34 protein-coding genes and 1 pseudogene are annotated in these 40904 nt (G+C 43.7%); 14 read left to right on the top strand and 21 right to left on the bottom strand.

Annotation, left to right across the window (positions count from 1 at the left end; all coding sequences use genetic code 11):
* Window positions 1-33 precede the first annotated feature (33 nt).
* Window positions 34-486 (bottom strand): preQ(1) synthase, encoded by a 453-nt coding sequence (queF, locus tag ETF27_RS04010; RefSeq protein ID WP_130829583.1) that lies wholly within the window; start codon window positions 484-486, stop codon window positions 34-36.
* Between the two features lie 40 nt (window positions 487-526).
* Window positions 527-1219 (bottom strand): queuosine precursor transporter, encoded by a 693-nt coding sequence (locus tag ETF27_RS04005; RefSeq protein ID WP_130829582.1) that lies wholly within the window; start codon window positions 1217-1219, stop codon window positions 527-529.
* A gap of 178 nt (window positions 1220-1397) precedes the next feature.
* On the opposite strand from ETF27_RS04005, the gene ETF27_RS04000 reads away from it, so the two are divergent.
* Window positions 1398-2240, top strand: a complete 843-nt coding sequence (locus tag ETF27_RS04000; protein ID WP_130829581.1) for a TlpA family protein disulfide reductase — start codon at window positions 1398-1400, stop codon at window positions 2238-2240.
* Window positions 2241-2419: 179 nt separating this feature from the next.
* Here the strand turns inward: ETF27_RS04000 and ETF27_RS03995 are convergent, their stop codons facing one another.
* The 3 genes from ETF27_RS03995 to ETF27_RS03985 are packed head-to-tail and all read right to left on the bottom strand — an operon-like array spanning window position 2420 to window position 6390.
* Window positions 2420-3430, bottom strand: coding sequence for a Ppx/GppA phosphatase family protein (locus ETF27_RS03995; RefSeq protein ID WP_240048122.1), 1011 nt, complete (start codon window positions 3428-3430; stop codon window positions 2420-2422).
* Window positions 3427-5496 carry an RNA degradosome polyphosphate kinase gene (locus ETF27_RS03990; protein ID WP_130829580.1) on the bottom strand — a complete coding sequence of 690 codons (2070 nt, stop codon included), beginning with the start codon at window positions 5494-5496 and terminating at the stop codon, window positions 3427-3429. Before ETF27_RS03990 ends, ETF27_RS03995 begins: the two co-directional genes overlap by 4 nt.
* Before the next feature lie 30 nt (window positions 5497-5526).
* The gene (locus ETF27_RS03985; RefSeq protein ID WP_130829579.1) at window positions 5527-6390 is read right to left on the bottom strand and encodes a leucine-rich repeat domain-containing protein; all 864 of its coding nucleotides are present in this window, start codon (window positions 6388-6390) and stop codon (window positions 5527-5529) included.
* Between the two features lie 630 nt (window positions 6391-7020).
* On the opposite strand from ETF27_RS03985, the gene ETF27_RS03980 reads away from it, so the two are divergent.
* Window positions 7021-8058, top strand: a complete 1038-nt coding sequence (locus tag ETF27_RS03980; protein ID WP_130829578.1) for a porin — start codon at window positions 7021-7023, stop codon at window positions 8056-8058.
* Between the two features lie 118 nt (window positions 8059-8176).
* Here the strand turns inward: ETF27_RS03980 and ETF27_RS03975 are convergent, their stop codons facing one another.
* Window positions 8177-8584, bottom strand: a complete 408-nt coding sequence (locus tag ETF27_RS03975; RefSeq protein ID WP_130829577.1) for an Hsp20/alpha crystallin family protein — start codon at window positions 8582-8584, stop codon at window positions 8177-8179.
* 373 nt (window positions 8585-8957) lie between these two features.
* Between ETF27_RS03975 and ETF27_RS03970 the strand changes: the two genes are divergently transcribed.
* Together ETF27_RS03970 and ETF27_RS03965 are read left to right on the top strand one after the other, a co-directional pair.
* Window positions 8958-12719, top strand: coding sequence for a DUF4922 domain-containing protein (locus ETF27_RS03970; protein WP_130829576.1), 3762 nt, complete (start codon window positions 8958-8960; stop codon window positions 12717-12719).
* Window positions 12720-12722: 3 nt separating this feature from the next.
* Window positions 12723-14018 carry an MFS transporter gene (locus tag ETF27_RS03965; protein ID WP_130829575.1) on the top strand — a complete coding sequence of 432 codons (1296 nt, stop codon included), beginning with the start codon at window positions 12723-12725 and terminating at the stop codon, window positions 14016-14018.
* A gap of 89 nt (window positions 14019-14107) precedes the next feature.
* Here the strand turns inward: ETF27_RS03965 and mfd are convergent, their stop codons facing one another.
* Window positions 14108-17566: a transcription-repair coupling factor gene (gene mfd / locus ETF27_RS03960; RefSeq protein WP_130829574.1), complete on the bottom strand. Its 3459-nt coding sequence runs from the start codon at window positions 17564-17566 to the stop codon at window positions 14108-14110.
* 774 nt (window positions 17567-18340) lie between these two features.
* Between mfd and ETF27_RS03950 the strand changes: the two genes are divergently transcribed.
* The 3 genes from ETF27_RS03950 (at window position 18341) to ETF27_RS03940 (ending at window position 21343) form a co-directional block, all read left to right on the top strand.
* Complete coding sequence (locus ETF27_RS03950) at window positions 18341-19570, top strand: site-specific integrase (protein ID WP_008449768.1); 1230 nt, start codon at window positions 18341-18343, stop codon at window positions 19568-19570.
* Window positions 19571-19634: 64 nt separating this feature from the next.
* The gene (locus ETF27_RS03945; RefSeq protein WP_008449741.1) at window positions 19635-20930 is read left to right on the top strand and encodes a site-specific integrase; all 1296 of its coding nucleotides are present in this window, start codon (window positions 19635-19637) and stop codon (window positions 20928-20930) included.
* Window positions 20927-21343: a hypothetical protein gene (locus ETF27_RS03940; RefSeq protein ID WP_009012960.1), complete on the top strand. Its 417-nt coding sequence runs from the start codon at window positions 20927-20929 to the stop codon at window positions 21341-21343. The genes ETF27_RS03945 and ETF27_RS03940 overlap by 4 nt, the downstream gene beginning before the upstream one ends.
* A gap of 174 nt (window positions 21344-21517) precedes the next feature.
* Here the strand turns inward: ETF27_RS03940 and ETF27_RS03935 are convergent, their stop codons facing one another.
* The 5 genes from ETF27_RS03935 to ETF27_RS03915 form a co-directional block, all read right to left on the bottom strand.
* Window positions 21518-21997 carry a hypothetical protein gene (locus ETF27_RS03935; protein WP_008449756.1) on the bottom strand — a complete coding sequence of 160 codons (480 nt, stop codon included), beginning with the start codon at window positions 21995-21997 and terminating at the stop codon, window positions 21518-21520.
* A 17-nt stretch (window positions 21998-22014) separates the two neighbouring features.
* Window positions 22015-24204 (bottom strand): peptidase domain-containing ABC transporter, encoded by a 2190-nt coding sequence (locus ETF27_RS03930; protein WP_008449702.1) that lies wholly within the window; start codon window positions 24202-24204, stop codon window positions 22015-22017.
* Window positions 24205-26478, bottom strand: coding sequence for a TonB-dependent receptor (locus tag ETF27_RS03925; RefSeq protein ID WP_009012961.1), 2274 nt, complete (start codon window positions 26476-26478; stop codon window positions 24205-24207).
* A gap of 8 nt (window positions 26479-26486) precedes the next feature.
* Window positions 26487-27764 carry a radical SAM/SPASM domain-containing protein gene (locus ETF27_RS03920; protein ID WP_008449654.1) on the bottom strand — a complete coding sequence of 426 codons (1278 nt, stop codon included), beginning with the start codon at window positions 27762-27764 and terminating at the stop codon, window positions 26487-26489.
* Window positions 27765-27916: 152 nt separating this feature from the next.
* Window positions 27917-28096 (bottom strand): hypothetical protein, encoded by a 180-nt coding sequence (locus tag ETF27_RS03915; RefSeq protein ID WP_009012962.1) that lies wholly within the window; start codon window positions 28094-28096, stop codon window positions 27917-27919.
* Between the two features lie 206 nt (window positions 28097-28302).
* Here ETF27_RS03915 and ETF27_RS03910 point away from each other — a divergent pair, with 206 nt between their 5' ends.
* The gene (locus ETF27_RS03910; protein WP_019036535.1) at window positions 28303-28728 is read left to right on the top strand and encodes a hypothetical protein; all 426 of its coding nucleotides are present in this window, start codon (window positions 28303-28305) and stop codon (window positions 28726-28728) included.
* 119 nt (window positions 28729-28847) lie between these two features.
* Here ETF27_RS03910 and ETF27_RS11630 read toward each other — a convergent pair whose 3' ends face one another.
* The 7 genes from ETF27_RS11630 to ETF27_RS03880 form a co-directional block, all read right to left on the bottom strand.
* Window positions 28848-28976 (bottom strand): hypothetical protein, encoded by a 129-nt coding sequence (locus tag ETF27_RS11630; RefSeq protein WP_262711914.1) that lies wholly within the window; start codon window positions 28974-28976, stop codon window positions 28848-28850.
* 45 nt (window positions 28977-29021) lie between these two features.
* The gene (locus ETF27_RS03905; RefSeq protein ID WP_230586368.1) at window positions 29022-29474 is read right to left on the bottom strand and encodes a hypothetical protein; all 453 of its coding nucleotides are present in this window, start codon (window positions 29472-29474) and stop codon (window positions 29022-29024) included.
* Between the two features lie 77 nt (window positions 29475-29551).
* Window positions 29552-30274, bottom strand: a complete 723-nt coding sequence (locus ETF27_RS03900) for an ABC transporter permease (RefSeq protein ID WP_008449671.1) — start codon at window positions 30272-30274, stop codon at window positions 29552-29554.
* Between the two features lie 147 nt (window positions 30275-30421).
* Entirely contained in the window at window positions 30422-31288 is an 867-nt protein-coding gene (locus ETF27_RS03895; RefSeq protein WP_232214123.1) for an ABC transporter ATP-binding protein, read from the bottom strand.
* A complete protein-coding gene (locus ETF27_RS03890; protein ID WP_009012966.1) occupies window positions 31272-32156 on the bottom strand; it encodes a SagB/ThcOx family dehydrogenase in 885 nt (294 codons plus the stop codon). Before ETF27_RS03890 ends, ETF27_RS03895 begins: the two co-directional genes overlap by 17 nt.
* 4 nt (window positions 32157-32160) lie before the next feature.
* Window positions 32161-32820 carry a YcaO-like family protein gene (locus tag ETF27_RS03885; RefSeq protein ID WP_240048121.1) on the bottom strand — a complete coding sequence of 220 codons (660 nt, stop codon included), beginning with the start codon at window positions 32818-32820 and terminating at the stop codon, window positions 32161-32163.
* Complete coding sequence (locus ETF27_RS03880; RefSeq protein WP_100067234.1) at window positions 32753-33997, bottom strand: ISAzo13 family transposase; 1245 nt, start codon at window positions 33995-33997, stop codon at window positions 32753-32755. Before ETF27_RS03880 ends, ETF27_RS03885 begins: the two co-directional genes overlap by 68 nt.
* Before the next feature lie 226 nt (window positions 33998-34223).
* Between ETF27_RS03880 and ETF27_RS03875 the strand changes: the two genes are divergently transcribed.
* The 3 genes and pseudogenes from ETF27_RS03875 (at window position 34224) to ETF27_RS11700 (ending at window position 36121) form a co-directional block, all read left to right on the top strand.
* Window positions 34224-35510 (top strand): IS1380-like element ISBf12 family transposase, encoded by a 1287-nt coding sequence (locus tag ETF27_RS03875; RefSeq protein ID WP_008449762.1) that lies wholly within the window; start codon window positions 34224-34226, stop codon window positions 35508-35510.
* Window positions 35511-35522: 12 nt separating this feature from the next.
* Window positions 35523-35708, top strand: a pseudogene (locus tag ETF27_RS11440) (hypothetical protein).
* A gap of 113 nt (window positions 35709-35821) precedes the next feature.
* Complete coding sequence (locus ETF27_RS11700; protein ID WP_009012343.1) at window positions 35822-36121, top strand: response regulator transcription factor; 300 nt, start codon at window positions 35822-35824, stop codon at window positions 36119-36121.
* 277 nt (window positions 36122-36398) lie between these two features.
* Here the strand turns inward: ETF27_RS11700 and ETF27_RS03860 are convergent, their stop codons facing one another.
* Together ETF27_RS03860 and ETF27_RS03855 are read right to left on the bottom strand one after the other, a co-directional pair.
* Window positions 36399-36689 (bottom strand): helix-turn-helix domain-containing protein, encoded by a 291-nt coding sequence (locus ETF27_RS03860; RefSeq protein WP_008449754.1) that lies wholly within the window; start codon window positions 36687-36689, stop codon window positions 36399-36401.
* Window positions 36690-36700: 11 nt separating this feature from the next.
* Window positions 36701-37003: a helix-turn-helix domain-containing protein gene (locus tag ETF27_RS03855; protein ID WP_008449658.1), complete on the bottom strand. Its 303-nt coding sequence runs from the start codon at window positions 37001-37003 to the stop codon at window positions 36701-36703.
* A 376-nt stretch (window positions 37004-37379) separates the two neighbouring features.
* On the opposite strand from ETF27_RS03855, the gene ETF27_RS03850 reads away from it, so the two are divergent.
* The 3 genes from ETF27_RS03850 to ETF27_RS03840 all read left to right on the top strand — a co-directional run bounded on the left by ETF27_RS03850 (window position 37380) and on the right by ETF27_RS03840 (window position 40360).
* Window positions 37380-38744 (top strand): VapE domain-containing protein, encoded by a 1365-nt coding sequence (locus tag ETF27_RS03850; protein WP_009435903.1) that lies wholly within the window; start codon window positions 37380-37382, stop codon window positions 38742-38744.
* A gap of 181 nt (window positions 38745-38925) precedes the next feature.
* Window positions 38926-39894 carry a toprim domain-containing protein gene (locus tag ETF27_RS03845; RefSeq protein ID WP_009012342.1) on the top strand — a complete coding sequence of 323 codons (969 nt, stop codon included), beginning with the start codon at window positions 38926-38928 and terminating at the stop codon, window positions 39892-39894.
* A gap of 4 nt (window positions 39895-39898) precedes the next feature.
* A complete protein-coding gene (locus tag ETF27_RS03840) occupies window positions 39899-40360 on the top strand; it encodes a DUF3408 domain-containing protein (protein WP_008449678.1) in 462 nt (153 codons plus the stop codon).
* Window positions 40361-40904 lie beyond the last annotated feature (544 nt).

The raw sequence follows: 40904 nt of genomic DNA, 5'->3' as shown, positions 1-40904 counted from the left end.
CTTCGTTTTGGAACTTGCAGAGTCTCTTGAAAATTAGCGATTCATTAACCTTTTCTCCGCCATTCTTTCGTATTTCGTGCCGGGTTGCCCATAATTGGCGTAGGGATAGATGCTGATACCACCACGCGGGGTGAAGATACCGGTTACTTCAATGTATTTGGGAGCCATCAACTTGATGAGATCTTTCATGATGATGTTCACGCAGTCTTCATGAAAGTCGCCGTGATTGCGGAAACTGAAAAGATAGAGTTTCAAACTTTTGCTCTCCACCATCCTTACGTTTGGGATGTAGGCGATGCGGATTTCCGCGAAGTCGGGTTGCCCCGTAATCGGACAAAGACTTGTAAACTCGGGGCAGTTGAACTGTACCCAATAATCATTCTCCTGATGTTTGTTCTCAAATGCTTCAAGCACTTCCGGGGCGTAGTCCGTGCGATATGCGGTTTTGCCTCCCAATTGGCGAAGCCCCTCGTCTTTTCTTTCCATATATTGATAAATGTTGTTTTATGCAGGAAGATGTCGCTTTTCAACCAAGGCTGAATATTTTCCAAATGCTGTAGTTGATACCGTTGTCGTAAGTGTCTTCGCCTTCGTGCTCCTTGAGCTTCTTCACTATTCGGATTGTCAGCGGAAGGGCGATGATCTCGTAGAGGGTTTTCAGCAGCACCTGCCACAACATGAGCTTTGGAAGTTCTTCTGTGGGAACAACGCCACCCAATGCCAAGGGGAAGAATATGATTGAGTCGCACGTCTCTCCGGCTATGGTACTCAAGATGGCGCGGAGTGAGAAGCGTTTCCCACCGTGGCGAATCTTCATTTTGCTCATTACGTAAGCATTGGCAAACGAACCGATGATGAAAGCTGCGAAAGACGCTGCCGCAACGCGTGGAGCCAAACCAAAGACGGCATGGAATCCCTCTTCGTTAGTCCAATAGGGCGCACCCGGTATCCAGTCGCACAAGGCTCCCATGGCAACAAAAAAGAAATTCATGGCGAAGCCGGTCCAAATCAGTAGGCGGGCTTTGCGAAATCCCCACACCTCGCACACACAGTCGTTGATGATGTAGGAAATGGGAAAGACGATGAGACCGCCTGTCAAACTGATGCCTAATACCGAAATTTGCTTGGTTTCAAGGATGTTTGCCGCTATGAGGCAAACGCAGAATAGGATGCTGAAAAGCATGAACAGCACACTCACTTGTTGTTTTTTCTGTGTCATTTTCTTGTTTTGTTAAAGAGGGTTTTGCAAGTACCCCTATGAATAAAGTGAGGCAAAGGTACAAAAAAATCTTAAATAATAGTGCTTTTATCAATCAATTCCTTATTTTTGCATCTAAAAAGCTATCTTTGCGGACGCGAGATAGTCGAAACGTAACATTCAAATAAAACAGATAAGTATGAAAAAGATTTTCTTAGCCGCGATATTGGTGGCACAAGTATTTGTGGCAAACGCACAATCTGCAGACACAAAGCCGTATGAGGAAAAAATGAATAAGATTGAGTCCGAGTTCAATGATTTGCAAACGGCATACAAAGCACTCAGCAAAAAAGATCCGAAAACATTCACCGATGCTGAAAAACAGCAGCTGCAGGCTATCATGACCAAAGCCGACTCGCTTACTGAGGTACAGTTGGCTGCCACATTGGAAATCATGCGGAAGTTCAAGGCTACCTCTTTCCCTGCAAAATATGTGGCTGATGCCATGTACGATATGAGTTACGAGGAATTGAAAGAAGCTCTTGATCCGACAAGCGGTTACTATAACGATGAAGTGCTGAAGCAGGCTAAGTCGCAACTTGCCTCTTTGGAACTTAGAAGACCCGGATTGATGTTCACAGACCTCACCATGAATGATATGAATGACAAGACCGTGAAGCTGAGTCAATGGGTAGGAAAGGGCAACTATGTGCTTGTGGACTTTTGGGCAAGTTGGTGTGGACCCTGTCGTCAGGAAATGCCGAACGTTGTGGCAGCTTATGAGAAATATCACGCTAAGGGTTTCGACGTAGTCGGTGTTAGTTTCGACAATAAAAAAGACAAATGGACGGCGGGTGTAGAGAAGTTAGGTATGAAATGGCATCAGATGTCCGACTTGAAAGGTTGGCAAAGCGCGGCTTCAGCGGCTTACGGCATTCGTTCCATCCCTTCTAACGTGCTGTTAGACCCTCAGGGGAAAATTGTAGCAAGCGATTTGCGAGGTGAGGATTTGCAAAATAAGTTGGCAGAAATCTATAAATAACCGACTTTTCTCCTACATCTATATTATGATAATGTATGTGGTGGGAGAACAACACGATCGAAAAAATAGAAAAAAGATGCAAAAGTCCCGATAAGTTTCTATACCTATCGGGGCTTTTCCATGTCTAACGCGCTTTCTGTTTGCGAGTATTGCTCGGCTTTCAATCTGTGTCAATTGTGTTATTCCATTGCTTCATCCTCATTGCCAATAACGAGTTGATTCATTGTTTGTTGTGTCTGTTCGTAGTTGTATTGCCCCTTTCTCTCCCGGTACAGACCATCTACGATGCTATCGGCGAGCGAGATGTTTGGAACGGTAATCTTGTCGCATTGCAAGGCATCTGCAATTGTGAGGAATACCTCTGAAGCAGGAATGATAACATCAGCGCGATCGTCTTTCAAACCATATTGCTGCTTGCGTTCTTCAATGTTCAGTGCTGTCAGTTTTTCATAAATATCTCGCAGGTCGCTCACTTTCATTATCTTGGTATCTTCTTCGCCGCGAGTGAGTTTGTAGAGTTTGTTGATGTTGCCTCCCGAACCGATGATAGTTGTGTGAGGATGTTCCTGCATATAATTGGTAAGCATGCTTATCATCTCATGCTTCGTTTCCCTTGTTACTTGTCCGCTGAGTAGGCGAAGTGTTCCCATATCGAACGAGCGGCTCTGCAACAGCTCGCCGTTATGGAGCAGAGAAATCTCCGTGCTTCCTCCACCCACATCCACGTAGGCATAGTTTCCGTTGTTATAATTCGGGTTCTCCACGATGTTGTTGAAGAGTAGTTTCGCTTCCTCTTCCCCTCGAATAATCTCAAGTTTAATTCCGGTTTTCTTTTCAAGGTTTTTCATCACCTTTTTGCCATTGTCGGCATCTCGCATTGCCGCCGTTGCACACGCGCGGAACTCTTCCACCTTGTTCAAGCGCATGAAATGCTTGAAACCCTTCAGCATGTGAAGCATCATGTTGTAGCGTTCCTTCGATATTTTTCCTAGTGTGAACACGTCCTTACCTAAACGTAGTGGTACACGAATGAACATCACGCGTTTTATGCGCTCAAATTCCGGCGCGTTGTCATCGAAGTGTTTTATCAGCAAGCGTGCCCCATTCGACCCGATGTCTATCGCTGCCAAATTGTGCGGCTTGTGGTCGTCTGTATAAATTTCGGTTTTCGCTATTCTTTGTCTCATCATTTGTAGTCTTTTTGTTCAGTTTCCGCGCAATAAGTCTTGTACAACTCTTCTTGTGAGCGGAAAGGTTGTTCGCCCTCTGTGGGCTTTTGTATTTCGTTTGTTCCGAATCCATCCACGATTCTGGCATTGGTGGTGTCGCGCAATCCGTATTCTATGGTGCGACGCAAGTCCTTTCTTATCTCTTCATCGAATACCGGCGACATTACTTCGATGCGATTAATTAGGTTGCGTGGCATCCAATCCGCGGAACCGATGTAATATTTTGGGTTGCCTCCATTGCAAAAGATGAGGATGCGCGAGTGTTCCAAATAGCGGTCGATGATACCCACGGCTCGAATGTTCTCGCTCAGTCCCGGTATGCCGGGGACTATGGAGCAGTTGCCTCGAATGACGATGTCGATTTTTACCCCCGCTCGTGATGCCTCATAAAGTTTGTTCACGATGTCGGTGTCGGTAATGTGATTGATTTTCATCTTCAGCCATGCTTCTTTACCTTCCCGCGCGTTCTTTATTTCTGTGTTCAGCAGTCTTATTATCCGGTTTTTCATGGAGTTGGGCGATACCATTAGCTCTCTGAAGCGCATTTGTGAGAATGGCTTGTCTATGAAGTCGAATACGCGTTGCACCTCATTGACGATTCTTGGTCGTGCCGTCATCATCAGATAGTCCGTGTAGCATTTGGCGTTTCCCTCATGAAAATTTCCGGTTCCCACGCAGGCAATATTCCCATGCTTGGTGGTGATGTGCAATAGTTTGGAGTGGATTTTCAGTCCCTCGATACCAAAGATGACGTTCACGCCCTCTTCCTGCATCCTCTTGCTCCACTTGATGTTGCTTTCCTCGTCGAATCGCGCCAACAGTTCCACTACCGCTGTTACCTTTTTCCCATTCCTTGCTGCGCAGATAAGTGCTTTCACCACTTTGCTATCTTTTGCCAATCGGTAAAGCGTGGTTTTGATTTCCTTTACTTCCGGTCGCAAGGCCGCTTCGCGGAGCAATCGGATGTAGGCGTTGAAGGAATGGTAAGGCACGTGGATGAAACGGTCTTTTTCTCGAATAAGTGTCAGCAGGCTGTCATCGGACATGAATTCGGGTTTCATGATGGGTTTCCATTTCGGATAGCTCAATTCGCTGTGTCCACAGTTGGGGAAAGCCATCAAGTCCTTGTGATTTTGGTATCTGCCTGCACCCAAGAGGGTGTCCAATTCTTTTGCGTTGAGTCGTTCCATGACCTTTTTGCGAAGTTCTTTGGGCATCTCTCGGTCATACACTACGCGGATGGGCTCTCCTCGTTTCCTGCTATCTACGCCCAGCGCGATGCGTTCCATGAGTCCGTAGTCAGCTTCATTGTCCACTTCCATCTCTGCATCTTTGGTGAATTTAAAGGAGTAAGCTTCGTAGTCGCTTTCTTCCGAACCGATGAAAACCAATGGGAGACAAAACCGGATGACGTCGTCCAAATACATGATGTTATCGTATCCGTCGGATTCGGGTACGCGGATGAATCGTCCATAGACACGATCGGGTATCTTGATAATGGCATATTTCACTTTGTTCGTTACGCGTCCGGTTTTCTTTACGGCAAGATAGATGCGGTTGTCTTCCAGTACTGAGAAATCGTCTATTGCGTTGAACCAAAGTGGATTGGTAGATCCGTTCAGCTTATCGTAGTAGAGTTGTTTCAAGAACGTTTTTTGTTCTTCGTTAAGTTGCGTTTCATTGATGATGCGAATGTTGTGCTCTTCCAGTTCTTCATTTACCTCGTCGGTGGCTTGTCCGTACTCGATGTTAAATTCTTCGTTGAGTCTTGTTATGGTCTTGATGGTGTGTTTTATTTTCTGTGCCGTTTCATGGCTTACGTTTCCCGACTCTATTATGCGGTTGAGCGATGCCATTCTTACACGAAAGAATTCATCGAGGTTGTTGGAATAGATACCTAAGAAAGAGAGTCTTTCAAGTAAAGGTACCTCTTTCTTGCGAGCTTCTTGCAGGATTCTGTGATTGAAATACATCCAACTCACATCCCTTTCCACATAATTAATTATCTTTTTCTTGGATTTAGTCATTTTCTCTATAATTAAGTAGAGGGTAAATATTTATTCATTCGTGAACTTTTCCATTACGATATCATCGTTTTCTTCTGATAGGTGCAATTGTTTGATGACCTTCTCTCTGAAGCCTTTGGGCACATAAATCCTATGCAGTCGCTCTGTGTCTGCGAAGGTGCGCGGGCTGAGGTTTCTGATGTTTCCTTTCAGGGTTACCGTCTTCAGCTTGTCGCATTCCGCAAAGGCATAGTTCTCTATGGTTTCCACCGTGGAGGGGATGATTACTTCTTCCAAAGCATCACAATCCGAGAATGCGTCGCTGCCAATGACTTTTACGCCTTCCGGTATTTCTACCTTGGTCAGCTTGCGTCTGCGCGTGAAAGCAAGGTCGCGTATCTCTTCAACGGTTTTGGGAATGATTGCCAAAGAGGCATCCGTCAGATAAGAATAGAGCGTCTTTCTGTCGGATGAGAGCAGCATTTTGTTATCGATAACAAACTTATCCGACTCTGAAACAATGGTATCGGAGGATAAATCAACGAAAGGATTGTTGCCCAGTAGGTTTACCGATTTGGGAATGACGAGCTTCTTCAGTGAAATACATCGACTGAAAGCCTCGCTGCCAATCTCAACCACCGATGATGGGATTACCACCTCTTCTAAATATGCGCATCCCCAAAAGGCATTGTCGTCAATTACCTGAACGCCATCGGCTATCACATAGCGACCTTCCAACGCCTTTGATGCCGTCAGCAAGTGTTTCTTCTTTTTGGAATAATAAACACCGGCTTCATCTTTGTACGCGCCTTTGATTTGTTTCAACGCCAAATTTAGCACTAAATTCTCGAATTTGTTTTCTCGTTCAGCACTTTTTTTGAGAATATCATTAATCTTTTTCTTCTCCTCTTTCATACCTGCTTAGTTTGTTTGTGCAAAATTACTAAGAATTCGGCTAATTTAGCTTGTCTATTCTGTTACAATACTACTACAATTCTGTTACAAAATTGTAATAATATCGTAAATCGGTCATTAAAGAATTGTTTGCTTATTTTCATTGGTTTCTAATCATCAATTTTGGCAAGCCATTTCTCTTGTCTATTTTCAGCATGCGGAATGAGAAATTATGCGTGCATATTCAGCAGTCAATCATCGAGCCGGAAGGCATATTGATGGAGTGAAAAATATGCCCCATGAACATCATTGATAATCAGATACTTACAACATGCTTTTCAAAAGCTTAGCTTTTGCACTTTAAAAGCTTACCTTTTGCCCTCCAAAAGCTTAGCTTTTAACAAGCAATATCTTAGCTTTCGCGAAGCGATGGCTGTCGATATTGCTATCGTGTGAAAACCTTGTCGTAATTATTCCTTAAAAACCGATAAGGGATTATCGTAAAAACCCGAATGACACACTTCATGTAAGGCAACCGATTTCTCACCGGAGAGGTTAGCTTGTGTAAATTGAAATATATTTTTAATAAGAATGTTACGTGTATTTAACAATTGATATGTAATTTTGCGCCAAAATAAAAATATACCGGTTATGCACAATTATTTGGTGAGTATCGCGGTGGCTGTCGCTTTGATTGCGACACCTGTTCATGCTCAAGAAGAGAACGATATTGATCGGGCGGTTCATGTTCACGGAACAGTTCGCGGTAAGTACGAATATCAACCACAAGACAAGAAAGGAAGATTTCAGGTGCGCACGGCGCGAGTCAGTCTTGACGGAAAAGTGAACCACTGGGTGAGCTACAAAGCTGAGATAGACCTTTCCGATGAGGGAAAGATTAAGATGTTGGACGCTTATACACGACTGACACCCATAAGCAAATTCGACTTCACCATCGGACAGATGCGCGTTCCGTTTACCATCGATGCCCATCGCTCTCCTCATCAACAATATTTCGCCAATCGCTCCTTCATTGCCAAACAAGTAGGTAATGTCCGCGATGTGGGCGCGACGCTGGGTTATACGTTCAACGTGGGATTTCCCATCCGTTTGGAAGCAGGAGCTTTCAATGGGTCCGGACTCACCAATCAGAAAGATTATTGGACAAACAGTGTGAACTATTCCGCCAAGGCGCAAATCTTTTTTCCGCACGGTTTTAATCTCACGTTGAGTACGCAGAAGATAAAGCCCGACCATATATCCGTGATGATGTATGATGTAGGCACTTATTATCACGGGCACAATTGGCATGTGGAATTGGAATATCTTTATAAACACTATGATGCTGGGGCTTTCCATCCCGTTCATGCGGTGGATGCCTTTGTAAATTATGACATTAAGTTACGCAATAAGTTCTTCGTCAAGGTGTCGCCACTGCTTCGTTATGATTTCATGAACGACCATAGCGATGGCATTCGTTATCTTGATGGGAAGGAAAACGAAGCGGGCGAAATGCGCATTACCGACTACAAGCGGTCGCGTGTTACGGGAGGGGTAACACTCAGTCTCGACAAACCTTTCATCTCGGATATCCGACTGAATTATGAAAAGTATTTTTATGGGAAAGACGGCATACCGAAACCATCGGAAAAAGACAAGTTTGTGATCGAATTCATGACGCGTTTCTGACTCTAATCGGCAGGAACGAAACCCATTCTTCAGCCATAGGCAATCTCATGCAGTATGAAAAAGCCCCGAACGTCATAACGTCCGAGGCTTAACCTAACAACTACACTTATCTGACTGATTAGCCCACTTCAATCTGGCGAGCAATCTTCTTAATGTTCTGCTCCAGCTTCGGTAAGGTGATAACCAAAACACCATCGTTCATCTTCGCTCCAATCTTCTCCTTGTTCACATCATCCGGCAATATAAGCGTTTGCTCGTATTTGCTGTAGGAGAACTCGCGACGAAGATAATGGGCTTTCTGCTCGTTCACATCCTCTTTCTTTTCCATCTTAATGGTCAAATCACCATCGTTATTGATGTTTATTTCAAAATCATCCTTGCACAACCCCGGTGCCGCTAATTCCACTTTATAATCCTTATCAGACTCCAAAACGTTGATGGCAGGGGCAGTAGCATTTGCCTTGGGCATGTTGTTGTTGTAAAAGAAGTCGTTGAATACTTCCGGTAACCATGAGTTTCTATACATAATCTTTATCTCCTATTCTTTAAAGGGTTGTCTAATGTTTTCACTCACTATAAAGACAAGTTGCATACCAAATGATATTTCATGTCAGTTTGTCAGAAATTTATGACTTTTTGGCGCATCTCTTCCCTTCGATGGCTTCTTTAAGGCGAATCTATTCCCCTTAAAAGAGGTAAAGAATGGAAGATAAAAGAGGGAATAAGCGGATATGTTTGCAAACATATCAATCTCTCCCCCTTTGTTGATGAGGGTGGTTACAATTGCTTTTCCACTCTAAAAACCCATAAATTTTTCGTTATTCTCACATTTCTATCCTATCTTTGCATAGACATTTCCTGACTCATCAGGAGTGCTTCTCATCAATGATTATAATCAAATGAACATAAAAAAGAAAATAGATTGCTTCCTTTCTTGCGAAGACCTGCGAACAGCGGAAAAATTAACGGAGCCGTTCCGATCGTGTAGTGCGGTTGAACAGGTTTATTTGCTTATTTCCGACGACATGGAAGCCACCATGAGACTTCCGGAAAACGTGAAAACCATTGCCACAGATTATTTCCTGTCTGCCAAGACAATGTGTGCCATGGCGCATCACGCTTCAGCCGAGTACGTGTTGTTCTGCATGAAGAGTTCACCGGTAATACCGGGACATCACGCTTTGGAGCGATTGCTGCAAGTGGCTTCGGCTACCGGTGCCAAAATGGTGTATGCCGACCGCTATTCGGTGGAAGATGGCAAGACGGTGAAGCACCCCACGATTGATTATCAGGCAGGTAGCGTTCGCGATGACTTCGACTTTGGATCGCTGGTCTTGATAGCCACCGATGGCTTGAAAGAATATGAGCGGTATATCGGCACGAACGATTATAAGTTTGCCGGGTGGTACGACCTGCGCCTGTTCCTAAGTAGGGCGGGGAAGATCTTCCATTTGAACGAATACCTTTACATAGAGGAAGAGAACGACCTGCGAGCGAGTGGTGAAAAACAGTTCGATTACGTAAACCCACGCAATCGAGATGTTCAGATAGAGATGGAAAAAGCCGTTACGAATCACCTCTCGGCGATGGGCGCCTTGATTGATACGGAGAAATACATCCAACCCGATTTTAAAGAGGATGGATTTGAAGTGGAAGCCTCTGTCGTTATTCCCGTTTTCAATCGTGAAAAAACCATTCATGATGCCGTGGAATCGGCACTGAAACAGCAGGTCGATTTCAAATACAACGTGATAGTGGTGGATAATCATTCCACGGACAGCACTACGGCTATCCTCTCCAAGATGGCAAGAACTGACGAAAGACTGATTCATCTTATTCCTCACAGGAATGATTTGGGTATCGGAGGATGTTGGAACTATGCCATTGACGATGCTCGTTGCGGACGATTTGCCGTGCAATTGGACAGCGATGATCTTTATTCTTCGAACGCCACGTTGCGGAAGATTGTTCATGCTTTTCGAGAACAAAAGGCAGCAATGATAATTGGTTCGTATCGTATGTGCGATTTTGAGTTGAATACCTTACCACCGGGACTGATCGACCATACGGAATGGACGGAGGCAAATGGGTGCAACAATGCCTTGCGCATCAACGGCTTGGGAGCTCCTCGCGCTTTCTACACCCCTTTGGCGCGAGAAGTAAGATTTCCAAACACAAGTTATGGTGAAGATTATGCCGTAGGCTTGGCTTTCAGTCGTCAGTATCGTATCGGGCGCATCTATGAGGAACTCTATTTGTGTCGCCGGTGGGGAGGTAACAGCGATGCGGCATTGAGCGTGGAGAAAATAAATTCCAACAATTTGTATAAAGATAGGATACGCACCATAGAGCTTCTTGCCCGCCAAGAACTGAACAAAGGTGGCGATGAGGAGAATGAGGAGGAGCTGAAGCCTTTTTTTTACAGCCAGTTGGATAAGTGGAACGACGCCAAAAAGCGATACGCTGATTTGAAATCTGTGCACACACGCACGCTGGGCGAACTGGAAACGCAGTTCAATCCGGCACGGATGGTGAGTACCGGGGCAAAGATAGACAAGATTGCCATTGCCACTCGTCCATGCTTCCTGTGCGATTCCAATCGTCCGGAAGAACAGATGGTGAAGTCTTTCAATGAGGAATTCGATATTCTTGTGAATCCTTTCCCCATTCTTCCCATACATTTTACCATTGCCTGCAAACAGCATCAGCCACAGCGGATTGCCGGACACTATGCCACTCTGCACCGATTGGCGAACGCCCATCCGGGGTGGATGTTCTTTTACAACGGACCCAAGTGTGGAGCGAGTGCTCCCGACCATCTTCATTTTCAGGGAGGCTCAAGCAACACCCTGCCTTTGCGGAGAATGTGGAACCGACTGAACGATAATGCTGAAGTGTTGTTGAGGCAGAACGAGCATGAGAGCATATCATTGATAAAAAACTTTGCTTACCCTGCCATAGTTATCAGAAGTCGTTCCGTTACCACCGATGAGCAAATGTTCCGAATGGTTTACGATGCTCTGCCTCTTTGCAATGGCGATGCCGAGCCGATGATGAACATCATCGTATGGAAAGATGGTGCCGATACGCTTTCCATTGTTTTCCCACGTCGCAAACATCGCCCGGACTGCTATTTTGCGTCCGGAGAAAAACAATATCTCATCAGCCCGGGAGCTTTGGATATGGGCGGTTTGCTTATTCTTCCCAGAAAAGAAGATTTTGATAGGATTACAGCAGAGCATTTAAAAGAAATCATGAGCGAAGTCGTACTATCACCCGGACAGATGGAAGAGGTCTGTGGGAAGATAAGAAAACACAATCAAAAATTGATGCGTGCTCGTTTTCCATATCGTGAACCTATTGTAAAGGTCGGCATTGTGAGTGGGGAAGAACTACATTTCACGCTCAACGGCACTTTTGAAGTAAATGGACGAGATAGTTCGGGCAAACAAATCGTGATATTGAAGGAAAGCGAAATCCTTTGGCATGGGCAGAAGTATCGTGAACTTTCTTTTGTAGCCAAAGCGGAGTCAGCGTCTATCACGCTCGAAGACGTAACTATTGGTGTAAACTTTCATTGGGAACGAAAGGAAGCTCAAACCTTTCAAGGGGATTTGCGCTTGGTGATAGCCAATGACAAGATATGCGCCATCAACGAATTACCCGTAGAAACCTATCTAACGAGTGTTATCTCCAGTGAGATGCGTGCCACTTCTTCGCTCGAGTTGCTCAAGGCGCACGCTGTAATATCGAGAAGTTGGCTTTTGGCACAGATAGAAAAAAGAAAGCGGATGGGGGAATGTAAGCGGACAGCTTTCTCCTTAATTAATAAGGACGATGAATTGATACGTTGGTATGACCGTGAAGACCACACCATTTTCGATGTTTGTGCCGATGATCATTGTCAACGTTATCAAGGAATTACCAAGTCTGCCAATCGACATGTGGCAGAAGCCATCCGCCGGACGTCCGGAGAGATACTTACTTACGATGGGAAAATTTGCGATGCTCGTTACAGTAAATGCTGTGGAGGAGCAACTGAGGAGTTTCAGTATTGTTGGGAGAATATCAAAAAGCCCTATTTGGTATCTCTTCCCGACACGATGCCCGACAATACGTTGGTTTCAGATTTGACCAATGAGGAAAACGCTCGTAAGTGGATCTTATCTTCCCCACAGGCTTTCTGCAACACTAAGGATGCGAGCATACTGCGCCAAGTGCTCAATGATTTTGATCAAGAAACTCAGGATTTCTATCGTTGGACGCAAGACTACGATCAACAAACATTGTCGGCGTTGATAGAGGAAAAGACAGGTATAAAATTTGGCAAGATAATAGACCTCATACCGCTTGAAAGAGGGGTGAGTGGGCGTATTTTTCGTTTGCGAATAGTGGGAACGGAACGCAGTCTTACCATAGGAAAAGAGCTTGAAATACGTCGCGTTTTGAGCAAATCGCATTTATACAGTTCGGCGTTTGTAGTAGAAAAAAGCGACTTCATTAATGGTGTCGCTCAAAAGTTCCATATTGTTGGTGCCGGTTGGGGACACGGCGTTGGACTTTGTCAGATTGGTGCTGCCGTGATGGGCGCGAAAGGTTATGAATACAAGGAAATACTGCTACACTATTATCGGGGGGCGAGCATAGAAAAAATATATTGAACGATGACTGATAACTGTAAAAGGCGCGATTGGCTATGGCTGTCCACGGTACATTTTACCCGCGGACTGCCCTATGTTATAGTCTTTTTGGTATCGTTGGTTTTTTATAATCGTATGGGGCAGTCGAATGGTACCATCACACTCAACACCTCGTGGTTTTTCGTTCCTTTCATTCTCCGCCCCCTTCTTGGACGCGTGGTGAACGGCTACTCTACAAGGCGTTCTTGGATATTGGCGATGGAACTGCTGATGGCTTTTTGCATGTTTGGTGTGGCGAGCAGCATCTCCTCCCGGCATTGGTCATTGCTCACTGCGGTGTTTTTTTTCATCATGGGATGTGGTGCGGTGGTGCATGATGTAGCGATAGCTCGGTTCTATAGACAGTATCTTAACTCGCGTCAGACGCGTATGCCCGGAGTCTTTGGTGCCTTTCTGCTCTTGTCGGTGGTTGTTGGTTTGGGCATCCCCACGATGATAGCCGGCAATTTGGAAGTGCTGAAACGGTCGGTAATCACTTCTTGGACGCTGACCTTTCGTTTCCTATCTCTCACGTTTCTTGTTTTGTTTCTTTATCATTTCTTTATGATTCCTCGCGTGAAAGATAAGCCCTCCATAGCCCTATGGAGTGGAATGACAAAGCGATGGTGGATGGAAACCAAGACCGCTTTTATGCAGTTGCCGGATTATATGGCTTTGCTTTGTTTTCTTTTGTTTTTCCTAATACCCGAGGGGATGTTCTTTCGCATCGCCCCCTTGTTTCTCATCGATCCGGGTAGCAATGGCGGACTTAGTCTGTCGCCACAGGAATTGGGCTTGACGCAAGGCACATTGGGGGCTTTTGCTTCTATCTTCGGATTGGCATTGGGCGTTAAATATGTACGGCGATATGGTTTAAGACGTTGTCTGTGGTCCATGACGGTTGCGCTCACGCTGCCTAAACTGCTGTTCATCTATCTTAGCCATAATTTCATCTCCACACTTTCCATCGTGAATGCTTGCGTTGTTGTGGAACAGTTTGGTTTTGGCTACGGCATTACGGCATATTTATTCCTGCTATTCTATTGTTCGCGTGGCAAATATTCCGTGTTCAAATTCTCCATGGCAAGTGCGTTGGCTGCTTTCTCTCTGATGTCGTCCGGTTGGTTTACGGGCATCCTACAAGAATATGTAGGCTATCGGAGATTCTTTGTTATTGTGGGCGTTGTTAATATTCTTCCGTTCCTTGTTGCCGCTTTCCTTAAGAAGTCGAAAGCCTTGGCAAACCAAAGCGACTCTTCACACATTTCCAGCAGCGATTGAACTGTTCGCACGGTTTATTAGTTGTGGGCAAAATATTTTGTTTGTCCGCTCGTTGAGAGATGTTATCAATTGTGTTCTGCTTTTTTGTCTTATCCTTTCTCTATCTCGCGCAGGACGAATACGCCTTCGCCGACCGATTTCACACCGCTGACAACCATGAACCGCTTTCCGTACTTTTCTTTCAGCGTGCAGCGGCGGGCGTTGCGACCGATGTAGTCGAGGCATCGGCCGAAGGCGCGGCTCTTGTAGTAGGCACTGTCGGGGTTGGAGACGAATTGTAGTTGGAGGGTGCTTTGCTTGAGCATGATTTTCTCGCAGCCTAATCGTCTGCCGATGCGACGGAGGGCCACGACTTGCATCAGCTCCTCGCCTTGACGGGGGACGGGGCCGAAGCGGTCTTCCAATCGTTTGCGGTAGGCATCGAGTTCCTCGTCGCGCTCAATATTGTCCAGCTCCCGGTAGAGGAGCATCCGCTCGCTGCTGCCGGGAACGTAGGTGTCGGGGAAATACATTTCCAGGTCGCTTTCTATGGCGCAGTCGTCCACGAAGTCGTCGCCCGTTATCTCTTTTCCTTCGGCCATCTCTTCGGCATAAAGGTCTTGGAACTCATCGTTTCTCAATTCGGTCACAGCTTGCGAGAGGATTTTCTGATAGGTTTCGTAGCCCAGGTCTTCCATAAATCCGCTTTGCTCTGCGCCGAGCAGGTTGCCCGCACCGCGTATGTCGAGGTCCTGCATGGCGAGGCTGAAGCCACTTCCGAGGTCGGAGAAAGTCTCAAGAGCTTCCAGCCGGCGGCGCGCTTCGGGATTGAGGGCCGAGAGGGGTGGGGCGAGCAGATAGCAGAAGGCTTTTTTGTTCGAGCGTCCCACACGTCCGCGCATTTGGTGCAGGTCGGAAAGGCCGAAGCGGTGGGCGTCGTTGATGATGATGGTGTTGGCGTTTGAGATGTCGATGCCATTCTCGACGATGGTTGTTGAGAGCAGCACGTCGTAATCGTGGTTCATGAATCCCATGACGATCTCTTCTAATGCTTCCGGTCTCATCTGCCCATGTCCTATCCCCACTCTGCAATCTGGTACATACTTATTGATAAGTTTCTCTATTTCCAGGAGATTGGCGATGCGGTCGTTTACGAAGAACACTTGCCCATTGCGGCTCATCTCGAAGTTGATGGCATCGGCGATGACCTCATGTCCGAAGGTGTGTATCTCGGTCTGTATCGGATAGCGGTTGGGTGGAGGGGTGCGCATGATGCTCATGTCCCTTGCGCCCATCAGTGAGAATTGGAGCGTTCGGGGGATGGGTGTCGCCGACATGGTGAGCGTGTCGATGTTCGATTTCAGTTGGCGCAGTTTCTCTTTGGTCGATACGCCGAACTTCTGTTCCTCGTCGATGATGAGTAGCCCGATGTCTTTCCACTTTACGCTTTTGCCTATGAGCTTGTGTGTGCCTACGAGGATATCTATTTTCCCCTCTGCCAAGTCTGCCAAAACCTCTTTCGTCTGCTTCGCCGAACGGGCACGCGAGAGATAATCCACTCTTACCGGCATATCTTTCAGCCGCTTCTTGAACGTCTGGAAATGTTGAAAAGCAAGCACCGTTGTCGGCACGAGCACTGCCACCTGCTTGCCGTCGCAGGCAGCTTTGAAGGCCGCCCGCACTGCCACTTCTGTCTTTCCGAAGCCCACATCTCCGCAGATGAGACGGTCCATCGGGCGTGCGCTTTCCATGTCTTGCTTCGTCTCTTGCGTTGCTTTCAGCTGGTCGGGCGTGTCTTCGTAGAGGAAAGATGCTTCCAGCTCGTGCTGCATATAAGAGTCGGACGAGAAGGCAAACCCCTTGTCATGTCGGCGTTTGGCGTAGAGCTTGATAAGGTCGCGTGCAATATCCTTGATGCGTTTCTTGGTCTTTTCCTTGAGCCGCTCCCAAGCTCCTGAGCCAAGAACGGAAAGACGCGGCTGTTCTCCGCTGTCGGCGCGCCGGTATTTGCTGATTTTGTAGAGCGAGTGGATGGACACATCCACTATGTCGTTGTGCTGATAGACTAATCTTATCATCTCCTGATAGGAGTCTCCTGCCGGCACACGGACGAGTCCGGCAAACTTTCCGATGCCGAAATCCACATGAACGAGGAAGTCGCCCGGCTCCATCTCCTGCAATTCCTTCATCGTCAGTGCCATCTTGCCTTGCCTTGCCTTGTCTGATTTAAGGTTGTATTTGTGGAAACGGTCGAATATCTGATGGTCGGTGAAGCAACAAACTTTCAAAGAATTGTCGATAAACCCCTCGTGCAGCGTGCGACTGACGGGTGTGAAGGGAATGTGTTCTCTGCCTGTTTCGTTTCCTATATTATCGAAGATGTCGCGCAGTCGGGCAGTCTGTTTCTCGCTGTCGGCAAGGATGTAGAGCTTGTAGCCTTGCAGAAGATAGTCCTGCAAAGTCTTGGTGAGCAAGTCGAAGTTCTTGTGAAAGAGCGGCTGCGGGGTGATGTCGAAACTTATTGTTGCCTCTCCGCCCATGATGGAAGTATCCTCGGTGCGATGCGCGCCGAATTCTATTCGCCTGAAGTTTAGTGCGTCGCCGGTGAACTGATGAGCGGAAATGAGGAGGGAGATACTTTTCAATTGCTCTCTCAACTCTTTTTGTTCCATCTCTGTCTTATCTTCCATCTGCTCAATGACGGCTTGCGAGGCAAATCCCTCATGATAAATTCGCTCTATCGTTTCCCGAACAAACAAAAAGTCTTTCATCACAAGCAATGTCTCTTCCGGAAGAAACCGGGCGAAAGGGACTCTCTCTTCCGTGATAGAGGTAAGCTCAGGCACAATCTCCACTCGCTCTTTCTTACCGAGCGAGAGCTGGCTCTCTACCTCAAAAGTGCGAATCGTATCAATGTCGTTACCGAAGAAGTCGATGCGGAACGGCAGTTCGCTTGAATAAGAATAAACATCCAATATACTTCCTCTCACCGCAAACTGCCCGGGTTCGTACACGTAATCCACCTGCTCGAAACCATAAGCTCGCAAAGTTTTCTCTATTTCCGTTACATTTACAACCGCTCCAACGGATAAGGTCAGTGTCTTTTCATTCAGTCCTTGTTTGGCAACAACCAGTTCTGCCAAAGCCGCAGGCTCGGTAACAATGTACAGGGGAAAGTCTTGCCTGTCGAAATCGTTTCCCAAAGCCGACAATCGAGAAAGCACCTCTGTGCGCAGAATTTCGTTTCCGGCATCACGCTGTCCGTATTTCACAGCACGTCGATAAGACGACGGGAAGAACAGTACCTCTGCCGTCTGCCCCTTGCCGTCCTCTGGCATGGCAATCGTCTTGAGATCGTTGTAGAAATATCCCGCCTCGTCATTGTCGTTTAACACAAAAAGTATCGTTTTCAGCCATCTTTGTGCAACGGAGGCGAAAAACATCGGTGTAGCTGAGGCCACGAGTCCTTGCAGGAAAACCGTCTTTGCCGACTTGTCTTCCAGTACTTTGCACAACGCACCTACCTGTGGCAACAGTGCGTAGAGTTGTTGTAAATCTTGTATATTCATCGCAAATCGCTTGCGCTTGCAAAGGTACAATTTTTTTATGGAACAGAAAAGCCACAAGTAGTGTTCCCTGTCGCCTTCCTCATTACCGAATTCGAAAGTGTCGTTTCATCACGTTTCTCGTTCTACATCAAAGCAATCAATGAAAATCAATAAACCCCAATCAGTCATTAGAAACCACTTTAGTTCTTTTTTCTAATGACTACCATTAGAAATATTCAATTATATGGGTTTGTTATTCAGCTGTTTACTGACTAAAAACCATACGCAATGAACTTATATCACCACCTGCGCCTGTCCGAGACAAGACAAAAGACAAGCATATTCTTTGTTTAGTCGGGTCGTTGAAAACACAAAAATCCTTCCCCCAAGACATGAGAAAAGTTCGATAATGTCCTAAATTTTCTTCATTCATCTGTCTAAAGCTTACCTTTTGCTGTCCAAAAGGTAAGCTTTTGCAATGCAAAAGGTCATGAATTGGAGTGCAACTAATCAAAGAAAATGAAGTAAAATCGAAGTTGGTGTAAACTGACTGATAATAAGCAGGAAACGGAACAATTTGCATAAAACTGCCTCTTTCAAAAAGGGCAGCAATATGCAGATTTAGGCAGAAGTTCAGTTACCAGAACGTTACCCGATTCTAGCATAGGTAACGATGGAGTAATATTCGGTAACTGAATTATTTTCGCTCGTGTGGCTGTTGCTTCGGTCGGCAGTTTTCTGCGTAAGTGAGGAACGCTTTAATTCGGGTAACTTTGCCCACAGAAATTAAAGCGTATGAAACAAGGAAAAATGAAGGTGTTGCTCTACCTCAAAAAGAGCGGTCTTGACAAGTCGGGCAAAGCCCCGATTATGGGGCGGATAACCATCGACCGTTCCATTGCCCAGTTCAGTTGCAAACTCTCCTGCAATCCCGATTTGTGGAATCCCCGTGAGAGCCGAATGGACGGAAAGAGCCGTGAGGCGGTGGAAGTGAACAGCAGGTTGGAAAACCTGTTGCTGTCCGTTCAGTCTGCTTATCAGTCCCTGCTCTCCAAAGGATGCCCGTTTGACGCAACCGATGTGAAGGAGCAGTTTCAGGGCAGCGTGCAGACACGGTGCATGCTCATCGAAAGGCTGGACATACTCATCAAGGAAAAAGAAAACCATGTAGGTATAGACATCAAGGAAGGAGCCATACACGGCTACCACTCCACCCGGATACATTTACAGAAGTTTATTCAACGGAAGTACAAGGTTTCGGACTTGGCATTCTCGCAACTTACAGAGGATTTTATCCATGAGTTCCAGCAGTATTTCTTAGGTGAGTGTGGTTTTCAGGAAAGCACGTTCTATAATGTAGCCACGCATTTGAAGACGGTATGCAGATTGGCATACCGTGAGGGATTGGCAGACACGCTCCTTTTTGACAAGGTTAAGATATCAAAGGGCAACAAGAAACTCCCCAAGGCACTCGACAAGGAAGCGTTGGAAAAGCTGAAGGCTCTCTGCTTTGAGGATTTGGAGGAAGAAATGGAAACGGCAAGGGACATATTCCTCTTTGCCTGCTATGTTGGTGCAGCCTATTGCGACCTGATGGAACTGAGCAAGTCCCACCTTGTCCGTGATGATGAAGGCAAAATGTGGCTGAAATTCAACCGCCACAAGACAGGCGTACCCTGCCGTATCAAGTTATTGCCCGAAGCCATTAGGCTGATAGAGAGGTTTCACTGCGATGAAAGGGAAACACTGCTTCCCTATATCAAGTACAAGAGCTATCAGACCTGTCTGAAAGCCCTGCGGCTTCGTGCAGGCATATCGTTTCCATTTACCACTCATACCGCAAGGCACACCTTTGCAACACTCATCACGCTTGAACAGGGTGTGCCTATTGAAACGGTAAGCAAGATGCTGGGACATTCCAACATAAGCATGACGGAACGCTATGCCAAAGTAACTCCACTGAAACTTTTTGAGGAGTTCGACCTTTTCCTCTCTTTTACAGGTGATATGCAGCTGACTATCTAACGATAAAGTCTCATCATCTTATTTTTTTTCATCCAATCAATCAAAACATTAAAGCATCAAGACAATGAGAAGTACATTCAAGATAATGTTCTATATCAACAGACAGAAAATTAAGGCAGATGGCAATACCGCCATTCTATGCCGTATCACCATAGACGGAAAAAGCACAACCATTACCACGGGCGAAGAATGCAATCCCTCCGAGTGGAACACCAAGCAGGGCTTGACGACAGACAGGAAAACCAATCAAAGACTCCATGAGTTCAGGGAAATTGTGGAAAAGACCTATCAGGATATACTGACAAGGGACGGAGTGGTAAGTGCTGAACTTATCAAGAACCACCTGCAAGGCATAACAGAGAATCCGTCAACCCTCCTTGCCATGAGCAGGGCGGAGCTGCAAGCACTCAAGGAAAGCGTTGGAAAGTCAAGGGCGGAGGGAACTTATCTGAATCTGTCCCATTCTGACAAGAACCTCCGTGAGTTTGTGGAAGATAAAGGATTGCAGGACATATCCATTTCCACCATTACGGAGGACTTGTTTGAGGAATATCGCTTCTTTCTCAAAAAGCGCGGATTAAAGGGAACGACCATCAACAACTATCTCTGCTGGCTGAGCAGGCTGATGTTCCGTGCGGTCAGCAAGAGGATTATTCGCTGCAATCCTTTTGAGCATGCCAAGTATGAGAAAGAAGAAAAGAAGATACGCTTCCTGCAAAAGAGTGAAGTTGCTAAACTTGCGACAATGAAAATGAATGACAGCGAGGCGGAATTGGCAAGGCTGATGTTCGTCTTTTCCTGTCTTACGGGACTGGCAATCGCTGATATGGAAACTCTGCAATATGGGCATATCCAAACGGCAGCGGGCGGGAGGAAGTATATCCGAAAGGAACGTCAAAAGACAAAGGTGGAGTTCGTTGTGCCGCTGCATCCAATAGCGGAGGCCATTATCCGCCATTGTTGGGAAGAACAGGAGGGAAACGAAGAACTGCAGACGGTGAAAGAAAAAGGCGACAGCCTTGTCTTCCCCCGTAGTTGCAGCCGTAGCGTAATGGGCAAGAACCTGTGCATTGTGGGCAAGGCTTGCGGTATCAGAGAACGGTTGTCCTATCATATGGCAAGGCACACTTTCGGTACAATGAGTTTAAGTGCAGGAATACCCATTGAGAGCATTGCCAAGATGATGGGGCACGCCTCCATATCAAGCACGCAGATTTACGCGCAGGTGACGGACAGGAAGATTTCGGAGGATATGGACAGGCTCATTGCCAAGCAATCTGCAAAAGAGAAAGAAATTGCGGAGAGAGAGGCTTGTGAACCTTCGGATTTTGCAACCTGTAAAATGGAGGAAACGGCATGAAAGCAAGCAATAATTCAAAGAGCAAAAATAGCACGTACAATCATCGCAGTTACTTTGATTGGGGGAGTAATATGCAGGTTGTCCACAAGGGTAAAGGCGAGATTGCCATGACGGAGGGAGAACTTGCGAGGTTCTTCGGTGTGACGTGGAGAAAACTCAATCATAGGCTTCAAGCGATAATAAAATCTTCCAACTTGCATCCCGATGAAAGGGGTGCAGGCCAAGAAGAAGTTATCAATGGTAGAGAGTGTGTTGGTTATGCATCACTTTATCCGCTCTCAACAATCATTGCCCTGTCCTTTCTATTGGACAGCATGGAAGCGCATTTATTCAGAAAGTACATCAGTAGAAGATTGCAGACAGAGTCTGCCATTGTAACGCCAATCTTCCTGTTAGGCAATACCAAGAACTAATGAATATATTTCCTTTTTCTTTCACCGATTATATCTTACTACATTACTACAATAAGAGTTAAAGCGGTGAAAGAGAAAGGATTAACGTGTAGTTGGCTGCTCAAAATAATTGTACTACGCAGTAACTACATTTGCCTTTCTTCTTTCACTGCTTCATTACGGTTAAAAAGGGAATTATATGCTATTTGTTATTTGCTTGACTATCCTCTGGAGCACGCTTTCATTGCTTATAAGTATAGATGCCGTGCCCACCATTCCGCTGATAATTTTATACCTGCAATCCGTTATCCTTACCTGTGCCGTGAATACGCTGCCTTCTGCCGTTTGTCGGGGTGTATGCGATGTGGCTGTTATTACACCATTTGCAACTCCGTATGTTTCTGCATCGTAACCCTCAACTTCGATGTTCGCTGTCATTCCTCTTGCTATCGTATTCACGTATTTATAGGGAACGGTTATTGTGCCTTGATGGGCATTTGTCATCTGCACCTTTGCACTGATGGTTTCGGGATAAGGTATAAAATATGCGCCCACCAATAGTCCCAATATCACAATGGTGATTATCGTGATACCATAACGGACAATCCTTGACGGTATCTCGCCAATGATATGCCTTACTTTCTCGCTGCGGAGTTCTATCTCGTTGTCTGCCATAATATTCCTTTCTGCTGTTAGTTGCCTAATTCTAACTGATTTTTTACGAGGTTATAGTATGCACCCCGCTTTGCTGTGAGTGCTTCGTGGTTGCCAATTTCTACCACCTTGCCTTTATCCAATACCACTATCTGATCAGCATTCTTCACCGTACTTAGGCGGTGTGCCACGATAACCACCGTCTTGCCTTTGTAGAACTCATCAAGATGTTCTACTATCATACGCTCATTGTTGGCATCGAGCGAGTTGGTGGCTTCGTCAAGAAAGATATAGTCGGGATTCTTATACACTGCCCTTGCTATCAGGATACGCTGTTTCTGTCCTTGACTCAAACCAACGCCATCGCGACCGATCTTAGTGTTGTATTTTAAGGGCAGTCCCATTGCATAGTCATGAATACAAGCTATTTCAGCAGCTTTCTGCAATCGCTCCTTGTCAATCTCGCCGTCATCTACGGCAATGTTCCTTGCTATACTCTCGGAGAATATCACACCGTCTTGCATCACCACGCCACATTGCCTGCGCCACCATTTCTTATTAAGTGCGTTTACATCTGTTCCGCCAATAGTTATTTGACCTCCCAATACGGGGTAATAGCCTAACATGAGTTTGATGAGCGTTGTTTTACCGCTGCCCGATGCGCCCACAATGGCTGTTACCTTACCTTTGGGGATAGTGAGACTAACATCATCTATAATAGTTTTCAGTGCGTGAGGGTCGTATTTGAAGTTTACGTTTTCAAGGTCTATGCCTTCGTTTTCTTCTTTCACTGCTGTTTCCAATCCTTGCTTTCCGTTCTCATCATCCATACGGTGGATTTCATTGATACGTTCAAGGCTTATCTTTACATCCTGCACCGAATAGAAGAAACTCATCAACTGCTCGACAGGTGAGTTGAGTTGCCCAATGATATACTGCACGGCAAGCATCATACCCAGCGTGAGTTGTCCATGAATGACGGCTGTTGCTGCGACCACCGTGATGACGATGTTTTTCAGTTCATTGATGAAGATGCTGCCTGCCTCTTGTGTCTGTTGGAGTTTCAACGATTTCATCTGCACTCCAAAGAGGTCTGCCTGCACGTCCTCCCATTCCCAGCGTCTGCGCTGCTCGCAGTCTTGGAGCTTTATCTCCTGCATGGAGGTGATAAACTCGTAGGTCTTGTTGTTGTTGATGGCTTGCTGCTCAAAGAGTTCGTAGTCAAGTACCTTTCTGCGCCTGAGGAAGAGTGCAAGCCAACCGCCATAAAGCAGACTGCCGAGCATGAAGATGGCAAAGACGAGCCAATTATAGGATAGCAGTACGATGCTGAACACCACAAAGGTGAAGAGTGAGAACACGATACTGAGCGTCTGTTGCGTCAGAAACGTGTTCACCCTACTGTGGTCGCCCATACGCTGCATGAGGTCGCCCATCAGTTTGGTATCGAAGAATGACATCGGCAGCTTTAAGAGCTTGATGAAGAAGTCGCTTACCAATGAGATGTTGATGCGCAGCGAGATGTGCAGCAACAGCCAACGGCGAATAAAGTCGATGGCAGTACGGCTCACGGTAAGCATCAGTTGTCCTAAGAGTATCAGCCATATAAAACCGATATTCTGGTTTTTGATGCCCACATCCACGATAGACTGGGTGAGGAAAGGCAGAATAAGCTGTAACAAACTGCCCACGAGCAAACCTAAGACAATCTGCCCGAAGTACTTGCGATATTGCTTGATGTAGCCAAAGAGGAATCTGAACGAGCGTTCCTCTGTTGGCTGTTCCTCCATCTGCTTTTCATAAAATGCTGGTGTGGGTTCCAAGAACATGACTATTCCTTTCTCCTCACCGTCCGATTGAGTGCTGACCCAATGCTTCTTAAATACTTCGAGGTCGTATTTTACATGCCCTTTTGCAGGGTCTGCAATGTAGAATCCGTTCTTTTTAACTTTGTATAGTACAACAAAATGATTTTGGTTCCAATGGAGTAAGCAAGGATAATTTATGTCTTTTATTTGATACAAGCTTGCTTTTCCACATAGCACATCAAAACCTAAGGCTTCTGCCAATTGTTTTAAAGCCTGCATTGAAACACCCTCATTGGTTATAGTACAGGTATTTGATAGAGTTTCAAATGAACACTTTCTACCATAATACTTACAGACCATAGCCATGCAGGCAATCCCACACTGCATGGCGTCATGTTGCCTATAAAAATAAAAGGACATTTATTTTGCTGTGTTGTATTTGGTAAGACCGGAGTCGTTGTCTCTATTATTAATGTTTTTACCCAGATGCCTTCGTGAATTGCCTTTTGACAAAGAATAGACGAAAGTCAGTGCCACAAGATTTTTGAAATTACCCCATCGGGTCTTTTCTACGAAATGGAATGAAGGAGTGTCCGCATAAATCCTGGAAGGATCGGGATTGTAAATGAACATGGCACCCACGGTGATTGCACCTAATTTATAGGTAAGGGATGCGTTCGCATTATACCCAATCTTCTCAAAGACATCACCTTCAACAGTGGTCATCGGTAGATTGTGGTTGGTAATGAACTGCCACTTGCCTGCCACCACCTGACAAGAGATTCCGACATTGTTCAGATTGTGGTTGACACGCTGATTAGGCGTATTGTATTTGGAAGACAGATAGTTATAGTAAGGCTGCAAAGTTAGCCAGGAGAAAGGTCTGCAACTCAGAACAAGCGATGCGCCATACTCGTTGACATGGCGGATGCCCACAATCTGGTTCACGAAGTCCGAACCGTCAGCGGAAACAACTGTCATATTCTTGCTGGGATAGTAGGCATGGCTGACGGAAGGTTTGACAAACCAGATATTATTGGCCGACGCATACTGGAAGCTAAGTTCGGTGCGGTAGAAATGGTAGGGCTTCAGACTGCTGTTGCCTTGTAGATAGAATCGTTCATCCACGACGGTACGACTATCTGTGAGCTGACCGACGTTAGGAACCGCAGATGCTATGGACGACGTCAGGCGTAGCGAACTGTGTTTGTGCAGCTGGTAATTAAGAGAAACAGAAGGCCGCATAAGGATGTAGTTGGCTATTGCCTTCGTCGCAGTTCTATATCGGTTGTTCTCCACACCGATTCCCAGGTTGTAGGACAATGCCCCCCATTGATTGGTGTAGTCGGCGTATAGGTATTCCTTTTGCGTATTCACTGTCGACAAATTGGATGCCCCGTCTGTCTGACGCAGGTTTTTGTATTGATAGTAGGCTCCTATCTGTATATTTCCCTGCCACAGTTTGTCAGTATAAAGTGCTTCTGCTATTAGCGAGTAAGACTTGTTGTCGACGACGTTGGTAAACGTTCCCGTTCCCGAGGTGTTTGTTAGATTATTGTTCGAATTGGATTTGAAATAAGTGTTCACCACATTGACCGACAGACTGTTGCCTTTACGGAAGGTGTGTCCGAAGTAGATGTTGGCCGATATGGATGAAAAGTCACTTTGAAGCCTTCTGTGGTTGGCATCTTCCAATGTACCCGTCCGCAAGAGCTGTTGACTGTATTGCTGGGTAGCCGGAAACTTACGATATTCTAAAGTGATATTGAAAAGGTTGCTGTTTTGGAAACGCTGATAGAATAATTGTCCTATGTGGTAGGTACCAGTGTATTTACCCGACAGACCCTTGTAATCGTTCGTCACATCCGGATAGACATAACGGTTTTCCATGGTGTTCCGGTCAAGATGTCTGTAGTCCAGAAAATATGCCGCAGACACCTTGTTGAGCGAATCGCTATAACTGGTGGAAATCAAGTTGGTACCATATCCTGTGGTGATACTGTTTTTGGTGTCGAGATATAGTGAATAGTGCCTTTTGTTGGTGCGCTTAGTCGCTACATCTAATACAGCACCTATCTTCTCATGCGCAAACCTTGCAGGCGGATTGGAATAGTAGTGCAGGGTCTTTATTTCGTCGGCTTTGAGCAGCATCAGTTCACGTACCGACCTCCTGATTCCATCAATCAGCACCAAGACAATTTTACCATCTGCCGTCAGCAGTTCACCGCTGTTTGTTGAAAGTCTGAATTGCGGCAGGCTACTGATGGCCTCCAAAGCGTTGTTTCCCATCTGTCTGGCACGCCTGTCTAACAGGATGATGTCTGCGTTGCCGAAGCTTCTTAGCCCTTGAGCCGACACAGTGACCTCTGAAAGGTTCTGTATGCTTTCTGTCAGCTTGACCACTCCGACATCGCCACGCTTGCACGTTAGCTGTTGTGGCCGATACCCTAAACAAGAGAATTTCAACAGGAACTGTCCGTCTTCGTCTACATTCAAACTGAAGGTTCCTTTTGAATCCGTCAACGTGTGAGCAATGGCTGCCGTGTCAGATAAGCTGGCCAATACGCAGTCAACGCCGGCTAATGGACAGCCAGACGGATCGGTCACCGTACCGTATATCCTGTTCTGTGCGTTGCTGCTTATCAACGAGACTACAAAGGCAAACCATAACGTTGTGAAAATTCTTGCCACCATAATATAAATTATTTACACATTGAATCAATGTAATTTACCATCGAATCTTCCAAATTGATATCCATTCCATCGAATTTACACGCATTTACATATTCATTATCCCTTGGACACACCCCCATACAAATTGGAAGTTGTTTGCATTGTAAGCACCGTTTATTCTCAAAGGATTTCACCTCATATTTTCTGATAAAATCCATGTTCCAAGAAATAGAACCATCGTTTTGAATAATGCCATGAGTTTTGTTCTCATACAAATCATTGCATGCCGTACATTTTATAACATCACCATTAAAATTAATGGCATTATAATACTTACGACTAGCGTAACATGGAACGAAGTTTGTGATAACGTCCAGACGTATTGTGTTATAACCAGATTGTTCAAATAAATTAAGAAGTTCTCCGATGTCTTTATATCTATCTTTCCTTACCTTTTCTTGCCATACTTTTTTGGGGGTAATCGTTATTCTTCCCCGATTAGCCATTGTAATGTGATGGTTGATTTGATCTACTATTTCATAATTTAGATTCTCGTCAGTATAGTTAATTCTCAATAGAATATTAACAGCCTTTGTATTGCTGAGCAATTGGTTGATGTTGTTTAGAACATGATCGAATGCAGAATCACAACCTTTCTGATATTTTACTTTATCATGGTTCTGTTTGGGTCCATCTAATGTAATATGAAACCGCGTCATGCCAAGTTTTTGAATTAATGGAATGTTTTTGGGGAAAATGAAGTAACCATTTGATGTAGCTGTTGTTGAATATTTTACACCTTTTTTCTCACATTCTTTTTGTGCGAATTCACATATTGGCTTTATAATTTGTTTTAAGTACATTAACGGTTCACCACCAAACCATTCGATTTGAAGTGATTCTATATTCTGTACATCAATCATATATTTGATGTGTGTCATCACATTCTCCATTGTACTCTTCGACATTCTTGAAGGTATATGATTTTGTATGCAATACCAACATTTAAAGTTGCAATCCAAGGTTGGTAGAATGATTAACAGATAGTTCTTCTTGTTTACTGAATCACAATATCTTTTCCTAATTATTGAAAGCTCATCAGTATTATCCGGCACAATGAAACCACTTGCTGATAGCTTGTCTTTTAGAACTTTAGGGATGAACTCAATTCTTTCTTTGTCTGTGAGTAGCCTCTCTATTTTTAACCCTAAATCCTTGGGAAGCTTAAAATAAGTGTGTTCAAGCCCATTGTACCAATAAGATTGGTTATTTTGGTATATTATATAGTTATAATTACTTGCTTTCATATATTACAATACTTAATTAACATCCCGTAAAAAAATAAAAGAGCCATATCAAGTATGGTAATGAACGATATGGCTCTTAAAGTGTTGAAGTTTCATTATCATCTACCACGAAATACCTTCAGGTACACGTTGAAATGATGTAGAACTGTTCATTAAGCATGTTGTACCCCCGGTTGAGATTGATCTGTCACAATAATAACATCACATCCGCATCCGGCAACATTGTTAGAACATCCTGTCTGAGAGGCTGCCATTTCAGAAGCTCCACCCTTGACTTCAAGCGACTCCATTAAGGATAATTCCTCAACTGAAAAAAGTTTTTGGTTTTTCATTTAATGTAACATTTAATCGCCTTCTTACTGCTTCAGGCATTGCATTCTTTTGTCGTCAAAATTAGAAAAATATATAGTTGAGTTCAAATAATTTCGATGTTTTCTTGCAGGTTTCCTTGCAAAATCATACTTTTGTATGATAATATATAATCTTTCATGTAACATTATATAGTCAAAAAACGTGAACACGTAAAAAACTCCATAGAATGACGATTTTCGATATTTTAAAAGGGTTAAAAGAGGCAGACGACAACACACAGAGTATCCGGAGTCAAGCCACCAGTGATTATTCTCCTTATATAAAAAGTGCCCAAGCTACTGATAGGCTTGGATATGGAAAAATAGTTCTGATTGATTTCTGTCAATATACTTTTCTATATATATCACCATCTATTTTTTCAACTCTACAACAAAAAAGATTTAGAGATAACGGAGGAAGAATTGATAATATACTTGATGAAAGGCAGTTAAGCTATTTGAGCAATATTCTTAAATCGTATTTCGCGTTACAAAAAAACTATGCCCGTATAGAGTCCTCTGTCTTGCATTTTGACTTTTCAATAAATACCTCTTTATGTAAGCAAATGATACATGCCTCGTTGACCCCTTGTTTAGTAATGATAAAAAAATAACTTGGTATTTTTTTCTCTCTCTCCATGAAACCATATAGTTCCATTTCTGGAGTTTTTCATCAATTGAATACACTGCTCAAGACCGATGCCTCGGCTCCGAAAATGTACCAAGTTATTTTTTAATCATTACTTAATATATTCTCTGGAGTTCCGACAGAAGAATTACGGTTCATACCGGTTGCATGCGTACTTGTAGTGATAGTTGCAATGGCAAAGAAAGTAACAAACAAAACGATAAACTTTTTCATATTTTTTCTTTTTAACGAGTTGATAAATTAAAGATATATGTCAATTCACAGGATGATAGAAGGTAAAAGGTGAGGTGATAATAGAGCAATCACCACAAATACCCAGCCTACGAACTGCAAATACCATATATTGCTATACATATATTTTTGAATAATAAATGAACGGTTAGCCTCTATTTCTTTGTAAGTTAATTTGTTACCTACTTTGAGTTGTAATTTTAACCATTTCATGTATTTGTAATAGCAAAATAATTTTGTGTAATCCGAGAAGAATGGATTCGTTTCGAAAATCAGTTGAGTGGCGAATGCCATATAAACCGGATAAGGGACTTTGAACATACTTCCGTAAATCATTAGCATAACGAATAAGAACCATGTCATAGCATTGCCGCTTATCAGGAATAAAAAATTCTTTTTATTAGACACTTGTGCGTTGATGACAGAAACATAAATATGAGGCAGAGGTTTCCAAGTGCCCCCTATTTTGTCTATTTTCATATTTACGGCCTTTGCTGTCAATACATGAGCCAGTTCGTGGAGCATCATCAGGATAATGAAAGTAATTATAAATGTGATCATTGTTTACTCCTTTTTACTTGAAATCTTTTGAAACAAAAATAGAAAGCTATCATGAAAGCCGCGGCCCACAAAGCCAAATACAATGTATAGGTATAATCACCTCTGAGAACTTTCAACACGGGCGTAATCGGGGAGAATTCCACAATGCCTTCGAATACGGGATTTATTTCTGTCATCGGATAAAATGTGTCACTTAAAAATATCAGTCCAAAATAGATGATGTTGATTAATCCTTTTTCGCTTTCAGCTTTCATGTTGGTGAAAGAGAGCAGTAAGCCCAAGAAAGAAAACTCTATTAATCCCAATATTGATCCTGACAGTATGGAAAGGTATTGCGGCACGTTTAATGTCACGCCAAATATGGCTCTACCTAATATAAACAGTATTACAAAAGAAAACAGGATGTAAATCATCCGGCTGAATACCAAACTGATAATATGAGTAATGATGTTGTAAGGCATTACTTTTATGAACTTCATGACTCCTGATGTGTAATACTGTTTGATAACCCCGCCAATAGCGAATAATCCGTCACTGGCTATGGTCATAGCGCAAATTCCCGTCAGCAAGAATACACAATATTCTTTGTTGTTGATTCCCCATATACTGGAAAATATAAGGAAAATAAATGCCGGAAATATCACCGTAAAAAATACGGCTTGCTTGATTCTCATGGAAGAAAGCAATTGATAATAGATTGAAGCTATGAGTACTTTCATCTTTCTGATTTTGTTAAGTAATGATTAAAAAATAACTTGGTACATTTTCGGAGCCGAGGCATCGGTCTTGAGCAGTGTATTCAATTGATGAAAAACTCCAGAAATGGAACTATATGGTTTCATGGAGAGAGAGAAAAAAATACCAAGTTATTTTTTTATCATTACTAAAATTTGATATATATCCTCTAACTCAACAGGCATAAGTGAAAAATTGTAGGTTCGGGTCTGAACCTTTTGTAATGTTTTGGTATCTTCTCTCTTCAAGTATATTTTGAGGAATTTATCATCTGGGATGACCAATACATTTTCATCATTTTCAAAAGGATCAGTGCCGGACAGTTCTTTAGAGATGACAATCTTTTGCTGATATGCCGACTCATTTATCAATTCCTGCGGGCTCAATGCTTTCGAGATAATTTTCCCTTCGTAGATAAAATAGATTTTGGTTGCATATTTTCCGGCTTCTTCCCAAAGATGTGTCGTGAACAGGACACCCCGGTTTTTGCTTTTGAAAATATTCCTCCAGATAACCTCCCTTATCATCGGATCGAGATCGGCGGTCGGTTCATCCAGAATCAACAATGACGGGTTATGTAATACGGACAAAAAAATGGCAACCCTTTTTCTTTCCCCTTTTGAAAGTTGATAAAAGAACCTATTCTTTATCTTATCTAATTCAAGGAAATCGTAGATGTCTCGTGGCAATTCCGATATGTTATAGATTCTTCGAGTGAATCCGATTATTTCTTTGACTTTTAACATGGGGAAAATAACCGGATTATCCCAAAGCACACCAATATTCTGTTTGTTCTGGTCGAAGTTGCCTTTTCCGAAAAATGCGAAATTGCCGGATGAACATTTCATCATATTACACAACAACTCAATGAATGTTGTCTTTCCGGAACCGTTCTGTCCTAATAGAGCTACAATTTCTCCAGGATTAACTTCCAGCGATACATTGCGCAGGATGGAAGTACCCTGAATCGAAAAAGAAATATTATTTGCTTGTAACATTGTCATCTTGAACCTCCTTGTTTTTTCCAATTACAATCACATTTTGCACAGTTTCAAAGGTTCCGTCAGCAGAGAGGATCTGGTTGATGTTGTCATCAACGTAGCTTCCCAGAACGCAAGAGCCAAGTTCGAGAAATTCGGCGAGTAACGAGATGTTCTGAGTTAAAAATCCAACTTCCTGAAGTATAAATCGGTAGCCTCTGTCGCCATATTTGATAAGTACTCTCTCAAAGAAGGACGTGATGAAGAACACGCAACTACAATGTTGCAAATCCACGAAAGGTTCTGCTACGAGATTTTCTCTTAAATATTCCATATAATCTTCTTCTTTGATGAATTCGAGAACTGACTTATTGGGGCTATAATGGTAAATTCCTTTAGGCAATACACTTGTATTCAAATATACGTATAATTCAAGTGGATATAAGGCACCTGCAGATGGAACCGTTCTGAATCGTAACGTAGCTTCTGATTCTTTATTAAAGTCTTCTCCGCTAATTCCATAGCTATAATGGCAGAGTAGCGCCAGCTCGTTGAGCGAAATGGAGTAAGGAGAATAGGCTCTTCCGGAACGGCGCTTAGCAAGGATATTGAATAGATTGGTTTTTTCACTACCAGGCATCTCTTTGAGATAAGGTTTCAAATCATACTCTTTGCTGGTGGGAAACACTTTATACGGTTGGCACGAGCGTTGGTGGACGTATTTATTGGAGAAACTTTGGATACTTTCAACTTGTTTGCGAATCAGAAACTTATCAAATTTCACATTCTCGTTAAAAATCAAAGCCAACGATTCACCAAAATTTTTAGCTCCATATAGTCCTGAATCTAAGCTTGCTATTAATGCTTTTGATTTTATTGTTTTCATATTATTAAGGGAATGGATGTGGATATACATTTAATTCTTCAAAAGGATAGCATTTGTAGCCTAGTTCCTGCGGTATCGTATATAGTCTTTTTCCGCCCAGGAAATAAAAGGAATACGCACCACCCATTTGTATTAATTGAGGAACGATAACCCTCAGACAATAGAAGCCTGCCTGATTTACATCAGGAGTCGTGATGTCTTTTACTAATACATTGTAACCTTTGGACTTCAGTACGCTGGTAATGTGCCGGATGTTCTCTTTGGTTGAGCGTGCAGACTCTTCAAGAAAATCAATCTTTCTGGTCGGCTTTGTTTCCGTCCAGATTTTGAAGACCTCGCACAGTTCTGGTTTTTTTATATATAGTATAGAATGGTCTTCGAAATCCAGTAATGTATGAAAGTTTTCAGAAGGCTGCCAATTCTTTTTCTCTCCTAACAAATATCTGAAATAGCTGACGCTTTGCCCCATTTCGAGAATAACTTTCTTCAATGCTTCGCCATAGGTGTCTCTTGTCGCAGTGCCTACGGCTACAAATTTACCATATTCGGCTTCATCGAAACAGATACCATAAACTGTCGGAATACCTAAGTAACGTTTAAAAAATAACTTGGTATTTTTTGTCTCTCCATGAAACCTTGTAGTTCCATTTCGGTAGCTCTTCATCAAAGGTAATATGCCGTTGACAGACATCATCATAATTGCTATCCACACAACGAGAAGTGTCGTACTTCTTTCTGTTGATGTTGGTGAAGACACAAAGGCCGGATTTCGTTCTGGCCTCTGCGGCAAGTTCGCATGCCTGCTCAACGCTCTCGAAGGAAATACCACTCCATACTCTGGTGATTTGAGAGAAAAGCCTGTGTTCAATGGGGTTCCACTTCGACGTGTACGGGGGATAGTGCGCCACTATTATGTCAATATGGAGGTCTTCGGAAAGTTTGATCAGCTCTTGCTTGAAAAGCCTGCTGGAACTGCTGTTGGAACCTCCACCGTCACAGAGCAACATGATGGCAGTTGCATGTGGATAGATGTCTTGGAGCACACGATACCAGTAGTACTTGAAGTTGTCGCAGAAGAACCCGGCTGTGTCATGGCTTATTCCGAAGCTCATGTATCCAGTATTCTTTTGAACATCGTAGATGCCATAGGGAATGATTTTGCCGCTTGCAAAGGAGGGGAAGTCATGGTCCCTGCATCGCGGCGACCTGTCGCAGTATACCTGTCCGCCTCTTCTGAATGGGCCGACCAACTCTTTCTTCTTCGTGTCTATACTGAAGACGGGTATGTGATTTTCTTCACACATGCTTCTCATTGCGGAGATTTTCTCGAACTGTTCGTTTCTTTTATTGCACTCTGCCATCGAGGTACACTTCTTCGGAGTGCGTTTCTTGAATCCCTCTTTGGATATGATTTGTTTGAGGGTGTGATAGCTTATGCTTATTCCGTAATCCACCTCCATCTTGTCTCTTATGATGCCAGGCGAATAGAAAAGCATGCGTACGCTCTCATCTTGCGGCAAGCCGCCTATGGCATCTTCCGTAATCTCCCGGAAGATGTCGATATACTCGGGATGAACACTGAGAATACTCTTTCTGCCTCCACCTTTCTTCCTTATGTGTCCGGCAGCAATTGTGTCCCCGCTCTCAAGCTCGTGAATACCTCTATACACTGTATTTCTGGTGACATGATATGTTTTGCAGACCAGACTCACGCCGTGCGTTCCAAGTTCCATCGCCTTGTGGGCACAGAACAACCTGCGTTGGCGTTCGTCCAGATTGGCGACTTCTGGGAAACTCCCTGATTTGTCGCACTCGCTATGTCTTCTCTTGTATGCTTCCACCTGCGCCCTGCGCAAGGGCAAAGATACAAAAAATAAACGACAACAAAGAATTAAACAACAACGTATATCATTACGTATCAGTTAATTAAACCTTAATTCCGCAACACTATTATAAATTAAACTTTTTAAGTACCTGAGCAACAAAAAGTTGCTCAGGATTTTGCCATGTCAGAATTTTCACTTATCTTAGTGTTGCAAAAAAAAACAAGAGAATCCAACGATAGACATGGCGAAGATACAAATTAAATCTGAGAGACTCACTCCTTTTGGGGGATTATTTTCAATCATGGAGCAATTTGACTCCACATTATCATCTGTCATCGACTCAACCCTCGGTCTAAGGTGTAGATCGTTCGGTTATCAGTACAGCGAAATCATCCGTTCTCTCATGAGTATCTACTTCTGTGGCGGTTCATGTATTGAGGATGTCACTACTCATTTGATGAACCACCTCTCACTTCATCCGACACTTCGCACTTGTAGCTCTGATACTATCCTCAGGGCGATAAAGGAGTTGACGCAAGAAAACATTTCATACACATCAGATATGGGCAAGACCTACGATTTCAATACGGCTGACACTCTCAATACTTTATTGCTCAATTGTATATTTGCATCTGGCCAACTGAAAGAGGGTGAGATGTATGATGTTGATTTCGACCATCAGTTCATAGAGACAGAGAAGTATGATGCAAAGCCTACATACAAGAAGTTCCTTGGTTATCGCCCTGGCGTGGCGGTTATTGGCGATTTGATAGTCGGTATAGAGAATAGCGATGGTAACACAAATGTTCGTTTCCATCAGAAGGACACGCTGAAGAGGTTCTTTGAGAGATTTGAACAGAATGGGCTCATTATCAATCGCTTCAGAGCTGATTGTGGATCATGTTCCGAGGAAATCGTGGAGGAAATAGAAAAACACTGCAAGTCCTTCTATATCCGTGCTAACCGCTGCAGTTCGATCTACAATGACACCTTTGCTCTCAAAGGCTGGAAAACTGAAGAAATCAATGGCATTGAGTTTGAATTGAACTCTATCCTTGTTGAGAAGTGGAAAGGTAAGGCATATCGACTTGTGATTCAAAGACAGAAACGGATGGATGGTGTGCAGGATTTTTGGGAAGGAGAATACACATACCGTTGTATCCTGACTAACGACTATGATTCTTCCGTAAGAGAAATTGTCGAGTTCTATAACCCTCGTGGAGAAAAGGAACGTATCTTCGATGATATGAACAATGGTTTCGGGTGGGACAGATTGCCCAAATCCTTCATGGCAGAGAACACAGTGTTCCTTCTTCTTACAGCACTTATCCGTAACTTTTACAAGGCCATTATTCAAAGACTTGACGTAAAGAAGTTCGGACTCAATGTAACAAGTCGCATAAAAGCGTTTGTCTTCAGGTTTATCTCTGTACCAGCCAAGTGGATCAAGACATCAAGGCGGTATGTGCTGAATATCTATACCTGTAATTATGCTTACGCAGATGTTTTCCAGACTGATTTTGGATAGTGCCTACAACTTATGGGAATGATATTGTGTATTGCCTCAAGTCACATTGTGGGGTAAGGGGATATTGTAGGCAGAAGTGGGTGCTTCAAGTTCAAATTATCTGCAAATTCAGTAATGAGAGGACGTGTAAACGCAATAAGAACCTTCAAGGGCTTAGTTGCGGATTTGAGGTTAAATAAAATATATGAGAACTGCTAATATCGAATTGAATACATTGTTCAATGCCGATGTCTTTGGCCTGAAAATGTACCAAGTTATTTTTTAATCATTACTTAATTGACAGTAACAAACATATTACACTAGGAATTTGTATGTTAACGTATTCAACAAGAAAACAAATAGGGAACGCCTTGGTTAAGTTATCTGGGGTTGACTATCATTTTGAATTGAGAAACGATAAATGGGTGCAAACCAATAATTCACATTTAACTAATATGGAAAAAGTTATTATTGGGCAAAGTGCAAATGGTAAAAGCATAGCGAACATCGCAGAGTATCTCTCTGTTTCGATAACTACAATCAAGACTCACAGAACAAACATATTCAAAAAACTTGGAGTTAGCAATATTACTGAGGCCATACAATATGTAGAGGATTATAATCTAATTTGAGTACTATCTCCAAAATATCGTATCAGGCAAAAGTTGATATCGAAAAGTGGTTTTGTTGGATTTTCTACTGAAGATATACGGATTGAAATGTCTAGTAATTACAAGTAACTATTTGATTATTAATATTGTTTTATGTCCTTTGTCGCTGAATAGCTACTTGCAATATACCTGTTACCGAGACCTCTGCAAAACTATTTTTAGAAGAAAAACTATGATTGATTATCAGTAAGTTATATTCACTTTATTCTTCTTTTTACGGACTTTTGCAGAGGTTTCGTTACCTCTTATAATTCTCCTCCAACATTTTTTCCAAATCCGACTCCTTATAAAGTATCTTCCCTGCAAACTGTGTGTAAGGAATAATCCTCCTGTCCCGATAGTCCTGCAAGGTGCGAGGGCTGATATACAGCCTCTCGCATACTTCCTTACCTGTAAGGAAGTGCTCATCGCCAAATAGCGGCTTGTGTGTCTGTGCCACTTCCTTAATTCTCTTGCTTACTCCGCTGATAGCTGACAGCACCACCTGCATATCGTCCGCCTCTATATTCAAATCTCTTACCTGTTCCATAATCTTCGTGTCTATTTGTTGATTTTAGTTTTTCCCGTTTCAGCTTTCTCCGTTTTTGTTTGGAGCAACTGTTCCACGTCCTCACGCTTGTAGTAGCACTTATGCCCGATTTGGGCAAAGGGCAACACACCCGTATCACGGTAGTGCTGCAAGGTGCGCTTGCTGATATTAAGCAGCCTGCACACATCACCGTTGTGCAGCCAATCGGTGTGCCTGCTTCGTTCCCCGAATGCCTTGTGGCAGGTCTCGGCAAGGCTGAGAATCTCGTTCCTCAGCTTTGCCCAGTTTGAATCCGTAATGATAAAATATCCCATAGTTTTATTATTGTTTTGTTTGTATTTCTGTCTTATTGGTTTAATAAAACCTTTGTCCGTCTTGCGTTTCACCGCATATTTCTGCCTGCAAAAGTAGAGAGTGTTTGCCATACTTCAAAGCACGAGGGAACAGTAGGGAAATAGAGGGAAAAACATGGAAATGGCAAAAGGATTGTCGCTCTCTTTCTTTGTCTCTTTACTCCATTTTATCATATCCTTTTAGCCGACGCAATACGATGCGTATTGTAGCAAATTAGCACCTGCCTTTCTTGCATCCTTTACACACTTGTCCTCTTGTTTTGGGCTTAAATCCATACTTTCCAACAGTTTCTTGTCAAAAATCTGTGAGAAATTCATAGCCAATGTACGCAACATTATGCAAGCACTCTCCGAATGCTTGGCACTTTCTTGTTCTCTTCATAACTTCACTCTTGGAAACCAAACCAAGCATATAATGAAGAAGAATGCAGATAAAGGTAAATCGGAGGGAGGAAACAATATGTCCAAGCAAAAGAAGACTTCCTCAAAAAACGGTGAGATAGAAACCTATCTGTCCTCTCGCTATGAGTTCAGATACAACACTGTATTGGGAAGAACCGAATACCGAAGCAAGAACGATGCTCATTTCTCAAAAGTGGGTCGCTATGAAATCAACACGCTCCGCAGGGAGATAGACAACGACATCGGGATTATCACATCTTCTGATAATCTCTATTCCATCATCGAGAGCAGTTTCTCTCCACGCATCAACCCCATACAGGAGTATTTCAAAAAGTTGTCTGCAACGGATATAGGCAGCAGTAACCCTGATTGTGGAAATAAAGTTTCCCTTTCACTGAAAGCCATTCCCGACTTGGCAAGTTGCGTTGTCGTGCGCAACTCCGACAAATGGCTGCCGTACCTCACCAAGTGGCTCGTGGCAGTGGTTGCCAACGCAATGGACGACCGTGAGTGCCGTAACCATACCTGCCTCGTACTCACAGGCGAGCAGGGCAAGTTCAAGACCACGTTCCTTGACCTGCTCTGTCCCCCAGCACTGCACGGTTACAGTTACACAGGAAAAATATATCCGCAGGAAAAGGACACACTCACTTATATCGGTCAGAACCTTATCGTAAACATAGACGACCAGCTAAAAGCCCTCAATAAGCGGGATGAGAACGAGCTGAAAAACCTCATCACCTGTCCGATGGTCAAGTACCGTATGCCGTATGACAAGTACGTGGAGGAGCATCCCCACTTGGCAAGCTTTGTGGCATCAGTGAACGGCAATGACTTTCTTACAGACCCGACAGGCAGCAGAAGGTTCCTGCCCTTTGAAGTACTTTCCATAGACATAGAGAAAGCCAAGCGTATTTCAATGGACAATGTCTATGCTGAAGCCAAAGCCCTGCTAAAGTCAGGTTTCCGCTATTGGTTTGATGATGAAGAGATTGCCGAACTATACAGGGAGAGTGAGGACTTTCAGGTACAGACCGCTGAGATGGAACTCTTGCTGCGTTGCTTCGAGAAACCAGCGGAGGACGAAAACTATTCGTTAATGACCACTACGGAGATACTCACCTATTTGGGTATTTATACCCACCAGCCACTTGTTGCCAAACGTATGGGCGAAGCCTTGAAGAAAGCAGAATATATAAAGGTGAGCAAACGAAGAAACGGTGGTAGCCCCATCTATGTCTACAAGATTAGGAAAATCTTGCCCTGCCCGCTCCTTCAAACTTGTAGTAGTCAAATGTAGTAGAATGTGTAGTATTGTCTTATACTACAAAGTAATACTGATTATCAATCACTTATCACAAAATAATATGTAGTAAGAAGAAAGATGAAAAAGTTTGGAGGGGAAAAACTTTGGAAACGGTAAAACCATAAAACAGACAAGCATAAATAATTATCATTCAACCCATTAAAGTATCAAAACAATGAAAAAAGAAGATTTATCACTAATCAAACGATATTCCATCGTGGAATATCTCGAAAGGAAAGGCATTAGGCCTGTCCGTAAAACATCTACCTATGTCATGTATCGCTCACCACTCAGGGAGGAAACTCATCCGAGTTTCAAGGTGGACACGGAAAAGAACCTTTGGATAGACTATGCCGAAGGCAGGGGCGGAAGTATCATCGACCTTTGTATACGCTTGGAAGGCTGCACGCTCTCGGAAGCCATCTGCCGTTTGGGGCAGAACGCTTTAGAGCATACAGCGTACTGCTCCTGTTCTTCAAAGAGAGAAACATCTATCAGTCCAAATCAAAGAAAGGATATAACAGCAAGCGGAACAAGGAGACTGACAAGCATCTCAGACACCTTGCCGCCGCACCTGCAGGAGTATCTCAAAAAGGAACGCTGTATTGATTTAGAAAAGGCAACACCCTTTCTCAAATGTATCAGCTACGAGGTAAGGGAAAGAAGATATGAAGCCATCGGCTTTGCCAATTCTTCAGGTGGTTATGAACTACGGGACAATCATTTGTTTAAGGGAACGATTGCCCCGAAAGACATCACCCCTATATTTGAGGACAAGGCACAACCTGTCTGTCTGTTCGAGGGCTTTATGGATTTTCTTTCTTTCCTTTCAATGAAAGAGGAAGTAACCAACCAATGCCTTGTGATGAATTCCGTGAGTAATGTTGTAAGAAGTATTCACTACCTGAATAAAAGAAATATAACCTCTGTTCGTGCTTTTCTTGATAATGACGATGCAGGTCGAAAAGCTGTGCAGGAATTTGTAAACACAGGTTTTAAGGTAGAAGATATGGCAGTGTATTATAGAGACTTCAAAGACCTCAACGAGTTTCATGTCAGTCGTGTCCGTGAGCAACAGAAAAAGTTGGAGAAAACTCCCAATACAAGCAACAAAAGAAAACAAGTCAAACTTAAAATAAGATAGAGGTATGGAAAAGAAAACAGTCAGCAAAGAGGAAATGGAAAATACCATCAGGAAATCTTTCAGTATGAGCCAAGCTGAAAGTTCAAGTGAACAAACCGTCGCTGAATTTCGAGCAAAGGGAATGAAAAATATTCAAGAGCAAAAACAACAAGGAACAGAACATGTCATAAAGTATGTTACGCCAGCCGAGCCTGCACAGCATACAGAGCATGCAACCGTTCAAAAACGCATCAGTGCCAAGATGAGAAAAGAGACACTCGACGCATACAAGCAGGCGTTCCTCGTTCCGACAAAGCTAAGTGAGAGAAAGGCGGTTTACCTGAGCAGGGAGACGCAGGAACGTGCCGACTTCATCGTTCGCAGGTTGGGTGACAGGGGTAGCAATCTTTCAAGTTTCGTGGAGAACATCGTGCGCATCCATTTGGGGGAATACGGTGAGGATGTAGAGAAATGGAGAAAACTGTGAACCGCAAGAAAATGGTCGAGGGGTTTCAGAAAAAGGAACACCTCTTTCACTCAAAACCCTCGACACTTTTCAGAGAGTAAGGCAACGAACTTTTGCTAAAAACACTGAATGGTGGGAACGCTACGAACGCAGTTAGATACTGAATGCACGGCATTCGCTTTTAATAACCAAAACGCTTTATGCGTAAACGTTTCGTTAGCTGACATTGCAAGACGTCAGTTTGTACCCACAAACTGCTCTTGCTCCCCTCGTTCGATTGTCGGGGAGATAAGACCGTAATCACTCCGTTCTCATCGGTCAGTATTCAGGAATTAAGAAACAATGAATCATCTACAATGATTAACTTTCTAAGAAACTTATATGAAAATATTACTGTCCGCTAAACATCCCACATTTTTTATGAATTAGGGCTGACACTTCTCACGAGGTATCAGCCCTTTTTGTTATCTTTGCTTTTGTTTCCAAACTCAGATAACATGGGCAAAAGTACACATTTCTTCGGACAGCCGGTATATGGTCAGCTGATAAAATCTCTCGACCATGT

Source organism: Prevotella brunnea, assembly GCF_008016795.1.
Lineage (GTDB): Bacteria > Bacteroidota > Bacteroidia > Bacteroidales > Bacteroidaceae > Prevotella > Prevotella brunnea.
Note: the sequence above shows the minus strand (reverse complement) of the source record. Positions and strands in the feature narration are given on the sequence as shown.

Bases quoted from the DNA above. Each gene is read 5' to 3' on its own strand.
- ETF27_RS11700 (WP_009012343.1), top strand. From the start codon at position 35,822: ATGTTAACGTATTCAACAAGAAAACAAATAGGGAACGCCTTGGTTAAG.
- ETF27_RS03860 (WP_008449754.1), bottom strand. From the start codon at position 36,689: ATGGAACAGGTAAGAGATTTGAATATAGAGGCGGACGATATGCAGGTG.
- ETF27_RS03930 (WP_008449702.1), bottom strand. From the start codon at position 24,204: ATGTCCTTTTATTTTTATAGGCAACATGACGCCATGCAGTGTGGGATT.
- ETF27_RS03905 (WP_230586368.1), bottom strand. From the start codon at position 29,474: ATGAAAATAGACAAAATAGGGGGCACTTGGAAACCTCTGCCTCATATT.
- ETF27_RS03845 (WP_009012342.1), top strand. From the start codon at position 38,926: ATGAAAAAAGAAGATTTATCACTAATCAAACGATATTCCATCGTGGAA.
- ETF27_RS03890 (WP_009012966.1), bottom strand. From the start codon at position 32,156: ATGAAAACAATAAAATCAAAAGCATTAATAGCAAGCTTAGATTCAGGA.
- ETF27_RS03855 (WP_008449658.1), bottom strand. From the start codon at position 37,003: ATGGGATATTTTATCATTACGGATTCAAACTGGGCAAAGCTGAGGAAC.
- ETF27_RS03965 (WP_130829575.1), top strand. From the start codon at position 12,723: ATGACTGATAACTGTAAAAGGCGCGATTGGCTATGGCTGTCCACGGTA.
- ETF27_RS03970 (WP_130829576.1), top strand. From the start codon at position 8,958: ATGAACATAAAAAAGAAAATAGATTGCTTCCTTTCTTGCGAAGACCTG.
- ETF27_RS03895 (WP_232214123.1), bottom strand. From the start codon at position 31,288: ATGTTACAAGCAAATAATATTTCTTTTTCGATTCAGGGTACTTCCATC.
- ETF27_RS04000 (WP_130829581.1), top strand. From the start codon at position 1,398: ATGAAAAAGATTTTCTTAGCCGCGATATTGGTGGCACAAGTATTTGTG.
- ETF27_RS03975 (WP_130829577.1), bottom strand. From the start codon at position 8,584: ATGTATAGAAACTCATGGTTACCGGAAGTATTCAACGACTTCTTTTAC.
- ETF27_RS03990 (WP_130829580.1), bottom strand. From the start codon at position 5,496: ATGACTAAATCCAAGAAAAAGATAATTAATTATGTGGAAAGGGATGTG.
- ETF27_RS04005 (WP_130829582.1), bottom strand. From the start codon at position 1,219: ATGACACAGAAAAAACAACAAGTGAGTGTGCTGTTCATGCTTTTCAGC.
- mfd (WP_130829574.1), bottom strand. From the start codon at position 17,566: ATGAATATACAAGATTTACAACAACTCTACGCACTGTTGCCACAGGTA.
- ETF27_RS03950 (WP_008449768.1), top strand. From the start codon at position 18,341: ATGAAACAAGGAAAAATGAAGGTGTTGCTCTACCTCAAAAAGAGCGGT.
- ETF27_RS03925 (WP_009012961.1), bottom strand. From the start codon at position 26,478: ATGGTGGCAAGAATTTTCACAACGTTATGGTTTGCCTTTGTAGTCTCG.
- ETF27_RS03910 (WP_019036535.1), top strand. From the start codon at position 28,303: ATGACGATTTTCGATATTTTAAAAGGGTTAAAAGAGGCAGACGACAAC.
- ETF27_RS03985 (WP_130829579.1), bottom strand. From the start codon at position 6,390: ATGAAAGAGGAGAAGAAAAAGATTAATGATATTCTCAAAAAAAGTGCT.
- ETF27_RS03900 (WP_008449671.1), bottom strand. From the start codon at position 30,274: ATGAAAGTACTCATAGCTTCAATCTATTATCAATTGCTTTCTTCCATG.
- ETF27_RS03915 (WP_009012962.1), bottom strand. From the start codon at position 28,096: ATGAAAAACCAAAAACTTTTTTCAGTTGAGGAATTATCCTTAATGGAG.
- ETF27_RS03920 (WP_008449654.1), bottom strand. From the start codon at position 27,764: ATGAAAGCAAGTAATTATAACTATATAATATACCAAAATAACCAATCT.
- ETF27_RS03850 (WP_009435903.1), top strand. From the start codon at position 37,380: ATGCAAGCACTCTCCGAATGCTTGGCACTTTCTTGTTCTCTTCATAAC.
- ETF27_RS03995 (WP_240048122.1), bottom strand. From the start codon at position 3,430: ATGATGAGACAAAGAATAGCGAAAACCGAAATTTATACAGACGACCAC.
- queF (WP_130829583.1), bottom strand. From the start codon at position 486: ATGGAAAGAAAAGACGAGGGGCTTCGCCAATTGGGAGGCAAAACCGCA.
- ETF27_RS03840 (WP_008449678.1), top strand. From the start codon at position 39,899: ATGGAAAAGAAAACAGTCAGCAAAGAGGAAATGGAAAATACCATCAGG.
- ETF27_RS03940 (WP_009012960.1), top strand. From the start codon at position 20,927: ATGAAAGCAAGCAATAATTCAAAGAGCAAAAATAGCACGTACAATCAT.
- ETF27_RS03935 (WP_008449756.1), bottom strand. From the start codon at position 21,997: ATGGCAGACAACGAGATAGAACTCCGCAGCGAGAAAGTAAGGCATATC.
- ETF27_RS03980 (WP_130829578.1), top strand. From the start codon at position 7,021: ATGCACAATTATTTGGTGAGTATCGCGGTGGCTGTCGCTTTGATTGCG.
- ETF27_RS03875 (WP_008449762.1), top strand. From the start codon at position 34,224: ATGGCGAAGATACAAATTAAATCTGAGAGACTCACTCCTTTTGGGGGA.
- ETF27_RS03885 (WP_240048121.1), bottom strand. From the start codon at position 32,820: ATGAAGAGCTACCGAAATGGAACTACAAGGTTTCATGGAGAGACAAAA.
- ETF27_RS11630 (WP_262711914.1), bottom strand. From the start codon at position 28,976: ATGAAAAAGTTTATCGTTTTGTTTGTTACTTTCTTTGCCATTGCAACT.
- ETF27_RS03945 (WP_008449741.1), top strand. From the start codon at position 19,635: ATGAGAAGTACATTCAAGATAATGTTCTATATCAACAGACAGAAAATT.